Consider the following 56,794-nt stretch of genomic DNA (forward strand, 5'->3'; position numbering starts at 1 on the left):
ATAAAAAACGGAGCAAGAATGGCTAAAGCAGGTGAATTTACGATGCGTGCTTTTATGAATGGCAGAATAGATCTCAGTCAGGCAGAATCAATTGCCGATTTGATTGCTTCGGAAAATGAAGCTTCAAGAAAAGTAGCTCTGAATCAGCTCAAAGGAGGAATCACCAACGAGATTTCATTTTTAAGAACAGATCTATTAAATTTTGTTTCTTTAATTGAATTGGAATTGGATTTTGCGGAAGAAGATGTAGAATTTGCAGACAGGTCGGCTTTGAATCAACTGCTTGATAAAATTGAAAATAAGTTAAATTCTCTTATTGAAAGTTTCCAGTATGGAAATGCAATTAAAAACGGAACTGCAGTCGCTATCATCGGCAAACCCAATGCCGGAAAATCTACTTTGCTGAATGCTTTGCTGAAGGAAGAAAGGGCAATTGTAAGCAGTATTGCCGGAACGACGAGAGATACGATTGAAGAAATTTTACATATAAAAGGTCATGCTTTCCGCCTGATTGATACCGCAGGCTTGCGTGACACATTGGACGAAATTGAAGCGATTGGTGTACAGAAAGCTAAAGAAAAAGTACAGAATGCCAATATTCTTGTTTACTTAGCAGATGCCGGAACAGAAAATTTTTCTGAAGATATTGATATGATTAAATCTTTGCAAAGAGATGATCTTAAGCTTATTATCTGTGCCACGAAAATTGATGAAGTTTTACCCCATCATTATACATCGGCTGAAAATATTTTCAGAAAAGAAATTTCGCAGGATTTTGATTTTATTACCATTTCAGCTGTAGAAAATCAAAATATTCAGGATTTAAAAGACGAATTGTCATCTTATGTTGAACAGTTAAAATCCGAAGAAAATAATGTAGTAATCACCAATCAGCGTCATTTTGAAGCTTTAGGAAAATCTCTGAAGGCTGTTGATAAAGTGAAAGAAGCCATCACCACCCAAATCTCTACAGAACTTTTGGCTTATGAATTGAGAAATGCTTTGGAACATCTTGGTGAAATTTCTGGTGAAGTAACTAATGATGAGGTGTTGGGGAATATTTTTTCTAAGTTTTGTATCGGTAAATAGCGTCTCTCTTTACTCAAACAGTCGAAATTTCAAGCAACACAGGAAATATTAGCAAAATGCTCAAGCTTAATGCTTGGGCATTATTTTACTTTGTATAAGAGGCTTCAACTGAGTGCTGACAATTCTTCAAGCGTGTTTTTTTCATAGATGTTGGTTTTCAGTCTTGTTAAAAACCAAGATACGAAAACCAAAACAATTACATATTGATGTTGAGAAAATCTTATCCTAATAATTTAGAAGATCTACCATGTGTTTACAGTCTTCCACAACAATGTAAAAACAAAATAAAATAAAATATTTACCAAAGGAATTAAATTTCGATTTCTTTGTTTATATTTATATTTAGAAAACGCATTTAATGAAAAAACAGGCTATTACCCTGAAAAATAATACCCTACAACTTAACTTCGGAAACCTGAGATCCCGAAAGTATGCAGTATCGGTAAAGTATTTTGACGGACAAAAAAACATTCCCTCCAAAAGAATAGACTACGAGGCTGAACTCACCATAACTTCCAACAATAATACATGGTTATTAGACATTGATAAAACCAATCTCTGGTTTGATCAGCATGAGCCTGATTTAATCAATGAGATGATGACAGATGAGTTGTTAAAAACGATTTATCCTATTCAGGTAGGGATTAATGAAGCAGGAGCGTTTCTTGGAATTACCAATTTTAACCATATTGTAAACAGCCGTTGGCACAGAAACAAACTCAAAGCTACCGAGAAATATAATACTCAAATAGTACAGGCTTTTTACAATGCTTTTGAGAGAAATCTTGAAAGCAGGGGAGTTTTTGAAAAAAGTATGCAGTATGACTGGTTTTGGAATCTGCTGTTTCATCCGAAATATATTGATTACGGAAAAGAGCATTCATCAAAAACAGATTTATACCTGGCTCTTGTTCCTTACGAATCCACGATACATTTTACAGGAACGCAAAAAATCAATACTGAAATTACTGATTATCATTCGGTAGAAATTCATTTTAAATCCGACGAAATGGCAGCTCCTGATTATTTTATACCGAATCATCATAAAAGTAATAGCAGTTCTGAAAAAAATGTTTTTATGAGGCTGAATGCTTATTTTGACTTGGATGTTTATTATCTGTTTCCCATGCACACGAGAGTTTATTTCGAGGTTTATTCAAAAGATGCAGAAGGAAAAGAAACCACAATAAAAAAAACGGAGTTTACCCAATATCAGCAAAACACCGAGAATAACAAAACCGCTCCGCCCGAAAAAAGAAGTCCATTATTGATTCACGATGATGAAGATGAAGATCATGAAATTTATAAAACCTATGAAGGAAAGGATTACACTTATAAGCAGTGGAAAGACTTTGAAGAAGAACAATACAAACTCTACAAAGAGAAACAGGCAAAAAAAGGGTTTTGGGATTTTTTGGGGTGAATTTTCAATCTGAAACATATACAAATGACTAACAAAAAATTAGAAAATATCCATGATTTTTTTAAGTGCAATTATGATGATTGTATTAAAAAATACATTGGCGTAGATGTGTATGAAATTTTTCATTCCCGTCATGGTGTCTTTTTAAAATATGACGCATCAGAAAATACGCTTTCATTTGATGACGGAAAAGGAAATAAATTCATATACACAGGAAAATCAGGGATACTATATCATTGTGAAGAATACGATAAAAGCTTTCCGTTGTTTCTTTCAGGATGCTCGGTTTATTGGGATAATACAACTCTAAAACATACTCAGACCGCCGAAGAGATTTATCATCATGCAGCTAATTATTTTTTGAAATTTATAAAAGATGATGTTGATGTTACTGTAATCAAAAGAAACAATTTATATGAAAGATTCCCTATAGAATTATTCAGTCCGGTATGTGAGTTCAGGTATCATAAACCCATACTTATTGTGTATTGTGAAGCCGGGGAGAACTTTTTAGACTATTGTGTGAAAATGAGCAATGAAAAAACAGGAGCTGCATTTGTAGAAAATTACAGTTATGGCAAGTATGTCAGTTTTAAAGACGAGTTGGGTAACAAATGGATATATAATGACAATAACCAGTTAAGCTTCGTAAGAATAACAGAAGACGGATACGAATCGGGCAGTTACGAAGTAGGGAACAAGTATTATGATGAAGAAAAAAACACTTTTACTGTTTTTACCAGCAACAGGCAACAGGTTTATGAAAAAGCATGGATTTATTTCTCTCCTTATATTAAAGATAAAAATTTACTGAAATTTAAAACAAATCTCTTGAATTTATCAAATAATTAACTATTTTTAATTAATAAAACACAAAAAGATGGCACAAAAAGAAATGATCGTTCAGGGTGCAACCTGCAAATGTAACTTTGGAACTACACCCGACAAGCTTAAAGTCCTTACCCACAGCAAATACTACTTAAACGACCACGAAGGCAAAAGCAAACTTGCGGCTACCCACAAAGATATTGGAGCAACCTTTGAGAAAAACACCTTTGGCTCGTGCGCAAAAATGAACAACAATCCCTGCACTGCAACAGTAACACAGTGGAGCGGATATTACAAAAAAGTACTATACGACCCGCCAAAAGGCTATGTTTTAACGGAAGACAGCAAGGCAACCTGCCCGATTGGCGGGAGGGATTGCATCATTATCCTCAAAAGCGGGCAAGTAGCTGAACCCGGTAAGCAGAATTTCAAAAATGCAGATGAAGAATTACTTTCTCATGTCTTGCCTGTGGTCAATATGAAAAATTTTGAGAAAGAAAATCCATATCAATTTTTAAATGCTGAATAATATGGGGAAAGGAATTATTAGATGTGGGCTTAAAATAGATGACAAATTTGAAAAATTTGTTAATCAAAATGATACTGTCTATTTGATTAAAGGAAAAAAATATACATTTTATATAGAGCCAAACGAACAATTTTTTGAAAAAGGAACTCTGGAGATTTCTAAAAAATTTTCAGAAGCAAAGTGGGCATACATTATGGATTCTTTTTTTGATACAGCATTAAAAAAGAAAAAAGGGGAACTTTATACTGAATGGGGAATATTTAATACAAACAGAGGCGTAAAGCCTATAGAATTTTTAGGTATTGGGAATCAGTATAAGCAAGGGGCTTTTATAGAATTTTATTTCGATAGCATATCAAGTTTATGGATAGGGACAGGATATAGGGTAGAGGTTTTTAATGAAATACCAAATGCAGGACTTTTCTTTACTATAGTCCCGTGCATAGAAAAATATTTGAGATATGCTTTTTTTGAAGCACCTGCTAACAAAATTACGATCGAAAATGGTAGCCCGAATGATGGGTTATTGTCTTATAACAGCCAAACATTTGTAGAAATTTCGATTCATAGATTTGGAAAAAGTACTTTGGATGAAGATATTAATCCTCATGACTACAATGTAGAGCTTTATTTATGCGATGATCAAGGGAATATATTAGAACAAAAAGCTTTTTTAAAGGAACCGCTTTCAAAAATATGTTACAACCCCCAATTCGGGTATCTTAAATAATATTTTTAGAATTTCATTCACCATTAGTGAAGAATGGAAAAATAATTATCATGAGGGAAAAGATTATAAAAAATATTCATTAGAGATTCATATTGTAGATACCAATAAGAGTACCTATTACTCATTCAATATTGCAAAAAAGAATTACAGTATCATGGGTAATTCTGGAAAAGATGAGCATAATGTAAGCTACCTTACTCAAAATTTTTTCGTGGTAAAAAAATCTGCTCTTGATATAATACTTCTTACCCAACAGGAAAAAACCAATATGATACAATATATCGGGGATGTAAATTATAGTTATCGTGAGTTTGATCCTTGTGGCTTTTCCAAAATAAGCGTTAAAGAGCTTGGCAATACGTCCAGAACATCTCCATATGTTGTTTTTGAAGAGGGAAAGAGTAATACGAATATTGATAAAACTTACACATCTTATGATATTATAACAGGAGACGAGCCAAAAAAGGCTAAAAAGGTAGAAATAACAGTAGAAGGGCTTACCGTAAAAGATGTGCTGTGCCAAAGCGTACTATTGGATAAAGACAAAAAACACAGTAATCTGCATAATGTTTTTCAGACAGGTAGAATCTGGACAGCCAAACCTATAAAAATATGGAGCAATGATAAAGTAGAAAAAGAATATCCTGCTAAAATAGATAACTTACGGGTTTATAAACCTCCCGTTGACCCACTTTTAAAAAAGCATGAAAGTATTTCAAAGCCTGAAAGTAACTACGAAAATAAAGAATTTAAATACAAAAAAGATAAAGACCACAAAGGTGAAACAGGCACTTTCGATGACGATTACGACCAGGTCTCGGATCATGAAATAGATGGTGCTGCCATGTTGGAGTGGAAAGAAAATGATGATTTTGTGATAAAAGATGAAGGAAAATCTGCAACCTTTACCTTACAAAAAGTTGTTTACGTTTATGATAAAAAGATATCTAATACCCCTTCTGTATCACAAACTTATTCTGCAACTGAAGGTTTAATAGATAAAACAATTGATTCTTTCTGGATGTTCAATTATTTTTGGCTTTCAGAAAATTTAGCCCAGACCTATTTTCTCCCGATAAGCACCTGCCGTTATCCCAATCAGATAGCGCAGATTAGGGTATTTCCTGATATAGAGTGGGAGTTTAAGTTTCAGATAAGCAGCACCCAGCCGGAAGCCTACTCTCACACCAATATGCCTGCAGGTGATATCTTTAAAAAGCATCAGGAACAAGCTCTGAAAGCTGCTAACAACAAACGTTGGCTTAATGAGGATGTGTCTTTTGAATTAGCCATTAAGGCGAAAACAGGAGACTTTGAAAGAGAAGTTTCATCAGGATATGCAGATACCATAAAAGAGGTGCTAAGTACTATAGTAAAGGTGAAAGACACATTAGATAATATATCTGGAGTAACGGAAGTCAGGAAAGGAATGGCTGCAGGAATAGCCTCAAAGCTTCCCGGCTTTTTAGGAAAATCTCCTATCACGTTTCAGATAGATTATCCCGTAATCAGCATTACAGCTAATTGGAAATTAGATATCATCAAAGACAAGCCGGGCGTTGCAAGAACGGGAACAATCTCCTTCGGATTCACCCCTCTCATCAAAGGTACAGGCAAGCTGGATCTTATTGCATGCTTAGAATATCTTCCTGTTGCAGGCCCTGTATTCAAGGCAGTAAGGATGATAAAAGACGCTGTTAATGAGTATACACCCCTTACCGCTGATATATGGTTTAATCTTTACGCTTTCGGCCAGCTAGATTTTAAAGGAAACATTGTAATAGGAAACGAAGAAAAGGGCGGTGAGCTGGAAGCAGCCACTACGCTGGGTATCGGTGCAGAATTAGGAGTGAAAGCAAGTGCTGAAGTACCCAAAATAAGCTTTAATGCACCTGAGGGCGAAGAAGCATTTTTGGGTTTTGAAGCAGAAGGCTCCGCAAAAGGAGAAACTTCATTGGTATTTGCAGGAAAACACGGAATCTCCAATAAAGGAGTGTATTTTGAAATGAACATGGGCTTTGGTGGAATGGTAGTATATGTAACTGCGAAGGCACAGTTAAAAATGGGAGGTTTGGGAAGCATTGAAGGAGGAGTATCAGACAAGCCTTATGAACTTCTGGAGCCTGTGCCGGAATTATATAAAGGAAAATATTATATCATAGAAAACAAAAAATGAGAAATTTAAAAATTTGGGGTTTATTAGTATTAATGACCTTAAGCTTAATCGATTGTAAAGGGCAGAAAAAAGAAATAACAAAAGAGACTATGGAAAAGTTAGCAACAGAAGAATATCAATACGTAAAACACTATCCTGTACAGCCTGTATACAGCGTTCAGATCAGTAAACAGGGATGTCGGGTGCTAATTGAGGCATTTTCAGAAGACTACCGTTTTGTAGAAAACCGGGGGGAGGCTATGATGCTCCCTTTCAATTATATGATTACCAAAAGCGGCGAGCAGAAAGTAAAAATAAAAGTATACCCCAAAGAAGGCGAGCAATACCTCACCAAGTATGCGCATGTACAGGTAAAAGCCTACAGTGCGCCGGATAAAGACAGCTCGTTGAAAGATTATAAAGTAATTGGAGAATTTGTCCTTCCGCAAGGGTTGGAACCCCAAAAGCTCCCTTACTATGAAGGTGTAATAACCTTTAAGGCAGAGGTGCCTTTTGACTATTCCAAAGATCTTAAAGAAGCTAAGGAACTCACCAAAATATCCAATATAAAAGATCTGGTAAAGAAAAAATATATGGAAATTCAGAACATCTCAAAAAATAATGATGTTGAAGGATATGTACGGTCAAATTTGTCTTCTTTCGGAAAAATATCCAATACTAATTATAAGACATTAGAAGAGTTAAAATATGCTTATAGAAAGGGAAACCCTTTTATAACACCTTCTCCAAAAGCTCTAGATAAAGAATTTTTTCCTTTGGATGATTGCGACTTACAATTTTATGCGGATGGCAAAGTGGTAGCCCTTTGGCACAAAGGTAAAATGACCTCCGGGCTGGACATGAAGTTTAAATACAAAAAAGAAGACGGCAGTATGGGAGAAAGTACCAATGCAGACCCATTGTTTCTTTATATGCCGGCAGAAAGTAATGAGCTGAAAATATGGTAAAAAAGTAAAAAAACATTTCTACAGTCTCACAAACCTACACAAGCAACGGATAAGCCTCATGAACTGCTGGAGCCTGTTTCGGATTTATATAAAGGAAAATATTATATCATAGAAAACAAAAAATGAAAAATTTAAAAATATGGGGTCTGTTGACACTAATGATTCTAAACTTAACCGATTGCAAAGGACAAAACAAAAAAGTAGATTTAAATAACCAAGAAAATATGAAACAATTCATAACAGAAACAATATCAAAATATTATACCGATTATAAGACAAAACCTGTTTATAGTATGCAAGTTAGTAAGCAAGGTTGCCGTCTTATTATTGAGTCTTATTCTGAAGATTACCGTTTTATAGAAAACAGTGGCGAAAGTATGATGCTACCTTTCAATTATATGATTACGAAGAGTGGAGAGCAGAAAATTAAAATTAAAGTGTATCCCAAAGAAGGAGAAGAATACATTACTAAATATGCCCATATTGATATCAATATTTATAATGCACCGGATAAAGCCAGCTCACTGAAAGATTATAAAAAAATAAACTCTTTTACTCTTCCACAAGGTTTAGAATCTAAGAAATTACCTTATTATGAAGAAATCATAACCTTTAACGCTAATGTTCCATTTGATTATAGTAAAGACTTAGAACAAGCCACTGATTTATCTAAAATACCTAATATAAATGAATTAGTTAAAAAGAAATTTTTAGAAATACAAGAGATATCAAGAAATAATGATTTTAAAAAATTTGTTGAATTAAATAGTTTTTATATTGGAAGGTATTCAAATACTACATATGAAACCCTAGAGGAAACTATTGCCTTTTTTCAAAAGTACGGAGAAAACACTTATAGCATTACATCTTCTCAGGGTTTTGACAAACAGTTTTTACCATTAGACGATTGTAATTTGCAATTCTATGCTGACGGAAAAGTAGTCTCCTTATGGCATAAAAAAACCCTAACAGGTGGTTTAAGTAAAAAATTTAAATATAAAAATACAACTGGTGAAACTAAAGAAGCATTTGATGACACACCTATTAATTTATATATACCAAAAGGAAGTAATGAACTGAAAATATGGTAAGAAATATAAATTTATTAGTAATGCTGCTATTTTCTTTTATAAGCTGTGGGCAGAAAAAAGAAATAACAAAAGAGACTATGGAAAAGTTAGCAGAAGAACGATTTCAAAAATATGTAAAACAATATGCCATACAGCCTGTATACAGTGTACAGATAAGCAAACAGGGATGCCGTGTAATTATAGAGAGTTATATGGATGATTACCGTTTTGTAGAAAACAGGGGCGAGAGCATGATGATCCCATATAATGTAATGATCACTACAAGCGGCGAGCAGAAAGTAAAAATAAAAGTATATCCCAAAGAAGGCGAGCAATACCTCACCAAGTATGCACATGTACAGGTAAAAGCCTACAGTGCGCCGGATAAAGACAGCTCGTTGAAAGATTATAAAGTAATTGGAGAATTTGTCCTTCCGCAAGGGTTGGAACCACAAAAGCTCCCTTACTATGAAGGTGTAATAACCTTTAATGCAGAGGTGCCTTTTGACTATTCCAAAGATCTTAAAGAAGCTAAGGAACTCACCAAAATACCTAATATAAAAGATCTGGCAAAGAAAAAATATTTGGAAATTCAAAACATCTCAAAGGATAATGATTTTGAAGCATATGTAAAAGCTTATTTATTTTCTTTTGGAAAGAAATCAAATACTATTTATCAGACATTGGACGAATTAAAATATACTTATAGAAAAGGAAATCCTTATGGAATGGTTGAGCCAACTATACTTAATAAGGAATTTTTCCCTCTGGATGATTGCGAGGTACAATTCTATGCCGACGGCAAAGTAGCGGCACTTTGGCATAAAGGGAAAATGACTTCCGGATTGGATATGAAATATAATTATAAAAAAGAAGATGGCAGTCTGGGAGAAAAAACCAATGCAGATCCATTATTTCTTTATATGCCCGCAGGAAGTAATGAGCTGAAAGTATGGTAAAAAAGTAAAAATGTTTCTACAGTCTCACAAACCTATACAAGCAACGGATAAGCCTTATGAACTGCTGGAGCCTGTTCCGGATTTATATAAAGGAAAATATTATATCATAGAAAACAAAAAATGAGAAATTTAAAAATTTGGGGTTTATTATTAATGACCTTAAGCTTAACCGATTGTAAAGGGCAGAAAAAAGAAATAACAAAAGAGACTATGGAAAAGTTAGCAGAAGAACGATTTCAAAAATATGTAAAACAATATGCCATACAGCCTGTATACAGTGTACAGATAAGCAAACAGGGATGCCTTGTAATTATAGAGAGTTATATGGATGATTACCGTTTTGTAGAAAACAGGGGCGAGAGCATGATGATCCCATATAATGTAATGATCACTACAAGCGGCGAGCAGAAAGTAAAAATAAAAGTATATCCCAAAGAAGGCGAGCAATACCTCAACAAGTATGCACATGTACAGGTAAAAGCCTACAGTGCGCCGGATAAAGACAGCTCGTTGAAAGATTATAAAGTAATTGGAGAATTTGTCCTTCCGCAAGGGTTGGAACCACAAAAGCTCCCTTACTATGAAGGTGTAATAACCTTTAATGCAGAGGTGCCTTTTGACTATTCCAAAGATCTTAAAGAAGCACAGGATCTGACCCAAATACCCAATATAAAAGATCTGGTAAAGAAAAAATATATGGAAATTCAGAACATCTCAAAAAATAATGATGTTGAAGGATATATACGGGCAAATTTGTTTTCTTTCGGAAAAGTATCCAATACTACTTATCAAACATTGGGAGAATTAAAGAAATTTTATTCAGTAAATCCAGATCGTTTGATCACACCTTCTTCAAAAGCTCTAGATAAAGAATTTTATCCTTTGGATGATTGCGACTTACAATTTTATGCGGATGGCAAAGTGGTAGCCCTTTGGCACAAAGGTAAAATGACCTCCGGGCTGGACATGAAGTTTAACTACAAAAAAGAAGACGGCAGTATGGGAGAAAGTACTAATGCAGATCCATTGTTTCTTTATATGCCCGCAGGAGGTAATGAGCTGAAAATATGGTAAAAGATATGCTCGTGGAAAAGCAATGATCAAATCATAAAATTATCCACAGGTTTAAAATTAGATTTTTCAAATCCTCATAATATAGTTTCTGAAAAAGATAAAAAGTTGATTCAGGATGTGGAAAAAGATAATATTGAGGAATCTGTATTATTCATCTGTGATCCAAAATATGAAGCTGAGCTAAAAGGAAAGCTTTATTCAGGTAATTGGATAAAATTCAAATAATTATAAATATGAAAAACACAAATTTACTAAACTTAAAATACCTGCCTCACATCATCAAAAAACGAAATAATAATTCCGAATTTTTGATTGATATAGATACTGGTGCTTTATTCTCCAAAAATGATTTAGGAATATTGACATTTAGAGACGAATATGGAAATAAATGGGCATTTAGTGATTGTTTTATACGAATGGAGACAGATCTTGCCCACTTTTTAACGCTTAACAGTGGAACTTCTTTTGGTATATATAATCTTTCTATTATTGATGATAAAGAAAGAATACTGCAAATGGCTAAGAATTATTTTTTAACATTTATAGATAAAGAAAATCCTGCCATTGAAATTCAAAATTGGACTGTATTTTTGAATTAAATAAAATCAATTGTAAAATTTAAAAAAAACAATCTCAGGGCAGCGATTGAAATTATTATTTGTTAATTTTTCGGTTAATTTATTTTTTCAGACTGTCTTTTTTCGGCTGTAAAATCATTCGTATCGATGGATTGTTAGTGATGAATAATCTGAACCATTCTAATGCAAGCCTGATTCTGTTTCTAAAGCCGGTAAGCGGAATGATATGTATAAATAACCAGGTAAGCCATGCAAAAAAACCTGTATACGAAAATTGAGGTAGATCTACAACGGCGTTGTATTTTGAAATAATCGCCATACTACCTTTATTATTGTATATAAAAGGTGTCAATGATTGATTATTTTCTAATTTTCTGAGATTAGTTGCAGCTAATTTTGCCTGCTGAATTGCGACCTGAGCAAGTTGAGGATGTCCCTTAGGGAAATTTTTATCGGTCAGCTGGAGACAGATATCTCCTAATGCGAAAATGTTTTCAACTCCTAAAACTCTATTGTATTCATCAACCATTACTCTTCTTCCTTTTCCAACACTGGTTTCCGGCAGACCTGCCACTTCTCTGCCGATTACTCCCGATGTCCATATTAATGTCTCGGTCTTTATCTGACTGCCATCGGAAAGCAGTACGCTGCCGTCGACATAATCTTTAACGGACACATTTAAAAGGATATTGACTCCTAGTTTTTTCAGATTTTCGTAAGATGTTTTCTTGGCAGCATCACTCATAGGAGCTAGTAAGGAGGGGAGAGCGTCTATCAGATAAAGATGTGAAAGGCTATGTTCTATATCAGGATATTCTTTTTCTGCAATATATCCACCCATCTCAGCGATCATACCTGCTAGCTCAACCCCGGTAGGACCACCACCCGCAATCACTATATTTTGCAGTTTCTCCGCTTTGGTCTTGTCCTTATTGCGCGAAGCTTTTTCCAGGCTCAATAACAAATGGTTTCTAAGAAAAAGAGCTTCATGAATAGTTTTCATCGGCAGTGCACAGGCTTTTACATTGTCAAGTCCGAAAAAATTGGTTTCTGTTCCTAACGCCAAAATTACATAATCGTACTTCAGAGTTCCGGTATCGGTTTCAACAATCTTTTCTTCTGTATTGATACTCGTAAATGCGCCCATGTGGTACCGCACATTTTTATATTTTGAAAATAATTTTCTGAAGGGATAGCTGATATGTGATGGTTCTATAAACGCCGTGGCTACCTGATAGATCAATGGAGGAAAAAAATGATAATTATTTTGATCGACCAATGTAATGAGAAAGTCATCCGATTTAACAATAGTCTTAATAAAATTAATACCCGCAAATCCGCCTCCGACCACAACTACGTGCTTTTTCATATCATAATATTTTTTGGTGTGAAATAATTGATCCAAGAATAAGACCAAAAAATTAAGATGTGGTATTTGTTCGGGAAACCATAGAAGAGTAATGGTATTTAGCTAAATATGTACTCAACATATGCTTAGAAAATAAAAAAAACCAGAGCAATACATTGTTCTGGTTATCATGCTAAAATCTTTATTACTGACCATGAATTTTTATACATTTTCTTCGGTCAGTTTACTGATAATAAAGAATCTTTGGGTATTATGATTCATAATTATTGTTGAAAAATTATGGCTGTCCGCTTCCGCCTGCGGAACCGTAGATCTGCCCGGTAGCAAAACTACCATCATTATCTGCAAGCTGTACAAAAATCGATGCAAGTTCAGCAGGTTGTCCGGGTCTTCCGAGTGGGGTGTCGCCACCAAATTCTTCGATCTTTTCCTGTGTCTGACCACCACTGATTTCCAAAGCCGTCCATACGGGGCCGGGCGCTACACCATTCACACGAATTCCTTTTGGTCCTAATTGTTTTGCTAATGATTTTACGTAATTTGTTGTTGCTGCTTTAGTCTGCGCATAGTCATACAAATCCGCTGAAGGATCTTCGGCCTGAACGGATGATAAGCCTATTATAGAAGAACCGGGTTTTAGATGAGGTAGTGCAGCTTTCGTCAGCCAAAATGGGGCATAGATATTGGTTTTCATGGTTCGGTCAAATTCTTCGGTGCTTATATCCAGAATAAATTCATGAGATTTTTGATGTCCTGCATTGTTAACAAGTATATCGATACCTCCCAGTTTATCAACGACTTCCAGAACCAATTGCTGACAAAATGATTCTTCCCGCAAGTCTCCAGGAATGGCGACCGCTTTTCGTCCTGCCTCCTCAATCAGTTTTACAACATCTTGAGCATCTGATTCTTCATCAGGTAAATAATTGATTGCTACGTCTGCACCTTCTCTTGCATACGCGATTGCAGCAGCTCTCCCTATTCCGGAATCTCCACCCGTAATTAATGCTTTCCGTCCAGTTAATCTGCCTGAGCCTTTATAGGATTCTTCGCCATGATCAGGAATCGGATTCATTTTGCTTACCAATCCCGGAAAAGGCTGAAATTGCCTTTCGAATGGTGGCTTTGGGTGTTTCGTTGTAGGATTCTCAAGTACTGAATCAGCCTCTTGTGTATGAGGATTAATTTGTTCATTCATTTCATTCTCCATTTTAAAAATATTTAATTAGTGATTTGGGCGATTTTAGATCATTTGGTTTTATATTCTTCGATTTTTTGAAATTGGCTGTAAGATACTTTTAGATTGTGAAGCTGCTCTTTAACCAGATCAAAACTTTGTGAAGGGAGCTCACCACTATCCAATGCATTTTGATAGGCTTCTATTGCAGCTTTTTCTCCAAAAACCACATTGGATAATGTTGATTCTTCGATGTTGCCTAATGTAAAAGAATTTTTAATATCAATCCATGTTCTGTGGAATGATCCGGCAACTGATGTCGAATCATCGGGCTCACCACCGAGCTCAGTGATTTGATCAATAAGCTCGTTTTTCATCATTTTCGATTGGGATATCATGCGATCGTACTCAGATTTGATGTCAGGATATTTTTCCCAAACTTTTCCTTCTACTTTTTCAAATCCTTCGATTCGGTCATTGGTGATCTGAAGCAAGTCGTTCAGGACCGAAACTGTTTTTTTATTTTCCATAACATATTTTTTTTGGTACTAAAGAAATCACAATAATTATGCCTAGGTAAGAAAATTCAAAACAAAATGAAATAGGTGTTTTCGAAGTTTTTTTTTGGATGATCTTACCCTTAAAATTTAGAAAAGCTACACCATCGTCTTCGGATTATTTAATTTTAAATTCAGGTACAATGCTTTTTAAAAAAAAAACAGAAATCTTGAAATAATATGATAAAATGTCGTTTTTTTTTGGATATTAATGACAATGGAAATTCTGCAAAAGAATAATTAAACAGAAATATAAAAATGTAGAAGATTGCTCTCAGATTTACAAAAATTACAGAGATTTAAATGAATGATACTGTTAAAAAAATGATGTCTTTTTGAATGTACCCAAGTTCCAATGAATTTTGCGTTGCTATAAAAAAAAACAGATGTTGATGTTTGATCAGTAGTACACTTTTCCTTTTACAATCTTAACAACCTTATCACCTTGCAGCTTTTTTAAAATCCGGATCACAGTTTCAATTCTTAAGCCGGTTAAGGATGAAAGTTCTTTTCTGGTATAGGGAACTTTATACGAATAATATTCAGTCAGATTTTGTCTTTCCTTCAGATGATTAAGTACCGTGAGCAATTGATGAGTAGCGTCTTCTGATGTTAAGCTGTTCAGGAAAATGTAGCTGTAATAGGTTTGACCTGCGCATTGGCGTAAAAATTTCAACTGTATATCAAAGTCGGACTCCAGAAGTTTAAGAAATTTTGAATGTTCCAATCGCAGGATTGTACTGCCTTGTGTGGCAACTGCAGTGGCAGGATACCGGTGATGCCTGCAAAATAAAAATACTTCCCCTACAGATTCGCCCTGATCATGAATACTCTGGATAAATTCCCCGTCTCCTTTTTTGAAGTTCGTAATTTTTATTTGCCCTTCTTGGATTTGAAAATAATACTCGGGAGGAGCATTTTCTTCAAAGAGCAGGTCAGATTGATCCATTTGAATGATATCAGCACCAAAACTAATCAATAAATCTTCTTTTATGACCATAACTTTCAATTAATAATTCCTCAAGATAAATAATAAATCTTGCAGATTATTACAAATGTAATGTATATTAAAATCTAAATATATGATCTTGGTCACCTAAATTATTGCTGTGATATTGTCATAATACGACAGGAAAAAAAATGGAAATTATGTCAATTTAAAATTTTAGGTTCTTTCTGCGAGTCAACAATTTAGTCTACATAATATGATCTATGTCATAATCAATATCTCCTTTAAAGATATATATTTGATGTGTACAAAATATAAAATTTTTTAAATATAGTAGCTGCTGTTTAATACACAGAACAACTTGATTTAATTTCTTGAAGTATCTGAAAATGTTGAATTTTCAATTTTAATTACAGTCAACTTACTCATATGAATAAATATTAATTAAAAAAGATTGTCATGCCGATACATGAAGATATTTTACACTCAGCCGGAGCAATTAAAACGCATTATAACGCAGGAGATTTTATTTTTCATGAAGGTGATATTCCCCAGAATTACTATCAGATCCTAACTGGTTATGTAAAATTGAACAGATACAATGAAGAAAAAGAATTTATACAGGAAATAATGTCAGACAATTCCTGCATTGGAGAGTCAATGCTTATACTGGGAAAACCATATCCGATGAATGCAGTTGCTGTTTCAGATTGTACTGTACTTCAACTTAGCAGTGAAGACTTCTTCCGTTTATTACACGCTCAACCTGCTATTTTCCTGGGTATTTACTCTACTCTTGCAGATGCCTCATTTGAAAATTTAACGATGATGGATTCTATTACAGATAAAGGCAGTGAATAACCATTCATAACTATCAGTATTTCATACGTAGGTTTTTTCGCTTCAGATTATTATCAAAATAGCTCAATCGAAAGATCTGCATTGATTACTGCTCCTGCCAAACTTCCGGTGTAGACCGCTCTGGAAATTGAGCGCATCATCGATGAATTATCACCACATGCATACATTCCTTTGATATTGGTACGCTGCTTATCATCAACTTCTATTAATCCATGATGAGTCAGGCGACAACCCAGAATTTGCGGTATTTCACAGCTTTGCTTGAAGGGAAGGGAAGTATATACAATCTCAACGTCTATGTAAAGGTCATCTGATAAAGCAATGCCATAAATTTGCTCATTATGATGAAGAATTTCCTGTGGTTCTGATTGTATGATTTTAATATTATTGCGCTTCAATTGATGGAGTTGATCCTCATCAAATTCTGAATCTTGATTACTGATAATAACAATATCTGAAGTGAGATTCTTTAAAATTCTTGCCATTTCGAATGCCGCTTCTCCATTGCCGAGTATAGCAGTTTTTTGATTCCGGTATTCATATCCGTGGCAATAGGGACAATGAACAACCGAACTGCCCCAACATTCTTTAAAACCTTTAATATCAGGAAGGATATCTGTTATTCCAGAGGCGAAAAGTATTTTCCTAGCCTTGTAGTGATTCTCTTTCAATGTAATGATTTCGAAATCATCTGAAATTTTTTGCCCGTATATCGCAGTGTCTTTAACAATTTCTACTGTAGGATATTGAAGGACTTGTTTTTTTGCAATTTCGGCAACTGACTTCGTTTGCTGGCCATCTTGGGTAAGGAAATTATGGGAAAATGCAGTGTAACGGTTACATGAAAGATGATTATCCAGTACCAAAACTTTTCTACCGAAGCGTCCCAGTGATAATGCTGCAGAAAGTCCTGAGTGGCTTCCCCCTATTACAATAACGTCGAAAAAATCATTATGTTCCATATTTATATGTATGGGTGATTATGATGAATAAAGATTAATTAAATAATATTTTATGGTTCTTAGCAGAAACCGTAAAGGCTTAAGTTTATAGATTAAAATTTAAAATTAAATCAAAAATTACATAATTTTTATGCTTTAAGTCATGGATGATTTTTGCATCACTCATACAGAAAATCATTTTTCTTATGTGCTGATTTAGATCATACTTTTTTAAAATTTAAATTTGTTATTTCATATAAATTTTAGCTGTTGTATCAACCGGCAGCGAGATAATAACAAAAATCCAAATTACGATTTACATGAAAAAGAACTTTTTTGAAAGGTTTTCAGACCGTGCTGTATGCTTTACCGGAAATCCGTTTGCATTTATTATTTCCTCCTTAATGGTGATTATTTGGGCCAATACCGGACAGCTATTTAATTTTTCCGAAACCGGGCAACTGACCACAATTATAACATTTTTAATGGTTTTCCTGATTCAAAAAATACAGAATAAAGATTCAAAAGCAATCCAGATTAAGCTGAACAGATACAGAGATTGTTCTATGGATAAAAATAATCTTATTTCCCTATAAATTACCAAACAGTTTGATATGACAGAATTTCCACACCATAATATTGAAGAGTTGTCTGCACGAGGATGCAAAAAGATGATGACTGATCTTGAAGTATTAGTTAATGAGATAGGCGAAACCCTTATGGCTGATCAGGAAACTATTTCAGTTGCCGAGAGTGTCAGCTCAGGTTTATTGCAGCTTTCCTTATCCCAGGCAAAAGACGCATCAGATTTTTTTCAGGGAGGGATCACAACTTATACGTTAAAACAAAAAGTATCTCACCTTCACGTAGATGAAAATGAAGCTCAGGAGTCTGACTGTGTATCTGCTCATATCGCAGAAACAATGGCAATAAATGTTGCAAAAATGTTTCAAACTCATTGGTCAGTTGCTATCACGGGCTATGCGAGTCCGGTACCGGAATCTGAGCAGAAGCTGTTTGCTTTCTTTTCTATAACATATGACGAAAAAGTTGTGCGTACAGAAAAGCTTAATCTGCATCCGAGAACCGAACCGCTAAACGCTCAGCTTTATTACAGTGAATTTATATTGAAATGTTTAAAGAATGAGATTGACAAGCATAAAGAAAACAATAACAAATAAATATTACCAATAAAAGATATCATTATGAAAAACCTGCAGCTAAAAAATAAATCTGTACTCATCACAGGGGCAGACAGCGGAATAGGTAAAGCGATCGCCTTACTTTTCGCTCGGGAAGGAGCCGATATTTCTTTCATTTTTTACAAAGATGATAAAGATGCAGCAACAGCCGAAGAAGAAATAAAAGAATTGGGAGTTCGTGTGCTCTCTTTTGGTGGCGATATCAACAATAATGATTTTTGTGAAGAAGTAGTCTCCAAGACAGTTTCTGAGTTTGGCAAACTTGATATTGTTGTAAATAATTCAGGAACACAAGTTCCGGCAAAGAGTATATCAGATCTTGAAGAAAAAAATATCAGGAAAACATTTGACACCAATATTATTGGGATGATCTTGCTTACTAAGGCAGCATTTCCATATCTGAAGCAGGGAAGTTCAATTATCAATACAACTTCCGCCGTTGCGTATCTGGGGCACGAAGAACTTCTTGACTACTCTGCCACAAAAGGAGCCATTGTCTCATTCACCCGCTCGCTGGCTTTACAGGCGAAGCCCAAAGGAATCCGTGTAAATGCAGTTGCACCTGGTCCTGTTGCCACACCGCTTACCGAGAAAACATTTGGTGAAGAAAAAGAAGATGAAACCAAACCACCACTGGAAAGAAATGCCACCACAGAAGAAATTGCTTCCAGCTATTTGTTTTTAGCGACTGATGCTTCTGCACAAATTACCGGGCAGGTTCTGCATCCGAACGGAGGTTTGATTGTTAATGGGTAAAAGAAATTATGAGTGGAGTAATCATACAATTTTTTCATTGGTATCATCCCGGAAATCTTTGGAACGAATTTACTGAAAAAGCAGAGTATCTCAGAGATTTAGGATTTACGGCTGTATGGTTTCCTCCTGCTACAAAATGCTTTTTGGGCTTGCAGGGAAGAGGATATGATATTTATGATCCTTACGATTTAGGAGAATTTGATCAGAAAGGCGGCATACCTACGAGATACGGCACAAAAGAAGAATATTTAAAGGCGATCGAAAAAGCCGACGCTGCAGGAATTGCAGTGTATGCCGATCTTGTATTAAATCACCGAATGGGCGGAGACGAAGATGAGCGAATAATGGTACATCAAGTCAATGAAGAAAACCGGACAGAAATTATCAGTGATTCTTTTGAGGTATCTGCAATGACCAGATTTAATTTTCCAGGCAGACAAGGCAGGTATTCTGATTTCATCTGGGATCACCAATGTTTTAGTGGAATCGATAATGTGAAAAAGGACGGAGAAAAATTGAAAGGAATTTTTAAAATAGAGAATGATTATGGTGGGGAATGGGATGATGCAGTAAGTCATCAATTAGGTAATTACGATTATCTGATGGGTGCGGATATAGAATACCGAAATCCATACGTGGTAGAGGAAATGAAACGCTGGATCAAATGGTATGCAGAAACCACTAAAATTGATGGGATGAGACTGGATGCTTTGAAACATGTCTCGTCAAATTTTCTGAAAGAATGGATCACCTACATCAAAACAGAAATTAATTCGGAGTATTATATATTGGGAGAATTTTGGAAAGATGATGCAGAGAAAATCGAAAATTTCACCAATAAAATGAATAATATGATTTCTTGTTTTGACGTGCCTTTGCATTATAATTTTTTCCGGGCATCTGAAGAAGGGAGCAACTATGATCTGCGGCAGATATTCAACGGCAGCTTCTTGAAAAAAAAACCGGACTTTGCAGTTTCTTTTGTTGAAAATCACGACACGCAACCGCTTCAGGCATTAGAATCAGCAGTGAAGGATTGGTTCAAACCGATTGCTTATTCAATTATTCTTCTATCCACAGAAGGCTATCCATGTGTTTTTTATCTTGATCTTTTCGGGGCAGAATATAAAGACATAAAAGATGACAGCGAAATACATATTAAAATACCTAAAGTTGAAATTTTGCCCAAATTGATGGAAGCGAGAAAACTATTTGCTCACGGAAAGCAAACTGACTATTTTGATCATGCGAATTGTATCGCATTTGTAAGAACCGGAAATGAGAAAAAATTCGGATGTGTTGTTATTATTTCAAACAGTGAAGAAGGATACAAGGAAGTTACTTTAGGAAAAGAATCTGCTCAAGCGGTTTTTTATGATTTTTTGCAACACCGAACCGAAGAAATTGTGTTGGATGATTATGGGACAGGAACCTTTAAAGTTAACCCCGGCTCAGTATCGGTTTGGGTCAAAAAAATGAATCAAAATGAATAAACATATTATAGAAATCCTCGCAGGATTGTCAAAATCAATTTCGATGCTACCACAATTAATCAAAAGTCTATACAGTGTTGTTTCTGTTGGTGAAATTTAAATCGTAGCTGAAATTTGATGGCTGAATTACTTCACCGGTGCGAAGATTCGCAGACGATCCGTCAACAAGAATTTGACCTTTTAGATTTTTTACAAATAATGACGCGCCCCGCCTGTAAGGTTTCATGCTTTTCGGAGTGACCTCCCTCGCATTAATGATCATTGCAGAGCCTGTACCTTTACAGGTCGCTTTATATCCTTTTTCAATCGTGACAATCATTCCGCCCTTCACAGACAATCCCAGATAATCCTGATGTTCAAGTACGGCTTTGATCAGGGTGTAACAATAGGGTTGATCTTCCGTATAGATGACACATCTTTTAACAAAACCAAGTCCTGTTGCGGTTTTTTTCTGGTTGATCATCAGTTCAGAGAATGCCATCCCAGCTGTATGAATTCCGACAATTCTGAAGTTCTCTTCCTCTGTATATCTTCTTTTAACCAGTTCGAAGATTAACTTGACACTGAAAAAATTATTGATCTCAGACTGACTTCCTATGAGAATGATAATGTCAACACTGGAGATTCTTTTTAGACAATCAATTTCAGAATCATGCAAATGCTCGCTGCACATGATCCCGTAGTTGGTATGTCCTTGTCCGAGAATGGTTTCACAACAACTTGTAATAGATTGTACAGGAACTGCTAAGCAGGGAGCAATTATCTCAATCCGGTCTTCTTTTTTAAGTGATAGACATGAAAATAATTGCTCATAATAGGCACTTTTTGAAATAAGTATGTCATTATTTTCTGAGCTGGCGGGTTGTCCCAAGACGATCAATTTTCCTTTTGGATACATGACTTCAGGTGTTATTGTTATTCAGTGCTTCTTTTTCCATCAGAATGTTCACTTTTCTTTTGTAAAGTATCGGATATTTCTGTCAGAGTCTGGATGGTGTCAGATTTTTTGTCATTCACTGATTGCTTTTTATTCGACTGATCAGTATATTGGGTTTCAGATTTTGTACAGGCGGCTGTGACCAACAATGTCGCTGCTAACAATGCTAAATTTTTCATATGTGAGATTTGATTTAACCAAACATACACCGTAATAAAGTAAAATATTATGACAATAATCACAGTGCTGGGATTTTTTAGAAATCTGATAATTTTCAGGCTACCAAACAATAGTTCTACTATTTAGAAAAGAATTTTTCGGTTTTTGATCCGTAATATCTTGTCAGGTTCCATTTTTTTTATTGTCTTGATTGTTGTTTCCACGCAAAGGCCGGTTAGTGATGCCAATTGTTGACGAGTGATCGGAACCTCGTATGTATAGGGTGCTGTATTTTGCTGTTCTTGTTTCATTAAATGAAGCACTTCTTTTAATCTCTCAATGGCGCTGTGGCATGAGATTTTCTCCATCAGCAAAAATTTTTGGTAGATATTCTGTGATACCGATCTGCAAAGTTCCATATAGAGATTGGGGCTTTGTTCCAGATACCGTAGCAGACTTTTTCTGCAGATCTTAATGATGGTACATCGGGTAAGTGCTACAGCGTTCACGGGATACATTTTGTTGGAATGCAGCATGAATTCTACAACTGGATCAGAAGAAGTAAGAATGTTTTGAATAAATTCTTTACCATCCCTTTGATAGTTGTTTAGTTTAACTTCCCCACTTACGATCTGAAAAAAATATTGAGGGCTTCCGCCTTCCTGAAAAAGATAATCTCCGGGGTTATAGTGTTTTTCTGCCGCTCCGATAGAGCGCAGAAGTTCTTGGTGTAAAATCATATTTAATTTTTTGTGGTTGGTGATAAGGTGAAACCGATATCTTCATCTTAAAGGATTTCCAGTGTATCACGATGTTCGTAACTTTACTGTTACTGCTTCTTTTTTTAAGCAGTCAATTAATATGAATATATTGGAAAATTCATAATGAAATGTACAAAGATCTCTTTTACAGATATTTATGAGACGTTTGTCTGAATATTGCAGATTACTGAATCTTTAGAAGTGGGTTAAATAATTATTCATCACTAATTGATATAACAAAATTAATACAAATTGTTTTTGTAAAATATGGCTTGGATCATACTTTTAATATCTTGAATTTTAGTGTAATAAATCCACATAATCAGCCTGTTTAAGTACTTTATTCGATGAGACCTGAGATAGATTATTTGTATGACTATAGTCATAATTACGTGAATTATATCATCATATATTTGTAAAAGTGTAGAATAATCAAACCATAAAATGATTAAATGAAAAACTATAAGAAATTTTTTATTCTTGCTGTAATTGCATTAATGACCTCATCTTGCAGATGCGACCCTGAAGATGACGAACAGAAAGAAAAAGAAAATAGTATCCAAAAGAACTTTGACCAAGACAGCCTGAAACTGCGATAAACGTATGTGAAAGTTTGTATTCTAGATAGGAACTCATCTATTGTGGGTTCCTTATGTTGTCTGTCAGAATTATTCTGCTATCAATATTAATAAAATATTTTACTGTTTTCCAGCTTCACAATTTGATCGCTTTCCATTTTTTTTACCGTTCTGATCACTGTTTCAATTCTTAGACCTGTAATAGACGCTAATTGCTTTCGGGTAAGATAAACTTCAAATGAATAAGGCTCTTTGTTGTCACTGTAGCTCTTGAAATAATTTAGGACACCCAAAAGCCTTACTTCAGGTTTTAATGACAAGTTGTGTTGCATCATAACAAATTTTTGAAACAATCTTTCGGATAAAAATTTGTTGATATCCAGAGAAACATCCGGGTGTTCTTCCAACATTTTAAAAAAGTATTCTTTTGATATTTTTAGTATATCACATGATGTTAATGGTTCAGCATTAACCGGATATTTTTCATCAATAAAAAGCAACAGCTCACAAACACTCTGACCTGTAACCAAAACACTCTGGATAATTTCTTTCCCTTCCTCATCATAATGATTTAATTTAATTCTTCCGTTGATGATCTGATAGTAATATTTTGGTTTATCACCTTCCTGAAAAATAGTGTCAAGGGTATTGATATGAATTGTTTCGGCACCATATGATTGTAAAAGGGCAGTGTTGATAAGCATAGTGATAGTGTATATGGTGTATAAATTTAATAGAAAATAAAAGACAGTTTTATGATCCAGATCATATTTTAAATATACTCATTGAAACTAATTGGATGAAACTAATATTAAAAATATCTGGGAATACATAAAAAAACCTTCTCCGAAGAGAAGGATAAAACACAAATGATGAAAAAATGTTACGTATTGCTACAATCATTGCAAAACTAATACTATCTACATTAAAAAAAGATGGTTTTAATCATATGCTTTAATTTTTTTTGAACATTTTTAAATAGGTATAAAGGTTAAGACAAACTCTGAAGATTAAGCAATCCGATTTTATCAGGGCAGGTAACTTCAAATGTAGAAAATCATGATTATGACCACGGTCATAGGACATCATCTGTACATTGTTCTATCTTGTTCTGACTAAATTACATTATATGAAATACTTATTATGCTTCAGCCATTTATCATGGAACTTTGTTTATCAGCGACCGCAACATCTTTTGACCCGGTTTTCAAAAGCTTATCAGGTATTTTATTTTGAGGAGCCAAAAATTGGAGACTCCGACAGGTATACTGTCAATGTTCAGGATGGGGTTTATGTGGTAGAATTGTTGGTGACAGGGCATGACGATACCACAAACAGAAGAATCCGGAATCTGATCAGCCAGCTGATAAAAGAATATCGTATCGGAAATTACATCAGTTGGTATTACACTCCCATGGCGCTGCAGTTTACGGATGATCTGAATCCTGATACGGTTGTTTACGATTCTATGGATGAATTGTCTGCTTTTAAATTTGCACCGCCACAGCTTTTAGAGTTGGAAGAAAAGTTATTCGAAAAAGCAGACGTGGTATTCACGGGCGGAAATTCTCTTTACCAGGCAAAGAAAAACAAACATGGCAACATTCATGCAATGCCAAGCAGTATTGATAAAGCCCATTTCGGAAAGGCTAGAGCTTTACAGCACGAGCCGGAAGATCAGTCACCCATTGGCTACCCAAGATTAGGCTTCTTCGGAGTGGTTGACGAAAGATTTGATATCGAGCTCCTCCGTGAAGTTTCTGCAAAGCGCCCCGATTGGCAGTTTGTGATTATTGGTCCTGTGGTGAAAATTAATCCTGATGATTTACCGGTTGCTTCCAATATTCATTATTTAGGTCCGAAAACGTATTCCGAATTGCCCTTGTACATCGCACATTGGGATATCGCCCTTATTTTATTTGTATTAAATGAATCAACAGAATTTATCAGCCCTACCAAAACTCCTGAATATCTGGCAGCAGGCAAACCTGTGATTTCTACAGCCATCAGAGATGTTGTGAATCCCTATGGCATAGCAGGTCTGGTCAACATCATCGATGATTCCGAATCTTTCATTTCAGCTGCAGAAAAAATATTTGCCGATACAGAAAAAGACCATTGGCTGAGAAATGTTGATCACTTTCTTGAAAACGATTCCTGGGATCACACTTTTAGTAAAATGAATGCCCTGATCAATGAAGTGACCATGGCGGAGGAAACAGTTAAATACAAAAAAGCAAATTAATAACTATGTATGATTTTTTAATAGTAGGCTGCGGTTTTGCCGGAGCCGTGTTGGCAGAGCGTCTGGCTTCAGAAGGAAAGAAAATTTTAATTGTTGACAAGCGAGATCACATTGCAGGAAATGCTTTCGATTACTACAACGAAGACGGCATTCTGATTCATAAATACGGACCTCATATTTTTCATACCAATTCCGAAGATGTGTTTAGATATTTAGGAAAATTTACCGATTGGCGACCTTATGAGCACAGGGTTTTAGGGAGTGTAGACGGTTTATTGGTTCCCATTCCTATTAACCTGACAACAATTAATGATTTGTATGGTAAAAATTTAACTTCAGATGAGGTTACAGATTTTTTAGCCTCAAAAGCTGAGAAACGAAATCCCATTCTCACCTCCGAAGATGTTGTATTAAATGGAGTGGGGAAAGAGCTTTACGAGAAATTTTTTAAAGGATATACCAAAAAACAGTGGGATCTTGATCCTTCAGAACTGGATGCTTCGGTTACGGCACGTGTTCCCACCAGAACCAATAAGGATGACCGTTATTTTACGGATACTTTTCAGGCAATGCCTAAAAACGGGTATACAGAGATGTTTAAAAAGATGCTGTCGCACAAAAACATCAGCATCATGCTGCAAACCGATTACCGGGATATTGTTGATGTAATTCCTTTTAAAACTTTGATTTATACAGGTCCGATCGATTCATATTTTGATTATTGTTACGGGAAGCTGCCTTACCGTTCTATTGATTTTAAATTTGAAACCCTGAATCAGGAAAATTACCAGCCCACAGGAACGGTGAATTATCCGACCTCCAATTTATATACAAGAATCACGGAGTTTAAATTTTTAACCGGACAAAAAAACGAGAAAACCACCATCGTTTACGAATATCCTACAGCCGAGGGAGATCCTTATTATCCGATTCCGCGGAAACAGAATCAGGAAATTTACAATCAGTATAAAAAACTTGCAGAAGATCTTCCTGATGTATTTTTCACAGGCCGTTTGGGAACGTATAAATACTACAACATGGATCAGGTGGTGGCCCAGTCACTGTCACTTTTCAAAAAATTAAAAAGCAGGGAAGAGTATGTTCAATAATGATTTTCTGCCTTCCAACATCAATCCTTTTAAAAGTTTTCTGATGGGTGGTTTTGAGTGACTTTAAAGATTCGCTGGATGCGATTAATATCTGTGCTTAAAAGAACTGTTTATCTATAAATCCTTCTTACCATAAGAAGGATTTTATATTGATATGGTCTTCTGATGGTAGTCGTCTCATCTGTTTTTTTGGTTTTGCTGCGGAACATCTATTTAACACAAAACTTATTCTGAAATCTTTGAAAATTATTCTGCTGATTACGTGATATTTGAGTCTGTACTATTATGCTATGATCTTAATCATACAGAAGAAATCACCTATCCTACTATATTTGAATCGTTGGATGTACACAATCAGTGATATAATGTTTTGCAGTATTTACTATAAAAGTTTGTACATAATTTTTCATTAATTTTTTTTTACAGTATGTTAGTCGATGAAGATTTACTCTTTCGATATGGAGGAGAACTAGTAAGTTTTGCCAAAAATGATATTATATTTAGAGAGTCGGAAACACCCAAATTTTATTATCAAATAAAACAAGGTAATGTAAAAATCAATAATTACCATCAGGAGGGCAAGGAATTTATTCACAGTCTCCCTTCAGCAGGACACAGCCTTGGAGAGACATTCATATTTTCTGAAAGACCATATCCTGTCAATGCAATAGCAATGTCTGATACAGAGATTATCAGGGTTCATACTTCAAGATTTTTTGAGTTGGTTCAAAGTCACAAAAATATTTTATTCAACCTTTATCTTTACACTTCAGAGAGAATGCATTACCGGTATATAATGCTCAATAATTTATCTTCTAACAATCCTTTTAATAAGGTACTGTGTGTGATAGATTGTCTGAAGCATTATCATAACGTAACAGAGCAGTATGCGTATCAGATTCCCTACACACGTCTTGAAATTGCATCGCTAACAGGGTTAAGAGTCGAAACGGTTATCAGGGTAATCAAGCGTATGGAACGGGAACATATCGTAAAAATTTTCAACGGCAAAATTTTTTATTGATTCTAAATGCGGACTCATGATTTAATATTTACAAATCATTCCCGAACATAAAACATCATCTGATCACATCAATTCAGGCAACTGGTAAAGTTTTTTTTACTTTTAATACCAATCCTTGAAGATTTAATTGCCTAAAAATAGAAAGGCATCATCTCATTACTCCAGGAAAGCAAAATCTTTCTTACTAATTTTTCAGGAAGTTGAATAAATCTCATCAATATGATTAGGGTCATAGGATAGTTTTCGATGAACTTGTACTTTTGATATATACCACATCAAAGAACTGTTATTATGAGCAATTATTATTCTACTTTCGGAAATAGGCCTACTGTTTTCCGGTGCAAAAGGAAATCATTTCTACAACAATACATTCAAATTTTTCTAGCGTCAGGATTTTTTCAATGATTAAATTTAATCTCACAGGAAATTTTCTGCGAATTCCTTATTGAAGGATTGAATTAAATTTTAATTGTTGGAGGTCATCATACAGACTACCATCAGTCTCATACATTACGTACAAAATTTCGAATCCGGCAATAAAAACTTGTTTAGAATACAAGAGTAGTTAGCAGTTCAGGCAATAAGACAATTAACACCGACAATATATTATGGAAAATGAAAGTTTAGGATCAAATTCGAAGCGTGATCAACTTCAAAGTCACACCACAGATAACAGCAACGAATTACTGACAACCAATCAGGGATTGAAAATTAATAACAATCAGGATTCACTGAAAGCAGGTGAGCGTGGTCCTCTCTTCTGGAAGATTTTATTCTTAGAGAAAAAATCACGCATTTCGATCACGAAAGAATTCCCGAAAGAGTAGTACATGCACGAGGTTCCGGAGCTCACGGAGTTTTTAAATTAAACAAAAGCCTCGCAGAGTATACCAAAGCCAAATTTTTAAATAATGTAGATAAGGAAACTCCTGTATTTGTAAGATTTTCTACCGTTGCAGGAAGCAGAGGAAGTACAGATTTAGCGCGTGATGTCAGAGGTTTTGCCGTGAAGTTTTACACAGAAGAAGGAGTTTATGATCTGGTGGCGAATAACATTCCTGTTTTTTTTATTCAGGATGCCATCAAGTTTCCGGATCTCGTCCATGCCGTAAAACCTGAACCCGACAATGAAATTCCACAGGCTTCTTCAGCACATAATACTTTTTGGGATTTCATTTCATTGATGCCCGAAAGCACACACATGATCATGTGGCTGATGAGTGACCGTGCCATTCCGAGAAGCTACCGTATGATGGAAGGCTTTGGTGTTCATTCATTTAAATTTGTCAACGAACAAGGTAAAGTACACTTTGTGAAATTTCACTTTAAGCCAAGATTAGGAGTACACTCAGTAGCCTGGCCTGAAGCTCAGAAAATTTCAGGAAACGATCCTGATTTTCACAGGCGTGATCTTTGGGAAGCTATCGAAAACGGAGCTTTTCCGGAATGGGACTTCGGTGTACAGCTAATTCCTGAAGAAAATGAACATGCTTTTGATTTTGATCTATTGGATCCTACAAAATTGGTTCCTGAGGAGCTTGTTCCTGTTCAGTTGGTAGGTACACTTACTTTAAACAGAAATCCCGATAATTTCTTTGCCGAAACCGAGCAGGTAGCATTCCACCCGGGTCATATCGTTCCTGGGATAGATTTTAGTAATGATCCGCTTTTACAAGGCAGACTGTTTTCTTATACAGATACTCAGCTTACCAGATTGGGATCACCTAATTTCCATGAAATCCCGATCAACAGATCCATCACTACCATTCACAATAATCAGCGAGATGGTCATATGCGTCAGCAAATCGCTAAAGGAAAAGTAAGTTATGAACCTAATTCGATAGGTGGCGGATGCCCATTTCAGGCAATGATGAAAGATGGTGGCTTTGCTTCTCAGGAAGAGCGTGTAGAAGGTCACAAAGTAAGAGCAAGAAGTGAGAGTTTTGTAGATCATTATTCGCAGGCAAAGTTATTTTACAACAGTCAGTCAACATTTGAAAAAACACACCTTCAAAATGCATTGGTTTTTGAACTTTCAAAAGTAACCATTCCGGCAATCCGTGAGAGAATGGTGGGTCAGCTGGCTTTCGTTGATAAAGATCTTGCCAATGATGTTGCGTCACGTTTGGGAGTTGAAGTGAAAATTCTTGATCAGCCCAATCAGAGTATTCCCGCCGATGCAGATCCTGCAAGTCTTCAAAGTAAAGAAATCGAACCTGTAACGAAGTTCTCTGACGCTTTAAGCATGGCAAATACTGTTAAAAATACGATTGAAAGCCGTGTCATAGGTTTTATGATGACCGATGGATTTGACGCTGCTTCTACCGACCGTTTAATTGAAAAATTAGAAGGGCAGGGCGCAGTTGTTCAGTATATCGCAGATTCTGTAGCGCCCGTAAAATCATCCCAGGGTCAGGCTTATATTCCGGATCATGCGTTATCTACAACATCAAGTGTGTGTTTTGATGCATTATATATTTGTGGCGGAGCAGAATCCGCAGCAGGTTTTGTGAGACCGGGAAATAAAAATATGACCGTTGATTTCATCAATGAAGCATTTCGTCATTGTAAAGCAATTTATTTCGGAGCAGATACTGACACGCTGAAAAATCTAACAGATGTTGCATTAATTAAGCACGATGATCCGGGAGTGATATCAGCAGATAATTCTGATGCAGATGATTTATTTATTGATGCAATCGCCAATCACAGAGTCTGGCAATTTGAAAAAGAAAGAAACGGACAAATCGATAATATTTAAATATAAACCATTAAACAATATAGTATGAAAAAGACAGACAACCAGAATAAGAAAGCAGGTAAGGTAACCGCTAAATCTTCCGCAGCTGAAGGGCTTAAAGAACTGTTTATTGATGAATTAAAAGACATTATTTATGCAGAAAGAGCATTACTGAAATCTTTGCCAAAAATGGCTAAAAATGCAACCGAACCTAAACTTGTATCAGCCATTGAAGAACATGTCAGAGTTACCGAAGGACAAGTTCAGAGACTGGATCAGATTTTTGAAATTCTTGGAGAATCAAACCGTGGTAAAAAATGTGATGCCATGGAAGGTCTTATCAAAGAAGGGGAAAGTATTATGGAAGAAACAGAAGCCGGCCCGGTAAGAGATGCGGGAATTATTTCCGCTTCACAGAAGATCGAGCATTATGAAATTGCGTCATACGGAACGTTGGTTGCCTTTGCAAATACGCTTGGCGAAAACGAAATTGCTTCCCTGCTTGAAGCAACTCTTGCAGAAGAAAAAGAAGCAGACGCATTGCTTACTGAATCTGCATATAATTCTATCAATTTTGAAGCGGCTGAGGAGGATAACGATTAAATAACCTTACATCAAGCTGCACTGTGCAGCTTGATGTTTTTTAAACCAATAAAGATGAACAATCAATATTTTTTTAAAGTTGTTCCTATCGTCACTGCTTTTGTGTTTGCCACAGCATCTGCGCAGCGAGGGATTCCGCCCAAGGAAATAACCAAAATTACCCATTCCACGAATTATCCTGAACATCTTGATTTCCTTCCTGAAATGGTGAATCTTCTGAAGGTTCCCGAAGGATGGACGGTGTCAGTAGCGGCTTCCGGTCTGGGGAAACCAAGAATGCTTTATCATACTCCCAATGGAAATCTCTACATAACAAGGCGAGATACAGGAGATGTATTGCTTTTGAAGGATCTAAACAATGACGGTAAATTTGAGGAAATAAAAACTGTAGCTGCAGAATTCAAAGGCGTTCACGGAATTACGATGAAGGATGGATTGATGTATTTGTGTAATAATAATGAGTTACGCCGATATAAGGTTAATCCAGACGGTACACTTTCCGACAAAGAAATGCTGTTTAATGATATGCCGAGCGCAGGTCAGCATCCGAACAGAACAATGGATTTCGGACCTGATGGTAAGCTTTATATCTCAATCGGAACGCTATGTAATGATTGTAAAGAGTCTGACCGCGAGGCTGCTACCATGGTACAGGTAGATACTTCAACAGGGAAGCGAATGATTTTCGCATCAGGACTTCGAAACACTATAGGTTTCGACTGGCATCCGCAGACCGGTGAACTTTGGGGAATGGATAACGGAGGCGATGCAAAAGGAGATGATTGGCCGCCTGAAGAATTAAACAATATTAAAGAAGGTAAAAATTATGGATATCCTTTTGCTTATGCTAAAAAAGAGGTTGATAAAACCCGTGAAGATCCGGCAGGAAACAGCAAAGAAAAATGGGTAGAAACAACGGAGCCTTCTACAGCTGAATATCAGGCGCATATGGCACCTTTAGGATTTCAGTTTTTCCCTGCTGGATCTCCCTACAGTGGAGATGCATTGATTAACTGGCACGGATCATGGAACAGAAGCAAACCTGTTGGCTTTAAAGTACAGCGAATCAAGTTTTCTAATGGAAAGCCGGTCGGCGAAGAAGATTTTCTGACTGGTTTTCTTAAAGGTAAAACCAGATTCGGAAGACCGGCAGGAATAGCGATCTCAAAATCTGGTACGGTATACATTTCTGACGATGCCAACGGCGTTCTTTACAGTATTAAGCAAAAATAAGCACTATGAAAAAATTAATAGTATGTGTATTAATGGCAGGATGTGCATCTGCAATTCCCGACCAGCCCACTGCAAGAATAGAATTTAATGCTCCCGAAACGTATCCCGAAGGAATTGCCTATGTCAGTGCATCTGATGTTTATTTTGTGTCATCAGCCAGACTTGGAAGCGTTGGGAAAGTTACTCCTGCAGGTGTTTACAGTTCGCTGATCAATGATCCTTCCTTCAAATCAACTTATGGAGTAAAAGTTCATCCTGACGGTAAACGCTTGTTTGTCTGTGTCGGCGATGCTAATTACAGCAAATTTACGTCTCCGGATACCCGGAAAAAAATGGCAAGATTGGTAGGAATCGATATGGCTACAGGAAACAAAACAGATGATATCGATCTGTCAAAATTAGTTGAGGGAAATCATTTTGTGAATGATCTGACCTTTGACGATCAGAAAAATGCCTATGTGACCGATAGTTTTTCCAATGTGATTTATAAAGTAACACCGGGCGGTCAGGCTTCAGTTTTTGCGGACAGTCCGATGTTTAAAACAGAAGGAATAGGCCTTAACGGAATTGTTTATCATCCATCTGGTTATTTGCTCACCGTGAACAGCGGAACGGGGGCAATTTATAAAATCGACCTAAAGAATCCGAAAAACATCACCAAGGTCATTATCGATCAGTTTTTTGTAAACGGTGACGGACTTTTACTCACCGGAAACCAAAAACTTGTCGTTGTGCAAAACGGAGGAAGTGATAAAATTTATGAACTGACTTCAGAAGATAACTGGTCTTCGGCAAAACTATCTGCGTCCACTTTAGCGGCGGATCGATTTACTTATCCTTCTACAGCTGCCATGGCAAAAGATAAAGTATGGATTATGAATGCGAAATTTTCGGAGCTTACAGACAGTACCAATGTACCTTCGAAGAGATTTGAAATGCAGCACGCACGATTGGTGCCATTCCCAAAATAAATCTTATATATCAACAACAATCATTAAAAAATATCAAACCTATTAAAATTTTATTATGAAAAAATCAATTGTAATGCTTTTAGCAGTTGCCGCAGTAACAGCTTGTAACAAAAAGAAACAACAGCTGCTGACAATTCTCAAGACAATACTGAAATGTCTGCTTCTGTAGATTCAGGGTCTATGACGAGTGACACTGCTACAACGACAGCGCAAACCTCTGCTGAAACAACGACCCTCAGTGATCAGGACAAAAAATTTGCTGATGCAGCTGCAAAAGGAGGAATGATGGAAGTAATGACCGGGGAACTCGCAGCAAAAAATGCTACCAATGCAACCGTAAAAGCTTTGGGGCAAATGATGGTAAAAGATCATAGTAAAGCGAATGAAGAGTTAAAACAGTGGGCGGCAGCCAATGCCTACACTTTGCCGACCAATGTAGATGCTGATCAACAGAAGAAATATGATGAGCTGAAGGCAAAAAAAGGAGCAGAATTCGATCGTATGTACACTGACCTTATGGTTACCGATCATAACAAGACTATTGCTGATTTTAAAAAACAAGCTGCTGAAGGTTCTGAAACTTCTTTAAAAGGATTTGCAACTAAAACGCTTCCGGCTTTGGAGCATCATTTGATGGAATCTGAGAAAGCTAAGAATGCAGTAAAATAATTAATATTCCAATTGCTTAATAATCCCACTTTTTTGTGGGATTTTTTTTTTGATTTCTGCTTCGTATATGGTCTGTTCCTGAAGTCAATTTTATATGACAGGATAGTATCGTATTAATAGTAAACTCTGCCTCTAATGATCTTAACGATAGCATTATTCTCCATTTTCTTTAATGTCCTGATAACGGTTTCAACCCGCAAACCCGTCAACGAAGCAAGTTCTTTTCGGGTATAAGGAATTTTGTAAGAATAGGGCTCTTTGTTAGTATTTTTGGATTTTAAATAATTCAATAAGGTTAAGAGCTGGTGCGCGGCATCTTCTGAAGTCAGGCTATTCAGAAATATATAACTGAAATAAGTCCTGTCGGCAATTTTATGGAGAAACTTCATTTGAACTTCAAAATCCGATTCCAGCAACTGAAGAAATTTATTGCGTTTTAACCGTAACAATGTACAGTTTTCCATCGCAACGGCATTAACAGAGTAAATGTGTTTGGAAAAAAGAAAAATTTCACCTACGAATCACCATCTTCATGAACACTCTGAATAAATTCACCTCCTACTGTCTTGGAATTTGTGAGTTTTATTTTTCCTTTCACGATTTGGTAGTAATACTCAGAAGAAGTATTCTCTTCAAACAGAAATTGCGACTTCTGTACTGTAATAGTTTCTGCTCCAAAAGTGTTGAGCAATTCCTTCTGTATCACCATAATTACCGATTGAAATTTGAAAGTGCTCATTGTAAAGCTACCTGCAAAGTACACAAATATACAATTTTTAAAAATTCTGATTTACGATCACAACCAAGCCATTCGGTTTTTATATTCTAGCATTCTAACAGCCGAATATAAGTATGAAAAGGTCTTTTAATAAGCAAACAAATAAAGAAAGCGATGATATTTTTTAGTGGCTGGGATAAGTCCTGAGTTGGCGTAAAATAAAAATATGATCTAGGTCATACTTTAAGCATCGCTGATACGTTTATCTTTGAGCTTCATTATTGTTTACATTGTCGCACAAAGTGTAATTTAAACAGAACTGTGCTAAGATTGCAAGGAACCAAAGACAAACTTGGTCGAGCGAACAATAATGTAAAACAGTAAACCCAACAGAAACTTAAATTATGTCTATCGTAGAACAACTTCTGCATTCAGTAGGAGCAATAGAAGAAGAATACCAAGCCGGCGACTATATCTTTCGGGAAGCTGCGATGCCTCAATTCTATTATCAAATTGTTTCAGGCGAAGTCAAACTTAATAGTTATAATGAAGATGGCAAGGAGTTTATTCAGAATATCTTTTCAGACGGAACATGTATAGGGGAGTCAATGCTCATTTTAGGGAAACCTTACCCTGTAAATGCAGTAGCACTCACAAAATGTTTGATCCTGAAATTAAACCGAAACCAATTTCTTCAATTACTACAAGATCACCCGGATCTTATCATAGATATGTTTAAGACACTCTCGGAAAGAGCGTATGAAAAATCGCTTTTGATGCGCAAGATATCAAGCAAAAATTCAGAAGAACGATTGACGGAGTTATTTAATGTTTTAAAAGAAACCCAGAAAGATCAGGGAAAATTTTCATTTGAAATCCCGCATACCAGACAACAGTTGGCTTCACTAACCGGACTTCGTATTGAAACGGCAATACGTGCTATCAAACGACTTGAAAAATCGGAGGTCCTGATCATTAAAAATGGTAAGATCTTTTATTAAAACAAGACTTGATTGATCAGTGAAAATTTGATCTCATATTATCCAGAAACATTTATGACTAAAGTCATTTAATAGGGAGTTAAAATCTATTAACTTTGAGAATGCGCTTTGCAAAATAGGTTATCATGTACTGATAGATATATTTGCAGTTAGGGATTAAAATACATCGCAAATGGAAGAGCAATTTAAAAATAAAAATATCGTATTCTTTGACGGCGAATGCGGAGTCTGTAACTTCTGGGTGCAGTGGATCTTGGAACGGGATCTGAAAGACAAATTTCTGTTTTCATCACTGCAATCTGATTTTGGACAAAGATTTTTAAAAGAACGAGGTCTTGATACCCAACAATTCAATACGTTGTATCTTTTGAAGACTGATGGAAATTATTTAATCAAATCTAAAGCAGTTCTAGAGATTGCAGGTCTTCTAGGTGGCATTTACTCTTTTCTCAAAATAGGAAAGTTGCTTCCAAAATCTATCAGTGACAGATTATATGATATGGTTTCACGGAACAGAATGAAACTTTCTGCCCAAAAATGTTTTCTACCTGATCCGCATCAGAAGAAAAAAATCATACAGGTTTAAATCAGAATATTCTGACAGTTCGTTGTGACTTCACTTCATTTTGTAATCTTTTTCCTATAAACATCAATTTAATAATGAGAGACTCCAAATCACCTTATGCCACTGCCGTACTTGTACTCGGGATTTCGTCGGTCGCACTTTGCTGCTGCTATGGAGTGCCGGGAATTCTTACCGGGATGGTCGCTCTTATTTTATATGGAAAAGAAAAGAAAGTCTATGAAAAGAATAAACAGAACGATAAAAATTTTGATAGTTTACAGACAGGAAGAACGCTCAGTATTATCGGAATGAGTATGAGTTTCTTATATATTGTTTATCTGCTTTTTTCATTATCTATGGTAGGTCAGGCGGGGATCTCAGATCCGTCCCTGTTACTGAAAAAGATCATGGAGAAGTAATATAAAATAAGGTCAGAATTTGTGATAATGTGATCTGAATCATTTTTTTTAATAGATCAATTCTTTAATTTCGATCCAGTAAATGTGCAGATCAATGCCTAATAAGGAATGACATAAACACAAATGCAGATTCGTACACCAGCGATACAACCAAACCATAAAATATAATAATATGAAAGCAATTGTTTTACATTTGCAGGGTAATTTTTCCTGCAATAGAGTGAAGGATCTGGAAATTAAAGATCCAACTATTTTCTCACAATCTTACGACTTTGGTTCTGCGACAGTCTACAACAATCTGTTTAGCGATAAAGACAAATATACCTTATAGTACTTCATACTGTAAAAAATATTCTCATGGAAGTGAAACAGTCTTTACTCGATTATATTGATATTCCCGGCCCCGGAAATTTTGAAGCAAGAGGTTTTGATTGGGTTACGATTACTGATATCTATGAAATGCAGTTTGATGATGGTGATATTTCAGAGTTTTTGCTTCTGGAATGCAAACCCTCAACAATACCCGGAAAAAATAATGCACATACTGCACATTTCTATACGAAAGAAGCAACTTCTACCATGATAATATCACGAGGTTTAAATTTTGTAAAGATAGGCGTATACGGACGTAATGAGTCGCCCAATATGGATGCAAATATTGTGGATCAGGCAAGGAACTTAGCAATTGCATTGGGTGGTATGGTGGGAATTTCAAAGATTCAATGGAAGGCTTTTGCGGATGCATTGATTGAGTTTTAAAATTCCAAATTTCTACATTCGAAAACATTTTGTATTACTGAATAAGCCCAGTTTTAGTGAAATATATTGTGAAATTCAGATCTTGGTAATAATATTTTAAAAAAAATTATGTAATTAAAGAATTGATATACAAAAAGATATAAAAATATTAACTCATTATGATCATCGTCATAGGATTTTTTTTGCTCACTTTATAGCTTTGAATAACCAAATTAAATTATATGAAAGCATTAATTTTTTCAGTCCTTGTTCTAGGGCTTGTGACAGTAACTAGTTGTAAAAAAGAAGTTCAGACGGCATCTCCATCCGCTTCAGATACGATCTCCAATACGGAGGACACAATGAGTGTAAATTCTAATTCTGCGGATACGATAACTCCGCCTTTGCAGACTGCTCCCGATAGTACAGATCTTAATACGAATGATTCAGTGAGCGGGAATCCTCGCCCATAAAATAAGCATTTTCTTAATCTAAGATTCAGTAAAGTACTGTTTCTAAGCATCAATATTCATATTCTTTTACAGTATGATGGTAACACTATGCCCCAAAATATAACCAAACCCACTGTAGTCCAATACTAGTCACGGACTATGGTAAATCACTATATATTAATTTAAAAAAAGTAAATGTTATGAACAGTAGAAATTCAAACAACAGAAATTCCGGTAGAAATTCATCTGATGATGATCAGTCAATGCTTGAAGAGGCATACCAGTTAGGCTATGAGCATGGCTATAGCGATGGTAGCGAAGATGAGGATTACGATGACGATTTCTCAGATTATGAAGATTATTTCGAAGAAGACGAAGATTACGATGATGATAATTACGATGATGATGATTACGATGATGATGAAGACGATGATGATAATGACAACAGAGGCCGAGGAAGAGGAAGAAGCAATAACGGAAACCAGCAGAGAGACAGCCAGGGAAGATTTAGTTCTGGCAGCGGAAGAGGAGGCTCTGGCTCGGGAAGAGGAGGAAATTCAAATTCAGGAAGATCAGGATCAGGTTCCGGATCCCGTGGAAGAGGTGGATCCCATGGTTCGTCAGATAATGATAACTATGACCGAAGACATGATAATCCAGGAAGACCAAAAGGCAGCGGTAACAGTAACGGAAGATCTTCAGGATCCGGCAGATCAGGATCTGGTCAGGGAAATTCAGGTTCAGGTTCAAGATCCGGAAACAGCGGCGGTTCAGGCAGAGGCTCTAATTCCGGCTCTGGAAACGGAACATCTAGAAGAGGATTTGCTTCAATGAGTAAAGCTGAACGAACAAGAATCGCACGAATGGGAGGTCAGGCTTCTCATGGAGGCGGAAGATCATCAGGATCCGGAAGATCAGGATTCGGAGGAAAACGTAATTCATAATTCTTTTTTCAGGTTGCCTCTGGAAAGAGAGGCAGCCTTTTAATTATTTAACCCTAAAAAATATGGCAACTAAAACACCCGAAAACAGCACAACGTCTGCAACAGATAAAAATAAAAAAATGGAAATGGGAAATGCGACTGTAAAAGAGAGAGAAATGAAAAATGCTCCGTTGCATAAATTTTTTGTAGATGCTCTAAAAGATATTTATTACGCTGAGCACAAATTAATAGACGCTCTACAGACCATGCACGATGCTGCAACCACAGAAGAACTGAAGGATGCATTTGAAGATCATCAGCTTCAGACCAAAAAACACATCAGCCGTTTAGATAAAGTATTTACATTGATCAATGAAACTCCTGAGCAGAAAACCTGTGAAGCGATGGACGGTCTGATTAAAGAAGGTGAAAAAGTTATTCAATCAACAGACGAAGGCTCTATGACCAGAGATGCAGCACTTATTATTGCAGCTCAAAAAGTAGAACATTATGAGATCGCAACCTATGGTGGTCTTGTTCAGCTTGCCATTACGATGGGTCATGATAAAGCTGCAGAGCTGTTGGATAAAACACTACAGGAAGAAGAAGATACCGATTACAATCTGACGGAAATCGCAGAGACGAATATTAATTTTGATGCACAGCAGGAAGATTAATAACTATTCATTTTCTTTAATAAGAAGCCATACAGAAAGTAATGTATGGCTTCAATTAAAGAAATAAAGGTTAGAACTTAAAGGCGGATCCCAACAACCAGGTATTTATAAAATCATCAATAAAAATTACTCATGGAATTTAATACGGTACTTTTAAAAGAAATCAACGAACAGTTGATGTACTGCGATGAGACAATTTCCATTGCCGAAAGTGTGACCGCTGGTTTATTGCAGGTTGCATTTTCTGAAATGACCAACTCCAAATTATTTTATAAAGGTGGTGTTACCGTTCACACTCCCGATAAAATCGTCAAGTTGCTGAAGGTAGATATTTCCGAAATAAAAAACTCAAACTGTGTATCCAGCTTTGTAGCAGACACAATGGGGCGTCATGCTTCCAAAATGTTTGATAGTGACTGGTGTATTGCGACCTCTGGCTATTGTACACCGGAAAGGAACTCCATGTATGGAATATATGCCTATTATTCAATATTATATCGCGGAAAAGTCATTTTTTCAGATAAGCTGGAACTAGATGATAAAATAGATTCTCTTACGGTCAAATTATATTATTGTGAGCACATTTTGCAAAAGTTTTTAGGTCAGTTGAAGCTTCATTATATTTTAAAATCTGACCAGCGTGCAGAGTCAAATGCACAGTAATATTCAATCATTAAAACTATTAATATACTTATTTGTATGAAATATCTGCTTCTGATTTTTATGTTGATATGTAGCAGCATTACTGCTCAGATACTGAATGTGGCTCAGATTCATAAGATCGGGCTGCATACGTTTGATGATCTAGATAATCTCATGGTAAACCAGCATAAGTTTAAGCGTGTGGAAGATGTTGAAGATGATAATCAGAGAGTGTATACAAATGACAGTGACCAGCTTGATCAATTGCTTGTGGTTACGGTCATCAGAGATTCGAAAGGTTGTGCTAATGTACTCAGTATTGTCGACAGGTCAGCCGAAAATGTTTTTAAACTAAAAAATGACCTACCGCAAGAAGGTTTTGAATATATAGGTAAAAAAAAGATGTCAGAAGAATTAATTGTATCTCAGTTTAAGAACGGTAAAGTACATATTTTAATCTCTGATACGATCACTTCAGCCGGAGCATATCAGATATTGTTGATGTGCAGGTAATAAATAGAATAAGTATTAATCAATATTATCAATTGCATTATGGAAATTTTAGCATGGATCTTTGTAGGAATTGTAGTAGGAATAATAGCCAAATTAATTTTAAGAGATTATTCGGCAGCGTCATGGTTATTGACCATTATACTCGGTGTTATCGGTGCTGTCGCCGGAGGATTCATATCAGCAACTATTGTTTTAGCGACTGATAACCGTTGGGAAATAGGACCGGTAAGTACAACTATAGCAGGAGCGGTGGGATTGCTGATGGTTCACCGCATCATTGAAAAGTACTGATAATAAACATTCTTCAAATTACATTATTTGAAATTCACCGTATTCCTTTAAAATTGTAATACTAAAAAATATAAACGTTTTATGGAGCCGCAAAAGTTTAGTTATGATAATACAATTGTCAAAGCCTTTTTATATGCTACTGTTGTATTCTCACTCTTCGGATTTCTCTTTGGATTAACGGCTGCTCTTCTGCTTTTTTATCCTGAACTTCCGGAATTTTTATTTGGAACAGATGATGCGACCATCAGATCATTTTCCGCACAAAATATTCAGGGATTAATGAATACCCAGGGAGCGTTCGGATTTGGGCGAATCAGGATGCTGCACACCACGAGTGTGATTTTCGCTTTTGTCTGCAATAATGTATTTGTAGGGATATATTATTCTCTTCAGAGATTATTGAAAACCAGAATGTACAGTGATGTACTCTCATGGATTCATTTCTGGTCATGGCAGTTAATGATTGTAGCAGCCTATATCACCTTCTTCATGGGAATCAATACTTCGAAGGAATATGCAGAACATGAATGGCCGATTGATATTTTAATTGCATTTTCATGGATTGCTTTTGGACTTAATATGTTTCTGACGATTGCTAAACGAAGAGTCAGACATTTATATGTGGCGATCTGGTTTTATGTCGGAACCTGGATTGCATTTATCATGCTCCATATTTTTAACAATCTTGAAGTCCCGCTCAATTATACAAGCTGGAAATCTTATTCAGTGTATGCAGGAGTAAAAGATGCAGTGGTACAGTGGTGGTATGGGCATAATGCTGTTGCATTTATTCTTACAACACCGGTACTCGGATTAATGTATTATTTTTTACCAAAGGCAGCAGACCGTCCTGTATTTTCTTATAAACTATCCATTATTCATTTCTGGTCTTTAATATTTGTTTATATCTGGGCAGGACCGCACCATTTGCAATATACCTCAATACCTGCATGGGCTCAGGCGGTCGGGACAGGATTTTCGATCATGCTCATTGCTCCTTCCTGGGGCGGTATGCTTAATGGGCTCTTAACCCTGCGTGGTTCCTGGGATAAAGTAAGAGTAAATCCTATCCTGAAATTTTTTGTTGTTGCAGTAACCTGCTATGGGATGGCAACATTCGAAGGACCACTTCTGGCGACTAAAAACATTAATAAAATAGGACATTATACCGATTGGGTGATAGGTCACGTACATGTCGGTGCATTAGGCTGGAATGGTTTTATGGCCTTTGGTGTTATTTATTACCTGATCCCTATTTTGTGGCGTACACAGATCTGGTCAGTGAAAATGGCCAATTTGCATTTTTATTTGGGTACATTAGGGATTGTTTTTTATGTAATACCCATGTATATTTCAGGTTTCACTCAGGGGCTTATGTGGAAACAATTTAATCCTGACGGTACTCTGCTGTGGAAAAACTGGCTCGATACGGTAACGGCAATTATTCCCTATTTTCAATTACGTTTTGTAGGTGGATTATTGTATTTCACCGGAGGAATATTGATGGTGATTAATTTGGTTGCCACAGTCAGAAAAGGTTCTTTTGAGAAAAATGTGCCTGCAGAAGCATTTGCGCTGTCAACGATCAGCAACAAACGTAAAGAAGGGGAGGGAGCTCATCTGTGGCTTGAGCGTATGCCGGTTCTGATGGGTATTTTGTCTCTCCTGGCAATTTCTATCGGAAGTATTACTGAGATCATTCCAACCCTGTCGATGGACAAATCGGTTCCTGTTATTTCGGCAGTAAAACCCTACTCACCATTAGAACTTGAAGGAAGAGATCTTTATATTCGTGAAGGATGCAATGCCTGTCATACCCAAATGGTAAGACCTTTCAGAGATGAAATTATTCGCTTCAATGGTAAAAACGGGCAGTATTCTAAAGCCGGAGAATTTATTTATGACAGACCTTTTCTATGGGGATCTAAAAGAACTGGACCCGATTTGCATCGAGAGGGTGGAAGAAATCCAAGTTCATGGCATTACAAACACATGTACAATCCAAGATCTACATCTGCGGGCTCTATTATGCCGAGATATCCCTGGTTGATCTCTAACAATTTGAATCGTTCGGGTATGATCAATAAAATTAAATTGATGAAAAATGTATTCGATGTTCCTTACACCAAAGCTCAAATAGATTCTGCCGATCGATGGGCAGATAATCAGGCAGCAGAAATAGTAGAAGATATTTTCGTTGAAGCGCCCGACCTTAAAAGCGACTATTCTACCAGACCACCGGGAGAACTCGAAAAAAAAGAAATTATAGCATTGATCTCATATCTCCAAAGACTTGGGACTGATATCAGAACCACTGAAATTAAAACCGCTTCAAACAACTAAATCTAATCTATGAAAAGTATGGTCACCTCAATATTACTGGTGGATAAGGAGCATTATGGAATGTACGAGGTCTTATCCACGATCAGTGTTATGCTCATGGTTCTGGCGATCGTTTTATATATTTTCACAAAAAAACATAAAAGAGAGCAGGTTAGGGCGCCGTTGGACGATGAAGAAATCAGATCAGAATCAGACACTAAATCTGAATCTGAATCTGAATTTCAAAAATGAGCGCGCATGAAATTTAATATTGTACAAGATCATCTGGAAAGTCGGCTGTACCACATTCAGAACAGGCAAAAATGAACAATGATTCTACGACTTTTTCAAGAAAGACCGAGGAGTCTCCAACCAACGATAAGAAAAATAATAAACCCAATACTTTAGGGTCAAGATAAATAATAATAAAAATAGCATGAGCAACAAACATAATTTAAATCTTACGCTTAAAATCTGGCGACAAAAAAACAGCCGGACAAAAGGCGGTTTTGAAACGTATACGATTTCAGATATCTCCACTGATTCCTCATTTTTAGAAATGCTGGATACTCTGAATGCCAAATTGATCGATGAGAATAAAGAACCTATAGCATTCGATCACGACTGTAGAGAAGGAATATGTGGAATGTGCTCTCTCTACATCAATGGAAGAGCACATGGACCTGATACGGGAATTGCCACCTGTCAGCTTCATATGAGAATGTTTACCAATAACCAGACAATCATTATCGAACCATGGCGGAGTGTGGCATTTCCGGTGATCAAAGATTTGGTTGTGGACCGAAGCTCTTTTGACAGAATAATGGCTGCCGGAGGTTTTATTTCTGTGAATACATCAGGAAATACATTAGATGCAAATGCTATTTTGGTGAATAAGGAAGATGCCGAACAGGCAATGGATGCTGCGGCATGTATAAGCTGTGGTGCTTGTGTAGCCACTTGTCCCAACGGTGCTGCGATGCTGTTTGTCGGAGCCAAGGTTTCACATTTTGCATTTCTGCCACAAGGTCAGGTTGAAAGAAAAAGAAGGGTGCTCAATATGGTAAAAGCGATGGACGAAGAAGGTTTTGGCAACTGCTCAGTTATTGGTGCATGTGAAGTAGAATGTCCAAAACATATTTCATTGGATAACATTGCAAAATTGAACAGGGAATATATGAATGCTTGGATCGATAAAAAGTAATAATAGACTCCAGAAGATCGAAAAACTTGTTACCTCAAGCGAATAGCCACTCTACATTGTTTTTGACGTCATCATTTGGAAAAACATATAATTTCTGTAATGAAAATTGATGCTGTCTGATATGGGATAGAATTCTTGCTGAATGGTACTTCTTAATTTGTCACTGTTATCATACTGTATGCAAGAAACAAATTCAATATTTTCATCAGTTAAAAATTTTGCATTTTTTACCAGAAGAGCAGCAAATATTTTTAATGGCTTTATTGCTTTAAGAAAAGTTTTAGAACAAATAATGGGTTGGTGTTGTCCTGTAATTGTTCTTATATGTGTTGCTAAATCCTTATAAAGAACATTTTCTGACGAAACACAAAAGGCTTCTCCGGCTATATTTTCTTCCATCAGCTGTATAGCAGCTGTTGCCACATCCCGAACGTCAACGCAAGATGTGCCTCCTGAGAATGTAAATCTACTTTTTATAAACAGGTCAGGCATTTGCTCTTTTTCTTTTTTCCAGTTTCCACTTCCGATAATCATCCCGGGATTGATAATAATAGTCTGCAGTCCCTTTTTATCAGCATTTCTTACCAGTTTCTCACAGATGTATTTACTGACTAGGTACGCAGGATATTTTTTGCAATGATCATCTCTTTTAATCTGTTGTTCTATTTCATCTTTATTTACGTGAAGAACAGCAGCAGAACTTACAAATAAAAATTTGTTTACAGACATAGATCTACATGCACTTAAAAGATTTCTTGTGCTTATGATTCCGGTTTCTAAAACCTCATCATCATCGTTAGGATCAAAACTTACTTTTGCTGCACAATGATAAACCTCAGTTACCCCTTGCAGTGCTTTGTGTAGCGACTGCCTGTTATTAAAATCAATCGTGATCCATTCTATCTGATTAAAATAGAAATCTGCATCTGGGGTATACCAATAATAACTTTGCTGAACATCTGACAAATCACTTTGAAGTCTTTTTGATGCTCTCACAGCTTCTCCTTTTTTCAAAAGTTCCAGGACGATGACCCTGCCTAGAACTCCTGTAGCACCTGTTACTAAAATCATGCGTTTGTTTTTAATTCGTAGGGCATACATCCACATTTTATACGATTGATAACTCACGTTTGATGGGGAAGATGATAACTTAAAATTTTTTAACTTAGGCTGTAGATATAATGATTAAAATTGCCTTTATATCAAAGATAAATCACCTTATATCTAATAACTATGACTTACATCATAATTAATTTTGCAGTCAGAAACCCTTTTATAGCAATTGTACGCCTTATTATTGTTAGTTTTTAAAACTGTATTTTAAATGGTCCTTCAAAATAAGTTTCGTACGTGTCAAGAAGATTCTCCTTCTGATCATAGACGCCTATTTCTATATTCTGTTTCGAGAGTTTCATTTGTTTTTCAGGAAAGCTGATATTGAGGTTCCCTTTTACAATTTTGTCTCTTTCAACAGATATTTTACTTGATGCACTCAATGCTATTTCACCATGTTGAGGTTCTATTATTCTGATGGTAACAACTTTCTTTTCATTGGTTCTGTTTAGAAAAGTAAAATTGTAGGTGTTTGTTATCTTTCCGTCCCGTATAAAAAAAGTGCTTCCTGCAGGCTTAATAAATTTGGTTTCCATTTCAGAACGGCTGTATAGCAGATATCCCAGAAAACATTGCAAAGCAACCAAAAGTACGATAAAGCCTTTCATTCTCGCACTGAATTTCATAGGTACTCCGGATTCTATTTCTTTTTCCGAAGCATATCGGATGAGGCCTCTTGGTAAACCTGCCTTATCCATAACTTCATCACAAGCATCAATACACGCTGTACAGTTCACGCATTCCAGTTGCTGCCCGTCTCTGATGTCGATTCCTGTAGGACAAACAACTACGCATTGATAACAATCAATACAATCTCCTTTTCCTGCTGCTCTTCGGTCTTCGGCTTTTCTCCATTTTGATCTGTTTTCGCCTCTTTTAAAATCATAAAATACATTGATCGTTTCCTTATCAATAAGCACTCCCTGCAAACTTCCGTACGGACATACCAAGGTACAAACCTGTTCTCTAAACCATGTGAAAACAAAATAAAATACGGCAGTTAACAAAGTCATAGCAATAAAACTGTTGGGATGCTCAAATGGCCCATCGAGCACAATCCTGAACACTTCTTTATATCCAACAATATCCATGAGCATAATGTGAGTAAATATGAGAGATAATGTCGCATAGATCGTCCATTTTAATCCTCTCTTTCCTATTTTTTCAGAATTCCATTCCTGCCGGTCAAGTTTCATCTGCTTATTTCGGTCACCTTCGATAGCGTATTCAATTTTCCTAAATATATTTTCCAGAATGATCGTCTGTGGGCATATCCAGCCGCATAATATTCTACCAAATACAATGGTGAAAATAATAATACATATCAACGATACAATAGCACCTATTGTAAGGATGAAAAAATCCTGCGGATAGAATGGCTGACCGGCAATGTAAAACTGTCTGTTGATTATATCGAGCTGTAAAGCAGGATTGCCATTGATCGTAACAAAAGGTAATGCAAAATAAAAGAACAGCAGGCTGTAAGCCACCATATTTCGGTAATTGGTATATCTGCCTTTAGGTTTTTTAGGGAAAACCCATTTTCTCATACCCGATTGTTCCATAGTTCTGATGGGATCTCTATAAGTTTCCGGCTCTGATAAATAACCTTGACCGCCTTTCAATACATGTGGATGATGATCTTCCATGACCTCTTACTTTCTTATAATTCAAGTTCATTCAAGCAATATAAACTTATGAAGTAGTTTCGTTAATTTTTAGCTCAGATATAGCAGCTCTTTTGCTAATGTGATTTCTGTAATTCCTGCTCCAATGATATTTCTATTGTAACTAGTCTGATCATATTTTGGAATCTGTTTTTTTCAGCTTTGGTTTCCCAAAAGCTTAAATTACTTCCGTCTCTTTTCATATGAATATATTTTTGTTATTTGTGAATGGTGATTCAAGACATCCAATTTTGTACTATCAGCCTTTCAAAAAAAGTATAAAATGTATATTGAATGCTATGACAATGATCACATAAGGTATTTTTAAAGCAATTTTTTGATACTGGAAATTGTTTTTACCGAGTTGGAGATGTGATAAAGTCATTCATATCTTCTTTGATAATTTCCTAATATTCTTCAGAATAAATTTTCGTTGTGACATCGGATATTTATTTTTATGAAGTTGATAGCCAAACTTTTCCGAAAGTAGAAATCATTCTAGAAAAACAGGAAAAATCCATTAGTATTTTGTATATTTGTAATACAATAATGTTATTTATTCAAAAATATTATTGTTAATTAATACAATAATGATATTTATTTCACTTTCAAAAGCGCAAAAAAGATTAGTTAATAATGTACGTGACAGAAGATTATTAATGAGACTCACTCAAGAAGAGTTGGCAGAGCGTTCAGGTGTGCCACTTTCAACCTTACGAAAATTTGAGCAAAAAGGAATAATTTCTTTGGATTCTTTTCTGAAACTGCTGATGGTGGTCGGCGGGCTGGAAGAATTAATTAATGGTCTTGAACCAAAAAAACCGACCTTTAATTCAATAGAAGATGTTTTGAAAGATAATGAGAACAAAATAATAAAACGAGGTCGACGAAAATGATCAAAACTGTTACAGAAATAAAAGTTGGATTAGACTTTGGTTTAGGGATTCAATCTGTCGGACGTCTTGCCATTAGAAATGGTATGATCTATTTCCAATACGATGACGAATTTGTTAACGACGGATTTGAAATATCTCCGTTTAGACTACCTTTAAAAAGAGATTTGGTAGAACTGCCATCTACGCCATTTGATGGGCTGGCTGGTGTATTCAGTGATAGTTTGCCGGATGGCTGGGGAAGATTATTGTTTGACCGTATGATCAGAGGTCAGGGATTGATGCCATCCGATGTTTCACCTTTAGATCGACTTGCCAATGTGGGAATTCATGGTATGGGAGCATTGGTTTATGAACCGGATAAAAGTACTGAAGTGTCACAAGACTTAATCGATCTGGATCAGTTAGCAGAACAAACACAAAGTGTTCTTGAAGGAAGTTCAGGAGAAGTGATTACTGAACTTTTGGCATTGAATGGTTCATCGGCTGGTGCGAGACCAAAAGCACTCATTGGGATAGATAGCAATCGTAAAAACATTTCCTATGGAGTTAAAGACTTAAATGAGGACTTTGAACATTGGATTGTGAAATTTTCCAATTCACAGGATGGTCCTGATTCGGGAGCCATTGAATATGTATATGCACTAATGGCGACAGAAGCTGGTATAGCGATGCCTGAAGTGCATTTATTCTCTTCTCAAAAAGGTAGCGGATATTTTGCGGTAAAAAGATTCGACAGAGAGGGAAATAAAAAACTACATATGCATACTGTCAGTGGTTTGCTGCACAGCAATTTCAGATTACCTTCGATTGATTATGAAGATATGCTCAACCTGACAGGCACATTGACCAAGGATATTCGCGAGGTTGAAAAAATGTATCGCTTGGCAATCTTCAATATTATGGCTCATAATCGAGATGATCACGCAAAAAACTTTAGTTTTTTAATGAATGAAGCAGGTGAATGGAAACTTTCTCCAGCCTACGACATAACATTTTCAAGCGGTCCTGGTGGAGAGCAAAGTACCATGGTTCTTGGGCAAGGTAAAAATATTACCTTAAAACATCTCGTCAAATTAGGCCAAGATGCTAAACTTTCAAAAGCTTTAATAGATCATATAATTGAGCAAACGAAGAATGCACTAGACAGGTGGGTAGATTTATCTAAAAGTTATGGGGTGAGTAAGAGCAATATAAAATTGATAAATGATGCAATCACAAAATTGTAATATAATTTGAGTAAAACGAGAACATAATATAAAATCCTGTTTTTCAACATATCTGTTTTCAGATTTGTACATTTTAAAATATTTTTAAATAGAAAATAATGGTAAGTATTTATTTAGCATTATCTTAGGAGAACGAAATTCACGTTCACATCTACGGAAAAAGATGTTGCAGCATTTTATTTTTGTACTTATGTATCAGAAAGTAAACAATTTAAAATCCTCATCCATCAAATTAAATTTTAAAAATTAAACAATTGAATAGCATTCTCATTGTAGATGACGAAACAAAGATCAGGACGCTTCTATCACGCATTATCGGTCTGGAAGGATTTGAAGTGTGTGAGGCAAGCAATCTGAAAAGTGCACAAAAACGTCTTGAAATTTCTGATATTGACATTGTAATTTGCGATGTAAAATTACCCGACGGCAGCGGAGTAGAATTTAGTAAAGTAGTGAAAGAGAAGTTTGCAACTACCGAAATCATTCTTCTTACGGCTTTCGGAAATATTCCTGACGGAGTTTTGGCAATCAAAAACGGAGCTTTCGATTATATCACAAAAGGTGATGACAATTCGAGAATTTTACCTCTTATCTACAAAGCCGCAGAAAAAGTAGCACTCAATAAAAGGGTTTTACATCTTGAGAAACAATTAGATACCAAACAATCATTTAACAGAATTATTGGCAAGTCTACTGTAATTTTAGCCGCTATTTCTTCCGCTCAGAAAGTTGCAGCTACCGATGCTACAGTTTTATTGACGGGAGAAACAGGTACCGGTAAAGAAGTTTTTGCGCAGGCAATTCACCATGCAAGCAAAAGAAGTAAAGAGAATTTTATTGCGATCAACTGTTCCGCTTTTGGGAAAGATTTGCTTGAAAATGAATTGTTTGGTCATAAAGCTGGGGCATTTACAGGGGCATTGAAAGACAGTAAAGGTATTTTTGAAGAAGCAAACAGAGGAACTGTTTTTCTGGACGAAATAGGGGAAATGCCTTTAGATCTTCAGGCTAAACTTTTGAGAGTTTTAGAATCCGGAGAATTTCTGAAAGTAGGAGACAGCAAACCGATCAAAACAGATGTGAGAATCATTGCAGCAACCAACCGGGATTTGGAAGTTGAAATTGAAAAAGGAAATTTCCGTGAAGATTTGTATTACAGAATCAATATTTTTATGATTAAACTTCCTTCCTTACGTGATAGAGTAGCGGATATTGAGATTCTTGTCAACTTTTTTCTTAAAAGTTTTTCACTTAAAACCGGGAAAAATATAAGTTCGGTTTCATCAGATTATTTAAAGGCTTTAAAAAATCACTCATGGAAAGGAAATATCCGCGAACTCCGGAACGTCATAGAAAGAAGTGTCATTCTTACAGATTCCTCCGAATTAGAGATAGAAAGTCTTCCTATTGATATTTCAGTTGATAACGGCGAAAAAAATTCTACTCAATCAAAAATGATGTCAGCCTTTTCTATGGCAAGTGCCGAGAAAATGCAGATACAGAAGGTTCTTAATCATACCAAAGGCAATAAAGCTGAAGCTGCACGCTTATTGGAAATTGGTATTGCAACGCTGTACAGAAAAGTAGAAGAATATAAAATTTCTTAAATAATTTTTTCCATTTTGATAATGACCCTATCATTTTGATAGGGTTTTTCGTGTTTCATATAATTCTTATTTTGAGTTAATGTTTTGTTTTTCAGTGTTTTGAGTTGTTGTTTTTTGTTAAGGAATAAATCTTGGCATAAGTATTCAAAACAAACTAAAAATGAATCATACAGATGCTGTAAGAGAAATCGTAAAAATCATTCCTCAATCTGAGGAAGAATTTAAAGATTCTTACAAGACAAAAACGCCGTTTATGGTGATCAGTGTTTTCACAAAGCAGATCAAAAAACTGATAAAAACGCATGATCAGAAAATTCTGATGAAGTCGATTGCCAAGATGAATCTGCTTTACAATCAAGGCGATCAGGCGTTGAAGAATGCCATAGAAAACATTTTTGTGTATTCTTTAGACAGTCTTACATTTTGCTGCGAGCCGTCATATAAAGATTTGATTTTTGCGAAAATGTCGCCAAGTCTGCAGAATAACTATTTGAGACAGGTGTATAAATCCGGAATTTAAAAATTTAAGAAAATGGAATCAAAAATCAGAAAAATCGGAGACTGGAAAATGTTCAGATCTATTCGGGAAAAACATGATCTGGAAGTATTAACAATCAATATAGCAGTGATACTTGGAGTATTTGTAGCCGCTGCAGTTCTGCAATACAATTAACATAATATGACAACAATTATTCTATTAGCTATCGCAGTTGTGTTATTCACATTATTTTACCGAACAGTTGAATATTTTGAAAATATTTAAAAATTTAAAAATGACCATATTATTTATTATTTCAGTAGCCATATTTATTTACATCTGCTACGTACTCATCAAACCCGAAAAATTTTAAAAATTCTAATCAGCAAATGAACCGCAAAATCGCAGATCAGATAAAAGACTGGGGTATTCTTATTTTTTGGATAGGATTTATCATCGCCTTTTTGTATTTGATGATTACCGTAAAAGAGTTTGCATTAATTCAATAATAAAACTATGAACACTGAAATTTTAGGCGTAGCAGTAATGTTTCTCACAACATTGCTATTGGCAATTCCTTTTGGAAAATATATTTCAAAAGTATATTCGGGAGAGAAAACTTTTCTGGATCCCGTTTTTAAACCTGTCGAAAGACTTTTCTATAAAATTTCCGGTATCAATCCGGATAACGAAATGAACTGGAAACAACATCTGGTAGCACTTTTAACAACAAATCTTTTGTGGTTTTTTATCAGTATGCTTGTCCTGATGAATATGAGCTGGCTGCCTCTTAATCCGGATGGTAATCCCGATATGTCTCCGGATCTCGCATTCAATACATCGATTTCTTTCTTAGTGAACTGTAATTTACAGCATTATTCTGGTGAAACGGGGTTGAGTTATCTTGGGCAAATGTGGCTGATGTTTTTACAGTTCGTTTCTGCGGCAACAGGTATGGCTGCAGCAATTGTCGTATTTAAAGCATTCAGAGAAAAATCTACCGAAAAGCTGGGCAATTTTTATGATTATTTTCTCAAGTCAAATACCAGAATTTTATTACCGATTTCATTCATTATCGGTGTTGTACTGGTCTTTCAGGGTATGCCGATGACATTTGAAGGAAAAGATAAAATGATTACGCTGGAAGGTAAAAATGTGGAAGTTTCTACCGGTCCGGTTGCCGCCTTTGTGCCCATAAAACACGTAGGAACCAACGGAGGAGGATTTTTTGGGGTAAATTCTGCTCATCCTTTAGAAAACCCGAACTATTTTACCAATATGGTAGAAATGTTTGCTCAGTTAATAATTCCAATGGCGATGGTTTTTGCTTTTGGTCATTTCATCCGAAGAAGAAGATTTGGATACATGATTTTTGGAGTCATGACCATCGGATTCCTTTTACTCGCCATACCCACAGTTATTATGGAAATGAATGGCAATCCTGCAATCAGTCACATGGGAATTGATCAGTCACTCGGAGCCATGGAAGGCAAAGAAATCCGTTTTGGTTCTGCTGCTTCAGGATTCTGGAGTATTGTTACCACCGTGATTTCTACAGGATCTGTGAACTCAATGCACGACAGCTCGATGCCGCTTTCCGGCATGACACAGATGCTTGCAATGATGGTCAATGCATTTTTTGGTGGTGATGGAGTCGGTATTTTAAATATATTCATCTACATCATTCTTGCCGTGTTCATCAGCGGATTGATGGTGGGTCGTACTCCTGAATTTATGGGTAAAAAAATTGAAGCCCGAGAAATGAAAATTGCCATGATCATCGCATTGCTTCATCCGTTTCTAATTTTGTCAGGAGCATCAATCGCTGCATATTTTCCGGAAGTTGGTACTTCTACACTCAATAATCCGGGCTTCCATGGTTTCAGTGAGGTATTATACGAATACACTTCTTCAGCAGCCAACAACGGAAGCGGTTTTGAAGGTTTGGGTGACAATAATCTTTTCTGGAATATTTCTACAGGAATTGTACTGCTTCTTGGTCGTTTCTTACCCATCATCGGTCCTTTAGCGATTGCAGGATTACTGGCTCAGAAAAAATATATTCCCGAAGGTGAAGGAACATTGAAAACCGATACTACAACATTTGGACTCATGACTTTTGCTGTAATTGCAATCATAGCAGCACTATCATTCTTTCCGGCATTGGCATTGGGACCGATTGCAGAATATTTTTCATTGAAATAAAATTTAAATAACAGAAATTAAAATGACTCAAAATAAATCTTTGTTTCAAAAAGAATTGGTTCAGGAAGCATTGAAACAGTCTTTTGTGAAACTGAATCCGAAACTGATGTTTAAAAATCCTGTCATGTTTCTCGTATGGCTCGGTACACTGGTGATGTTCTTTGTGAGCATCTGGACTTTGACAGGAGAAAAATCTCAGGGAAGTTTTGCTTACAACTTTACCGTTTTCATTATTCTTTTACTGACCGTTCTGTTTGGAAACTTTGCTGAAGCAATTGCAGAAGCAAGAGGTAAAGCTCAGGCAGACAGTTTACGAAAAACAAGAGAAGAAACGCCTGCGAAACTGCAAAATGGAGAAATAATTTCTTCATCTAAATTGCAAAAAGGAGATGTATTTGTCTGTGAAAGTGGGGATATTATTCCATCAGACGGAGAAATCATCGAAGGTCTTGCAACGATAGATGAGAGTGCCATCACTGGTGAATCTGCTCCCGTAATTCGTGAAGCAGGAGGTGACAAAAGTTCTGTAACCGGCGGTACCAAAGTTTTATCAGATAAAATTGTAGTGCAGGTGACGACACAACCCGGAGAAAGCTTTTTAGACAAAATGATTGCTTTGGTAGAAGGTGCTTCAAGACAAAAAACACCCAACGAAATCGCACTGACTATTTTATTGGCAGGTTTTACATTGGTTTTCATTATTGTCTGCGTTACTTTAAAACCATTTGCTGACTATTCCAATGTCACGATCACCATCGCTTCCTTCATTTCACTTTTTGTGTGTTTGATTCCGACGACAATTGGCGGACTTTTATCTGCCATCGGAATTGCGGGAATGGACAGAGCCTTAAGAGCTAATGTCATCACAAAAAGCGGTAGAGCAGTAGAAACAGCGGGAGATATTGACGTTTTACTTTTAGATAAAACAGGTACCATTACCATTGGAAACCGTAAAGCAACAAGTTTTTATCCGGCAAACCAAGTTGATGAAAAGCAATTGATCAAAGCAGCGGTTTTAAGCTCAATGGCAGATGAAACTCCGGAAGGAAAATCGATCATTGAGTTGGCTCAGATCAATCCTTCAAGCTATGAAATTAACATTCCGAAATTCATCAAATTTACAGCAGAAACGAGAAGCTCTGGAATTGATTATGACCAAACGCGCATCAGAAAAGGAGCAACAGATGCCATCAGAAAAATAACTGAAGCAGCAGGAAATACTTTTCCACCGGAAACAGATCTTAAAGTAAAAGAAATTTCTCAAAACGGAGGAACTCCATTAGTGGTTTCAGAAAACGAAAAAGTTTTAGGAGTCATTGAACTTCAGGATATCATCAAACCCGGAATCAGTGAACGTTTTGAACGTCTGAGAAAAATGGGTATTAAAACCGTAATGGTTACGGGTGACAATCCTCTAACTGCTAAATTTATTGCCGAAAAAGCGGGTGTAGATGATTTTATCGCAGAAGCAAAACCGGAAGACAAAATGAATTACATCAAAAAAGAACAGCAGGACGGTCGCTTAGTCGCCATGATGGGAGACGGCACCAATGATGCTCCCGCATTGGCTCAGGCAGATGTAGGTGTCGCAATGAACAGTGGAACACAGGCTGCAAAAGAAGCCGGAAATATGGTGGATCTTGATAATGACCCCACAAAATTAATAGAAGTGGTGGAAATCGGGAAGCAGTTGCTGATGACAAGAGGAACACTCACCACATTCAGTATTGCCAATGATGTTGCGAAGTATTTTGCCATTATTCCGGCATTGTTTATTACAGCAATTCCGGCGTTGCAGGGCTTGAATATTATGAATCTTCACAGTCCGGAAAGTGCAATTTTGTCTGCGGTGATCTTTAATGCGATTATTATTCCGATATTGATTCCGTTGGCATTAAAAGGGGTGGCTTACAAACCCATTGGCGCATCCGCATTGCTACGACGCAATTTATTCATCTTCGGATTGGGAGGTGTTATTATCCCATTTATCGGGATTAAAATCATAGACCTCATCGTTTCCCTATTCTTTTAAATCTAAACAGGCAGGGCAGGAAGAAACTATCATCACCAAACCATTTCCAAATATAATGATCTTCATCTTCTTGCCATTTGCTTTTAATTAATTATTACAAAATGAAACACCATATTTTACCAGCAATTAAGCTTACTGTTTTATGTATCATCCTTTTTACGGTTATTTATCCGGCATCAGTCTGGGCAATCGCTCAGGTTTCTAGCAACAAAGGGAAAGGAGAAATGATCAGGAATAATGGCAAAACGTATTATGCGAATATAGGGCAGTCATTTACGAGTGACCCATATTTTAACTCTCGTCCTTCAGCAGTAGATTACAATGCAGCTGGTTCCGCAGGAAGCAACAAAGGACCTTCCAATGATGAATATCTGAAACAGGTTCAGGCTCGCATTGACACGATTTTAATGAAAAATCCAGGAATTACCAAATCACAAATTCCTGCAGATCTGGTTACGGCAAGCGGAAGCGGATTAGATCCCAATTTCTCTGTACAGGCAGCAAAAGTACAGGTGAAAAGAATTGCCAAAATCAGAAATCTGGATGAAAGAAAAGTGAATACTTTGATCGATGAATATACTGAAAAACCTCTGATCGGATTATTTGGTCCAGAAAAAATCAACGTTCTGAAACTTAATATCGCTTTAGATCAGTTGAGCGATAAATAATCATCAACTGTTATTTTAATTTTTTATTTAAATTAAATCATCCAAAAATCTTCATCATTGGCTCAGAGCCAAATTTTAAAAATATAATGATCATCCATGAAAAAGATACTATTTGTTTTATTAGCTGTATGTGGAATCAGTGCATATGCTCAAAATGATTCAATCACAAAACCACTTACAGTAAGCGGATATGCAGAAGTGTATTATTTAGCAGATTTTAATAATCCTGAAAACAACAACCGTCCCGGATTTGTATACAGCCACAATCGAAATAATGAAGTCAATATTAATTTGGCTTTTATTAAAGAGGGTTACAACACAGAAAATTTACGGGCAAACTTGGCTCTCGCGACAGGAACATACATGAACGCCAATTATTCTGCTGAGCAGGGCGTTCTTAAAAATATTTATGAAGCCAATATAGGCCTGAAAATTTCAAAAAAACATAATCTTTGGATTGATGCAGGAATTTTTCCTTCCCACATTGGTTTTGAAAGTGCGATAGGAAAAGATAACTGGACGCTTACCCGAAGTCTTGCTGCAGACAATTCCCCTTATTTCGAAACGGGTGCAAAAATATCTTACACTTCAGAAAGCGGAAAATGGTTTTTCAGCGGTTTGGTGCTCAACGGTTGGCAACGTATTCAGCGGGTTGACGGAAATTCTACTCCGGCGTTTGGACATCAGATTACATTCAAAC

The 56,794-nt window shown here is 36.1% G+C and carries 65 protein-coding genes (2 of these 65 running past the window's edge); 51 read left to right on the forward strand and 14 right to left on the reverse strand.

The window, feature by feature from the left end; translation table 11 throughout:
* The 11 genes from mnmE to ACZZZA_RS09810 form a co-directional block, all read left to right on the forward strand.
* On the forward strand, positions 1-1,089 hold the 3' portion of the coding sequence (mnmE, locus tag ACZZZA_RS09760; RefSeq protein WP_463431370.1) for a tRNA uridine-5-carboxymethylaminomethyl(34) synthesis GTPase MnmE. It extends 297 nt beyond the left edge of the window; only the last 1,089 of its 1,386 coding nucleotides appear in the window; the start codon falls outside the window, past its left edge; it ends in the stop codon at positions 1,087-1,089.
* 358 nt (positions 1,090-1,447) lie between these two features.
* On the forward strand, positions 1,448-2,512 hold the full coding sequence (locus ACZZZA_RS09765; RefSeq protein ID WP_463431371.1) for a hypothetical protein: 1,065 nt from the start codon (positions 1,448-1,450) through the stop codon (positions 2,510-2,512).
* A gap of 24 nt (positions 2,513-2,536) precedes the next feature.
* Positions 2,537-3,364, forward strand: a complete 828-nt coding sequence (locus ACZZZA_RS09770) for a hypothetical protein (protein WP_463431372.1) — start codon at positions 2,537-2,539, stop codon at positions 3,362-3,364.
* Between the two features lie 28 nt (positions 3,365-3,392).
* Entirely contained in the window at positions 3,393-3,869 is a 477-nt protein-coding gene (locus tag ACZZZA_RS09775) for a DUF4280 domain-containing protein (RefSeq protein ID WP_463431373.1), read from the forward strand.
* 1 nt (position 3,870) lies between these two features.
* Entirely contained in the window at positions 3,871-4,599 is a 729-nt protein-coding gene (locus tag ACZZZA_RS09780) for a hypothetical protein (protein ID WP_463431374.1), read from the forward strand.
* A gap of 154 nt (positions 4,600-4,753) precedes the next feature.
* The gene (locus tag ACZZZA_RS09785; RefSeq protein WP_463431375.1) at positions 4,754-6,775 is read left to right on the forward strand and encodes a hypothetical protein; all 2,022 of its coding nucleotides are present in this window, start codon (positions 4,754-4,756) and stop codon (positions 6,773-6,775) included.
* A gap of 89 nt (positions 6,776-6,864) precedes the next feature.
* Positions 6,865-7,722, forward strand: a complete 858-nt coding sequence (locus ACZZZA_RS09790) for a hypothetical protein (RefSeq protein ID WP_463431376.1) — start codon at positions 6,865-6,867, stop codon at positions 7,720-7,722.
* Positions 7,723-7,844: 122 nt separating this feature from the next.
* Complete coding sequence (locus ACZZZA_RS09795; protein WP_463431377.1) at positions 7,845-8,813, forward strand: hypothetical protein; 969 nt, start codon at positions 7,845-7,847, stop codon at positions 8,811-8,813.
* A 77-nt stretch (positions 8,814-8,890) separates the two neighbouring features.
* Complete coding sequence (locus ACZZZA_RS09800; protein ID WP_463431378.1) at positions 8,891-9,751, forward strand: hypothetical protein; 861 nt, start codon at positions 8,891-8,893, stop codon at positions 9,749-9,751.
* 120 nt (positions 9,752-9,871) lie between these two features.
* Complete coding sequence (locus tag ACZZZA_RS09805) at positions 9,872-10,825, forward strand: hypothetical protein (RefSeq protein ID WP_463431379.1); 954 nt, start codon at positions 9,872-9,874, stop codon at positions 10,823-10,825.
* Positions 10,826-11,058: 233 nt separating this feature from the next.
* Positions 11,059-11,424 (forward strand): hypothetical protein, encoded by a 366-nt coding sequence (locus ACZZZA_RS09810; protein WP_463431380.1) that lies wholly within the window; start codon positions 11,059-11,061, stop codon positions 11,422-11,424.
* A gap of 79 nt (positions 11,425-11,503) precedes the next feature.
* Here the strand turns inward: ACZZZA_RS09810 and ACZZZA_RS09815 are convergent, their stop codons facing one another.
* From ACZZZA_RS09815 to ACZZZA_RS09830, 4 genes are all read right to left on the reverse strand, one after another.
* Positions 11,504-12,772, reverse strand: coding sequence for an NAD(P)/FAD-dependent oxidoreductase (locus ACZZZA_RS09815; RefSeq protein ID WP_463431381.1), 1,269 nt, complete (start codon positions 12,770-12,772; stop codon positions 11,504-11,506).
* Positions 12,773-13,049: 277 nt separating this feature from the next.
* Complete coding sequence (locus ACZZZA_RS09820; protein ID WP_463431382.1) at positions 13,050-13,970, reverse strand: SDR family oxidoreductase; 921 nt, start codon at positions 13,968-13,970, stop codon at positions 13,050-13,052.
* Positions 13,971-14,020: 50 nt separating this feature from the next.
* Positions 14,021-14,479, reverse strand: a complete 459-nt coding sequence (locus tag ACZZZA_RS09825; RefSeq protein WP_463431383.1) for a ferritin-like domain-containing protein — start codon at positions 14,477-14,479, stop codon at positions 14,021-14,023.
* Between the two features lie 427 nt (positions 14,480-14,906).
* The gene (locus ACZZZA_RS09830; protein ID WP_463431384.1) at positions 14,907-15,506 is read right to left on the reverse strand and encodes a Crp/Fnr family transcriptional regulator; all 600 of its coding nucleotides are present in this window, start codon (positions 15,504-15,506) and stop codon (positions 14,907-14,909) included.
* A 408-nt stretch (positions 15,507-15,914) separates the two neighbouring features.
* On the opposite strand from ACZZZA_RS09830, the gene ACZZZA_RS09835 reads away from it, so the two are divergent.
* Positions 15,915-16,316, forward strand: coding sequence for a Crp/Fnr family transcriptional regulator (locus tag ACZZZA_RS09835; protein WP_463431385.1), 402 nt, complete (start codon positions 15,915-15,917; stop codon positions 16,314-16,316).
* Between the two features lie 53 nt (positions 16,317-16,369).
* On the opposite strand, the gene ACZZZA_RS09840 is transcribed toward ACZZZA_RS09835, so the two are convergent.
* Positions 16,370-17,278, reverse strand: a complete 909-nt coding sequence (locus tag ACZZZA_RS09840; protein WP_463431386.1) for an NAD(P)/FAD-dependent oxidoreductase — start codon at positions 17,276-17,278, stop codon at positions 16,370-16,372.
* Between the two features lie 299 nt (positions 17,279-17,577).
* Between ACZZZA_RS09840 and ACZZZA_RS09845 the strand changes: the two genes are divergently transcribed.
* From ACZZZA_RS09845 to ACZZZA_RS09860, 4 genes are read left to right on the forward strand one after another with little or no spacing between them, the layout of a single operon-like run.
* The gene (locus ACZZZA_RS09845) at positions 17,578-17,853 is read left to right on the forward strand and encodes a low affinity iron permease family protein (RefSeq protein ID WP_463431387.1); all 276 of its coding nucleotides are present in this window, start codon (positions 17,578-17,580) and stop codon (positions 17,851-17,853) included.
* An 18-nt stretch (positions 17,854-17,871) separates the two neighbouring features.
* Entirely contained in the window at positions 17,872-18,438 is a 567-nt protein-coding gene (locus tag ACZZZA_RS09850; RefSeq protein WP_463431388.1) for a CinA family protein, read from the forward strand.
* Between the two features lie 24 nt (positions 18,439-18,462).
* Positions 18,463-19,215 (forward strand): SDR family oxidoreductase, encoded by a 753-nt coding sequence (locus ACZZZA_RS09855; RefSeq protein ID WP_463431389.1) that lies wholly within the window; start codon positions 18,463-18,465, stop codon positions 19,213-19,215.
* Positions 19,216-19,223: 8 nt separating this feature from the next.
* Entirely contained in the window at positions 19,224-20,708 is a 1,485-nt protein-coding gene (locus ACZZZA_RS09860; RefSeq protein WP_463431390.1) for an alpha-amylase, read from the forward strand.
* A 67-nt stretch (positions 20,709-20,775) separates the two neighbouring features.
* Here the strand turns inward: ACZZZA_RS09860 and ACZZZA_RS09865 are convergent, their stop codons facing one another.
* From ACZZZA_RS09865 to ACZZZA_RS09875, 3 genes are all read right to left on the reverse strand, one after another.
* Positions 20,776-21,606 carry a hypothetical protein gene (locus ACZZZA_RS09865; RefSeq protein ID WP_463431391.1) on the reverse strand — a complete coding sequence of 277 codons (831 nt, stop codon included), beginning with the start codon at positions 21,604-21,606 and terminating at the stop codon, positions 20,776-20,778.
* A 17-nt stretch (positions 21,607-21,623) separates the two neighbouring features.
* The gene (locus tag ACZZZA_RS09870; RefSeq protein WP_463431392.1) at positions 21,624-21,824 is read right to left on the reverse strand and encodes a hypothetical protein; all 201 of its coding nucleotides are present in this window, start codon (positions 21,822-21,824) and stop codon (positions 21,624-21,626) included.
* Between the two features lie 123 nt (positions 21,825-21,947).
* A complete protein-coding gene (locus ACZZZA_RS09875) occupies positions 21,948-22,544 on the reverse strand; it encodes a Crp/Fnr family transcriptional regulator (RefSeq protein ID WP_463431393.1) in 597 nt (198 codons plus the stop codon).
* Between the two features lie 473 nt (positions 22,545-23,017).
* On the opposite strand from ACZZZA_RS09875, the gene ACZZZA_RS09880 reads away from it, so the two are divergent.
* Positions 23,018-23,164, forward strand: a complete 147-nt coding sequence (locus ACZZZA_RS09880; RefSeq protein ID WP_463431394.1) for a hypothetical protein — start codon at positions 23,018-23,020, stop codon at positions 23,162-23,164.
* An 86-nt stretch (positions 23,165-23,250) separates the two neighbouring features.
* Here ACZZZA_RS09880 and ACZZZA_RS09885 read toward each other — a convergent pair whose 3' ends face one another.
* Positions 23,251-23,847 (reverse strand): Crp/Fnr family transcriptional regulator, encoded by a 597-nt coding sequence (locus ACZZZA_RS09885; RefSeq protein ID WP_463431395.1) that lies wholly within the window; start codon positions 23,845-23,847, stop codon positions 23,251-23,253.
* Between the two features lie 425 nt (positions 23,848-24,272).
* Between ACZZZA_RS09885 and ACZZZA_RS09890 the strand changes: the two genes are divergently transcribed.
* The 10 genes from ACZZZA_RS09890 (at position 24,273) to ACZZZA_RS09935 (ending at position 33,737) form a co-directional block, all read left to right on the forward strand.
* Positions 24,273-25,388 carry a glycosyltransferase gene (locus ACZZZA_RS09890; protein ID WP_463431396.1) on the forward strand — a complete coding sequence of 372 codons (1,116 nt, stop codon included), beginning with the start codon at positions 24,273-24,275 and terminating at the stop codon, positions 25,386-25,388.
* A gap of 5 nt (positions 25,389-25,393) precedes the next feature.
* Positions 25,394-26,497, forward strand: coding sequence for a UDP-galactopyranose mutase (gene glf / locus ACZZZA_RS09895; protein WP_463431397.1), 1,104 nt, complete (start codon positions 25,394-25,396; stop codon positions 26,495-26,497).
* Positions 26,498-26,924: 427 nt separating this feature from the next.
* A complete protein-coding gene (locus ACZZZA_RS09900) occupies positions 26,925-27,521 on the forward strand; it encodes a Crp/Fnr family transcriptional regulator (RefSeq protein ID WP_463431398.1) in 597 nt (198 codons plus the stop codon).
* 608 nt (positions 27,522-28,129) lie between these two features.
* Complete coding sequence (locus ACZZZA_RS09905) at positions 28,130-28,348, forward strand: hypothetical protein (RefSeq protein ID WP_463431399.1); 219 nt, start codon at positions 28,130-28,132, stop codon at positions 28,346-28,348.
* The gene (locus tag ACZZZA_RS09910; RefSeq protein WP_463433750.1) at positions 28,333-30,282 is read left to right on the forward strand and encodes a catalase; all 1,950 of its coding nucleotides are present in this window, start codon (positions 28,333-28,335) and stop codon (positions 30,280-30,282) included. Before ACZZZA_RS09905 ends, ACZZZA_RS09910 begins: the two co-directional genes overlap by 16 nt.
* Before the next feature lie 24 nt (positions 30,283-30,306).
* The gene (locus ACZZZA_RS09915; RefSeq protein ID WP_463431400.1) at positions 30,307-30,864 is read left to right on the forward strand and encodes a YciE/YciF ferroxidase family protein; all 558 of its coding nucleotides are present in this window, start codon (positions 30,307-30,309) and stop codon (positions 30,862-30,864) included.
* Positions 30,865-30,918: 54 nt separating this feature from the next.
* Positions 30,919-32,097 (forward strand): PQQ-dependent sugar dehydrogenase, encoded by a 1,179-nt coding sequence (locus ACZZZA_RS09920; protein ID WP_463431401.1) that lies wholly within the window; start codon positions 30,919-30,921, stop codon positions 32,095-32,097.
* A 5-nt stretch (positions 32,098-32,102) separates the two neighbouring features.
* Positions 32,103-33,068 carry a gluconolaconase gene (locus ACZZZA_RS09925; RefSeq protein WP_463431402.1) on the forward strand — a complete coding sequence of 322 codons (966 nt, stop codon included), beginning with the start codon at positions 32,103-32,105 and terminating at the stop codon, positions 33,066-33,068.
* Positions 33,069-33,141: 73 nt separating this feature from the next.
* Entirely contained in the window at positions 33,142-33,237 is a 96-nt protein-coding gene (locus tag ACZZZA_RS09930; RefSeq protein WP_463433752.1) for a hypothetical protein, read from the forward strand.
* Complete coding sequence (locus ACZZZA_RS09935; protein ID WP_463431403.1) at positions 33,222-33,737, forward strand: DUF4142 domain-containing protein; 516 nt, start codon at positions 33,222-33,224, stop codon at positions 33,735-33,737. Before ACZZZA_RS09930 ends, ACZZZA_RS09935 begins: the two co-directional genes overlap by 16 nt.
* A gap of 113 nt (positions 33,738-33,850) precedes the next feature.
* Here the strand turns inward: ACZZZA_RS09935 and ACZZZA_RS09940 are convergent, their stop codons facing one another.
* Positions 33,851-34,201: a Crp/Fnr family transcriptional regulator gene (locus ACZZZA_RS09940; protein WP_463431404.1), complete on the reverse strand. Its 351-nt coding sequence runs from the start codon at positions 34,199-34,201 to the stop codon at positions 33,851-33,853.
* Positions 34,202-34,251: 50 nt separating this feature from the next.
* Positions 34,252-34,446, reverse strand: a complete 195-nt coding sequence (locus tag ACZZZA_RS09945; protein WP_463431405.1) for a hypothetical protein — start codon at positions 34,444-34,446, stop codon at positions 34,252-34,254.
* A gap of 413 nt (positions 34,447-34,859) precedes the next feature.
* On the opposite strand from ACZZZA_RS09945, the gene ACZZZA_RS09950 reads away from it, so the two are divergent.
* The 14 genes from ACZZZA_RS09950 to ACZZZA_RS10015 all read left to right on the forward strand — a co-directional run bounded on the left by ACZZZA_RS09950 (position 34,860) and on the right by ACZZZA_RS10015 (position 44,202).
* The gene (locus ACZZZA_RS09950; RefSeq protein WP_463431406.1) at positions 34,860-35,456 is read left to right on the forward strand and encodes a Crp/Fnr family transcriptional regulator; all 597 of its coding nucleotides are present in this window, start codon (positions 34,860-34,862) and stop codon (positions 35,454-35,456) included.
* Between the two features lie 172 nt (positions 35,457-35,628).
* Positions 35,629-36,042 carry a thiol-disulfide oxidoreductase DCC family protein gene (locus ACZZZA_RS09955; protein WP_463431407.1) on the forward strand — a complete coding sequence of 138 codons (414 nt, stop codon included), beginning with the start codon at positions 35,629-35,631 and terminating at the stop codon, positions 36,040-36,042.
* A gap of 74 nt (positions 36,043-36,116) precedes the next feature.
* A complete protein-coding gene (locus ACZZZA_RS09960; RefSeq protein WP_463431408.1) occupies positions 36,117-36,440 on the forward strand; it encodes a CCC motif membrane protein in 324 nt (107 codons plus the stop codon).
* 172 nt (positions 36,441-36,612) lie between these two features.
* Positions 36,613-36,771, forward strand: a complete 159-nt coding sequence (locus tag ACZZZA_RS09965) for a hypothetical protein (protein WP_463431409.1) — start codon at positions 36,613-36,615, stop codon at positions 36,769-36,771.
* 26 nt (positions 36,772-36,797) lie between these two features.
* Positions 36,798-37,199 carry a hypothetical protein gene (locus ACZZZA_RS09970; RefSeq protein ID WP_463431410.1) on the forward strand — a complete coding sequence of 134 codons (402 nt, stop codon included), beginning with the start codon at positions 36,798-36,800 and terminating at the stop codon, positions 37,197-37,199.
* 260 nt (positions 37,200-37,459) lie between these two features.
* Positions 37,460-37,651 (forward strand): hypothetical protein, encoded by a 192-nt coding sequence (locus tag ACZZZA_RS09975; protein WP_463431411.1) that lies wholly within the window; start codon positions 37,460-37,462, stop codon positions 37,649-37,651.
* Between the two features lie 179 nt (positions 37,652-37,830).
* On the forward strand, positions 37,831-38,574 hold the full coding sequence (locus ACZZZA_RS09980; protein WP_463431412.1) for a KGG domain-containing protein: 744 nt from the start codon (positions 37,831-37,833) through the stop codon (positions 38,572-38,574).
* 62 nt (positions 38,575-38,636) lie between these two features.
* Positions 38,637-39,230, forward strand: a complete 594-nt coding sequence (locus ACZZZA_RS09985) for a YciE/YciF ferroxidase family protein (RefSeq protein ID WP_463431413.1) — start codon at positions 38,637-38,639, stop codon at positions 39,228-39,230.
* Positions 39,231-39,362: 132 nt separating this feature from the next.
* Positions 39,363-39,893, forward strand: a complete 531-nt coding sequence (locus tag ACZZZA_RS09990; protein ID WP_463431414.1) for a CinA family protein — start codon at positions 39,363-39,365, stop codon at positions 39,891-39,893.
* Positions 39,894-39,929: 36 nt separating this feature from the next.
* Positions 39,930-40,385 (forward strand): hypothetical protein, encoded by a 456-nt coding sequence (locus tag ACZZZA_RS09995; protein ID WP_463431415.1) that lies wholly within the window; start codon positions 39,930-39,932, stop codon positions 40,383-40,385.
* A 39-nt stretch (positions 40,386-40,424) separates the two neighbouring features.
* Positions 40,425-40,676: a GlsB/YeaQ/YmgE family stress response membrane protein gene (locus ACZZZA_RS10000; protein WP_463431416.1), complete on the forward strand. Its 252-nt coding sequence runs from the start codon at positions 40,425-40,427 to the stop codon at positions 40,674-40,676.
* A gap of 81 nt (positions 40,677-40,757) precedes the next feature.
* Positions 40,758-43,019 (forward strand): cytochrome-c oxidase, cbb3-type subunit II, encoded by a 2,262-nt coding sequence (gene ccoO / locus ACZZZA_RS10005; protein ID WP_463431417.1) that lies wholly within the window; start codon positions 40,758-40,760, stop codon positions 43,017-43,019.
* 9 nt (positions 43,020-43,028) lie between these two features.
* Positions 43,029-43,250, forward strand: a complete 222-nt coding sequence (locus ACZZZA_RS10010; protein ID WP_463431418.1) for a hypothetical protein — start codon at positions 43,029-43,031, stop codon at positions 43,248-43,250.
* Positions 43,251-43,434: 184 nt separating this feature from the next.
* A complete protein-coding gene (locus ACZZZA_RS10015) occupies positions 43,435-44,202 on the forward strand; it encodes a succinate dehydrogenase/fumarate reductase iron-sulfur subunit (RefSeq protein WP_463431419.1) in 768 nt (255 codons plus the stop codon).
* 51 nt (positions 44,203-44,253) lie between these two features.
* On the opposite strand, the gene ACZZZA_RS10020 is transcribed toward ACZZZA_RS10015, so the two are convergent.
* The 3 genes from ACZZZA_RS10020 to ACZZZA_RS10030 all read right to left on the reverse strand — a co-directional run bounded on the left by ACZZZA_RS10020 (position 44,254) and on the right by ACZZZA_RS10030 (position 47,185).
* The gene (locus ACZZZA_RS10020; protein ID WP_463431420.1) at positions 44,254-45,273 is read right to left on the reverse strand and encodes an NAD-dependent epimerase/dehydratase family protein; all 1,020 of its coding nucleotides are present in this window, start codon (positions 45,271-45,273) and stop codon (positions 44,254-44,256) included.
* A 236-nt stretch (positions 45,274-45,509) separates the two neighbouring features.
* Entirely contained in the window at positions 45,510-46,964 is a 1,455-nt protein-coding gene (gene ccoG / locus ACZZZA_RS10025) for a cytochrome c oxidase accessory protein CcoG (RefSeq protein ID WP_463431421.1), read from the reverse strand.
* Positions 46,965-47,059: 95 nt separating this feature from the next.
* Positions 47,060-47,185, reverse strand: a complete 126-nt coding sequence (locus ACZZZA_RS10030) for a hypothetical protein (RefSeq protein ID WP_463431422.1) — start codon at positions 47,183-47,185, stop codon at positions 47,060-47,062.
* A gap of 387 nt (positions 47,186-47,572) precedes the next feature.
* Between ACZZZA_RS10030 and ACZZZA_RS10035 the strand changes: the two genes are divergently transcribed.
* The 10 genes from ACZZZA_RS10035 to ACZZZA_RS10080 form a co-directional block, all read left to right on the forward strand.
* Positions 47,573-47,878, forward strand: a complete 306-nt coding sequence (locus ACZZZA_RS10035) for a helix-turn-helix domain-containing protein (RefSeq protein ID WP_463431423.1) — start codon at positions 47,573-47,575, stop codon at positions 47,876-47,878.
* Complete coding sequence (locus tag ACZZZA_RS10040) at positions 47,875-49,104, forward strand: type II toxin-antitoxin system HipA family toxin (protein WP_463431424.1); 1,230 nt, start codon at positions 47,875-47,877, stop codon at positions 49,102-49,104. The genes ACZZZA_RS10035 and ACZZZA_RS10040 overlap by 4 nt, the downstream gene beginning before the upstream one ends.
* 254 nt (positions 49,105-49,358) lie before the next feature.
* A complete protein-coding gene (locus ACZZZA_RS10045; protein ID WP_463431425.1) occupies positions 49,359-50,711 on the forward strand; it encodes a sigma-54-dependent transcriptional regulator in 1,353 nt (450 codons plus the stop codon).
* Positions 50,712-50,871: 160 nt separating this feature from the next.
* The gene (locus ACZZZA_RS10050; protein ID WP_463431426.1) at positions 50,872-51,231 is read left to right on the forward strand and encodes a DUF7674 family protein; all 360 of its coding nucleotides are present in this window, start codon (positions 50,872-50,874) and stop codon (positions 51,229-51,231) included.
* Positions 51,232-51,243: 12 nt separating this feature from the next.
* Positions 51,244-51,384, forward strand: coding sequence for a hypothetical protein (locus ACZZZA_RS10055; protein ID WP_463431427.1), 141 nt, complete (start codon positions 51,244-51,246; stop codon positions 51,382-51,384).
* 100 nt (positions 51,385-51,484) lie between these two features.
* Positions 51,485-51,562: a K(+)-transporting ATPase subunit F gene (gene kdpF, locus ACZZZA_RS10060; RefSeq protein WP_463433754.1), complete on the forward strand. Its 78-nt coding sequence runs from the start codon at positions 51,485-51,487 to the stop codon at positions 51,560-51,562.
* 143 nt (positions 51,563-51,705) lie between these two features.
* A complete protein-coding gene (gene kdpA, locus ACZZZA_RS10065; RefSeq protein WP_463431428.1) occupies positions 51,706-53,394 on the forward strand; it encodes a potassium-transporting ATPase subunit KdpA in 1,689 nt (562 codons plus the stop codon).
* 22 nt (positions 53,395-53,416) lie between these two features.
* On the forward strand, positions 53,417-55,426 hold the full coding sequence (gene kdpB, locus ACZZZA_RS10070; protein ID WP_463431429.1) for a potassium-transporting ATPase subunit KdpB: 2,010 nt from the start codon (positions 53,417-53,419) through the stop codon (positions 55,424-55,426).
* Positions 55,427-55,527: 101 nt separating this feature from the next.
* Positions 55,528-56,094, forward strand: a complete 567-nt coding sequence (locus ACZZZA_RS10075) for a K(+)-transporting ATPase subunit C (RefSeq protein ID WP_463431430.1) — start codon at positions 55,528-55,530, stop codon at positions 56,092-56,094.
* Positions 56,095-56,190: 96 nt separating this feature from the next.
* Positions 56,191-56,794, forward strand: the 5' portion of a protein-coding gene (locus tag ACZZZA_RS10080) for a porin (protein WP_463431431.1). It continues 476 nt past the right edge of the window; 604 of the gene's 1,080 nt are visible here — the first part of the coding sequence; the start codon lies at positions 56,191-56,193; its stop codon lies off the right edge, out of view.

It is taken from the genome of Chryseobacterium sp. AC405b (assembly GCF_979258685.1).

What these genes read in the sequence shown, in the direction of transcription:
- ACZZZA_RS09810 (WP_463431380.1), top strand. Translation starts at nt 11,059, where the DNA reads ATGAAAAACACAAATTTACTAAACTTAAAATACCTGCCTCACATCATC.
- ACZZZA_RS09970 (WP_463431410.1), top strand. Translation starts at nt 36,798, where the DNA reads ATGGAAGTGAAACAGTCTTTACTCGATTATATTGATATTCCCGGCCCC.
- ACZZZA_RS10000 (WP_463431416.1), top strand. Translation starts at nt 40,425, where the DNA reads ATGGAAATTTTAGCATGGATCTTTGTAGGAATTGTAGTAGGAATAATA.
- ACZZZA_RS09890 (WP_463431396.1), top strand. Translation starts at nt 24,273, where the DNA reads ATGAAATACTTATTATGCTTCAGCCATTTATCATGGAACTTTGTTTAT.
- ACZZZA_RS10035 (WP_463431423.1), top strand. Translation starts at nt 47,573, where the DNA reads ATGATATTTATTTCACTTTCAAAAGCGCAAAAAAGATTAGTTAATAAT.
- ACZZZA_RS09990 (WP_463431414.1), top strand. Translation starts at nt 39,363, where the DNA reads ATGGAATTTAATACGGTACTTTTAAAAGAAATCAACGAACAGTTGATG.
- ACZZZA_RS10015 (WP_463431419.1), top strand. Translation starts at nt 43,435, where the DNA reads ATGAGCAACAAACATAATTTAAATCTTACGCTTAAAATCTGGCGACAA.
- ccoO (WP_463431417.1), top strand. Translation starts at nt 40,758, where the DNA reads ATGGAGCCGCAAAAGTTTAGTTATGATAATACAATTGTCAAAGCCTTT.
- ACZZZA_RS09855 (WP_463431389.1), top strand. Translation starts at nt 18,463, where the DNA reads ATGAAAAACCTGCAGCTAAAAAATAAATCTGTACTCATCACAGGGGCA.
- ACZZZA_RS09885 (WP_463431395.1), bottom strand. Translation starts at nt 23,847, where the DNA reads ATGCTTATCAACACTGCCCTTTTACAATCATATGGTGCCGAAACAATT.
- kdpA (WP_463431428.1), top strand. Translation starts at nt 51,706, where the DNA reads ATGAACACTGAAATTTTAGGCGTAGCAGTAATGTTTCTCACAACATTG.
- ACZZZA_RS09985 (WP_463431413.1), top strand. Translation starts at nt 38,637, where the DNA reads ATGGCAACTAAAACACCCGAAAACAGCACAACGTCTGCAACAGATAAA.
- ACZZZA_RS09775 (WP_463431373.1), top strand. Translation starts at nt 3,393, where the DNA reads ATGGCACAAAAAGAAATGATCGTTCAGGGTGCAACCTGCAAATGTAAC.
- ACZZZA_RS09960 (WP_463431408.1), top strand. Translation starts at nt 36,117, where the DNA reads ATGAGAGACTCCAAATCACCTTATGCCACTGCCGTACTTGTACTCGGG.
- ACZZZA_RS09780 (WP_463431374.1), top strand. Translation starts at nt 3,871, where the DNA reads ATGGGGAAAGGAATTATTAGATGTGGGCTTAAAATAGATGACAAATTT.
- ACZZZA_RS09935 (WP_463431403.1), top strand. Translation starts at nt 33,222, where the DNA reads ATGTCTGCTTCTGTAGATTCAGGGTCTATGACGAGTGACACTGCTACA.
- ACZZZA_RS09920 (WP_463431401.1), top strand. Translation starts at nt 30,919, where the DNA reads ATGAACAATCAATATTTTTTTAAAGTTGTTCCTATCGTCACTGCTTTT.
- ACZZZA_RS09905 (WP_463431399.1), top strand. Translation starts at nt 28,130, where the DNA reads ATGGAAAATGAAAGTTTAGGATCAAATTCGAAGCGTGATCAACTTCAA.
- kdpF (WP_463433754.1), top strand. Translation starts at nt 51,485, where the DNA reads ATGACCATATTATTTATTATTTCAGTAGCCATATTTATTTACATCTGC.
- ACZZZA_RS10050 (WP_463431426.1), top strand. Translation starts at nt 50,872, where the DNA reads ATGAATCATACAGATGCTGTAAGAGAAATCGTAAAAATCATTCCTCAA.
- ACZZZA_RS09815 (WP_463431381.1), bottom strand. Translation starts at nt 12,772, where the DNA reads ATGAAAAAGCACGTAGTTGTGGTCGGAGGCGGATTTGCGGGTATTAAT.
- ACZZZA_RS10055 (WP_463431427.1), top strand. Translation starts at nt 51,244, where the DNA reads ATGGAATCAAAAATCAGAAAAATCGGAGACTGGAAAATGTTCAGATCT.
- ACZZZA_RS09785 (WP_463431375.1), top strand. Translation starts at nt 4,754, where the DNA reads ATGGGTAATTCTGGAAAAGATGAGCATAATGTAAGCTACCTTACTCAA.
- ACZZZA_RS09825 (WP_463431383.1), bottom strand. Translation starts at nt 14,479, where the DNA reads ATGGAAAATAAAAAAACAGTTTCGGTCCTGAACGACTTGCTTCAGATC.
- kdpB (WP_463431429.1), top strand. Translation starts at nt 53,417, where the DNA reads ATGACTCAAAATAAATCTTTGTTTCAAAAAGAATTGGTTCAGGAAGCA.
- ACZZZA_RS09930 (WP_463433752.1), top strand. Translation starts at nt 33,142, where the DNA reads ATGCTTTTAGCAGTTGCCGCAGTAACAGCTTGTAACAAAAAGAAACAA.
- ACZZZA_RS09915 (WP_463431400.1), top strand. Translation starts at nt 30,307, where the DNA reads ATGAAAAAGACAGACAACCAGAATAAGAAAGCAGGTAAGGTAACCGCT.
- ACZZZA_RS09845 (WP_463431387.1), top strand. Translation starts at nt 17,578, where the DNA reads ATGAAAAAGAACTTTTTTGAAAGGTTTTCAGACCGTGCTGTATGCTTT.
- ACZZZA_RS09795 (WP_463431377.1), top strand. Translation starts at nt 7,845, where the DNA reads ATGAAAAATTTAAAAATATGGGGTCTGTTGACACTAATGATTCTAAAC.
- ACZZZA_RS09880 (WP_463431394.1), top strand. Translation starts at nt 23,018, where the DNA reads ATGAAAAACTATAAGAAATTTTTTATTCTTGCTGTAATTGCATTAATG.
- ACZZZA_RS09835 (WP_463431385.1), top strand. Translation starts at nt 15,915, where the DNA reads ATGCCGATACATGAAGATATTTTACACTCAGCCGGAGCAATTAAAACG.
- ACZZZA_RS09995 (WP_463431415.1), top strand. Translation starts at nt 39,930, where the DNA reads ATGAAATATCTGCTTCTGATTTTTATGTTGATATGTAGCAGCATTACT.
- ACZZZA_RS09980 (WP_463431412.1), top strand. Translation starts at nt 37,831, where the DNA reads ATGAACAGTAGAAATTCAAACAACAGAAATTCCGGTAGAAATTCATCT.
- glf (WP_463431397.1), top strand. Translation starts at nt 25,394, where the DNA reads ATGTATGATTTTTTAATAGTAGGCTGCGGTTTTGCCGGAGCCGTGTTG.
- ACZZZA_RS10040 (WP_463431424.1), top strand. Translation starts at nt 47,875, where the DNA reads ATGATCAAAACTGTTACAGAAATAAAAGTTGGATTAGACTTTGGTTTA.
- ACZZZA_RS10020 (WP_463431420.1), bottom strand. Translation starts at nt 45,273, where the DNA reads ATGATTTTAGTAACAGGTGCTACAGGAGTTCTAGGCAGGGTCATCGTC.
- ACZZZA_RS09940 (WP_463431404.1), bottom strand. Translation starts at nt 34,201, where the DNA reads ATGGAAAACTGTACATTGTTACGGTTAAAACGCAATAAATTTCTTCAG.
- ACZZZA_RS09790 (WP_463431376.1), top strand. Translation starts at nt 6,865, where the DNA reads ATGGAAAAGTTAGCAACAGAAGAATATCAATACGTAAAACACTATCCT.
- ACZZZA_RS09875 (WP_463431393.1), bottom strand. Translation starts at nt 22,544, where the DNA reads ATGATTTTACACCAAGAACTTCTGCGCTCTATCGGAGCGGCAGAAAAA.
- ACZZZA_RS10075 (WP_463431430.1), top strand. Translation starts at nt 55,528, where the DNA reads ATGAAACACCATATTTTACCAGCAATTAAGCTTACTGTTTTATGTATC.
- ACZZZA_RS09850 (WP_463431388.1), top strand. Translation starts at nt 17,872, where the DNA reads ATGACAGAATTTCCACACCATAATATTGAAGAGTTGTCTGCACGAGGA.
- ACZZZA_RS09800 (WP_463431378.1), top strand. Translation starts at nt 8,891, where the DNA reads ATGGAAAAGTTAGCAGAAGAACGATTTCAAAAATATGTAAAACAATAT.
- ACZZZA_RS09900 (WP_463431398.1), top strand. Translation starts at nt 26,925, where the DNA reads ATGTTAGTCGATGAAGATTTACTCTTTCGATATGGAGGAGAACTAGTA.
- ACZZZA_RS09840 (WP_463431386.1), bottom strand. Translation starts at nt 17,278, where the DNA reads ATGGAACATAATGATTTTTTCGACGTTATTGTAATAGGGGGAAGCCAC.
- ACZZZA_RS09805 (WP_463431379.1), top strand. Translation starts at nt 9,872, where the DNA reads ATGAGAAATTTAAAAATTTGGGGTTTATTATTAATGACCTTAAGCTTA.
- ACZZZA_RS09945 (WP_463431405.1), bottom strand. Translation starts at nt 34,446, where the DNA reads ATGGTGATACAGAAGGAATTGCTCAACACTTTTGGAGCAGAAACTATT.
- ACZZZA_RS09830 (WP_463431384.1), bottom strand. Translation starts at nt 15,506, where the DNA reads ATGGTCATAAAAGAAGATTTATTGATTAGTTTTGGTGCTGATATCATT.
- ccoG (WP_463431421.1), bottom strand. Translation starts at nt 46,964, where the DNA reads ATGGAAGATCATCATCCACATGTATTGAAAGGCGGTCAAGGTTATTTA.
- ACZZZA_RS09770 (WP_463431372.1), top strand. Translation starts at nt 2,537, where the DNA reads ATGACTAACAAAAAATTAGAAAATATCCATGATTTTTTTAAGTGCAAT.
- ACZZZA_RS09965 (WP_463431409.1), top strand. Translation starts at nt 36,613, where the DNA reads ATGAAAGCAATTGTTTTACATTTGCAGGGTAATTTTTCCTGCAATAGA.
- ACZZZA_RS10010 (WP_463431418.1), top strand. Translation starts at nt 43,029, where the DNA reads ATGAAAAGTATGGTCACCTCAATATTACTGGTGGATAAGGAGCATTAT.
- ACZZZA_RS09860 (WP_463431390.1), top strand. Translation starts at nt 19,224, where the DNA reads ATGAGTGGAGTAATCATACAATTTTTTCATTGGTATCATCCCGGAAAT.
- ACZZZA_RS09950 (WP_463431406.1), top strand. Translation starts at nt 34,860, where the DNA reads ATGTCTATCGTAGAACAACTTCTGCATTCAGTAGGAGCAATAGAAGAA.
- ACZZZA_RS09870 (WP_463431392.1), bottom strand. Translation starts at nt 21,824, where the DNA reads ATGAAAAATTTAGCATTGTTAGCAGCGACATTGTTGGTCACAGCCGCC.
- ACZZZA_RS09865 (WP_463431391.1), bottom strand. Translation starts at nt 21,606, where the DNA reads ATGTATCCAAAAGGAAAATTGATCGTCTTGGGACAACCCGCCAGCTCA.
- ACZZZA_RS09955 (WP_463431407.1), top strand. Translation starts at nt 35,629, where the DNA reads ATGGAAGAGCAATTTAAAAATAAAAATATCGTATTCTTTGACGGCGAA.
- ACZZZA_RS10030 (WP_463431422.1), bottom strand. Translation starts at nt 47,185, where the DNA reads ATGAAAAGAGACGGAAGTAATTTAAGCTTTTGGGAAACCAAAGCTGAA.
- ACZZZA_RS09820 (WP_463431382.1), bottom strand. Translation starts at nt 13,970, where the DNA reads ATGAATGAACAAATTAATCCTCATACACAAGAGGCTGATTCAGTACTT.
- ACZZZA_RS09925 (WP_463431402.1), top strand. Translation starts at nt 32,103, where the DNA reads ATGAAAAAATTAATAGTATGTGTATTAATGGCAGGATGTGCATCTGCA.
- ACZZZA_RS09765 (WP_463431371.1), top strand. Translation starts at nt 1,448, where the DNA reads ATGAAAAAACAGGCTATTACCCTGAAAAATAATACCCTACAACTTAAC.